Below are 57671 nucleotides of genomic sequence, written 5' to 3'. Positions count from 1 at the left end.
CACTGTCGATCCCACCCCGCCGCGCCAGCAACGGCGCCAGCGCCGCTGACCGGCCGCCATCGCGCGACACAAGCCCTTTCAACTCATCACGGCTGCCGAACATGCGACGCCCCGCCACGACCGCCGCAGCAGCCGACATCGCTGCAGCAGGGTCCTTCAGCACACCCGAACGCCCGCACCGATCCACGCAATGCCAACGCCCGCCCGCCTCGACGCGATCCACCACCACCGAATCCGACAACCGCACCCCATGACCCTTCAATGCCTCCGCCAAAGTCGCTGCCACATCGATGAACTGGCCCTCACACATCGGGCATGACGCGCCTTCAGCCGACACGAACACCGCTATCACAACATCCGCGCCGTTACGCGCCGCCAACTCCGCCAGCCGCGCCGCCGCATCCCCAGCAACAAGAACGTCCGCGAGGTCGACCCGCATCACGCAACTCACCTCATCCCCCTGCACAGCCACGACGACCATCGACTCCACCGGGCGAAACCCCAAGAGTCCCAACAGCTGTTCGATCAGCGCCCCAATACCCTCGACTACAGACATCTCGCCCATCCCCTCTCCGGGAAACCGGGGCCGGTCCCAACGACCTGCCCAACACACCGATCCTAACGACCACCACCGACAAGAAAATCGTTATCGCCAACCCGCCCCCCACCCCGCCCCGGTGCCGGGTGGGGCACCGGGGAATGCCTGAGTAGCAGTGCTTTCGCCACTCAGACGTTCCCCGGTCTCCCGCCGGCCACTACGGGTGCGGCCGGCCGCTCATGCCCGTCAGCTCATCGACGACCGCGGATAACGACATGTCCCCTTGCTCGTGTCTGGCCGTCGTCGAATGGCGAACCAAGAATGCCTGCCACACATCGGCAGGGATCGCGGTAGCTTCGCAGCCATCGCACCAGTCGCGCGACGACAAGATCAGCACCTGGTCGCCGCACAGGGCACACGAACGGGTCTCGTCGCCGTGCTCGAAGTCGGCCAGTCCATCGAGCTGGCGGTGAGCGTGGGCGTGCAGCCGGTCGGCATAGTGCAGGATCTCCTCTGGCTCGCCTTCCAGGATCGTGCCGTCGCCGTTGGCGTTGAACACTCCCAGCGCGAACGACGACGTGACGCCGACAGTCCAGGGCGACAACGGATCCGGCTCAGGCAGATCCCATTCCGCAGCAGCGGATTCACGAGTGACGACCTGAAATCCGCCCTCGCGGGCCATGCCCCACTCGTAGTGATTGCTCATGCCGTCCTCCCCTGATAGCGGGGCGGGTCGAAAAACTCTGCCTGCGGGTCGAACTCGCCGTCACGCACCTCAATGACAGCGCGTTCGAGGAACTCGAAACTGCTCTCGCGCAGTGCAGCCAAACCGTTTTCCAGGTCGCACTCGTCCGGATCGAAGTCCAGTGGCACCCGCACCAGCGCACGGTGATGAGAGTGCTCGACCCAGTTGATCACCACCGTCCTACCTGGACCTCCACCGGAACTGACACCTGGGGTGGTGGCGGACCCAGCTGGGCCGCCACCACTCCCCTCGCTCGCCGACATCACGCCGCCACATCCGCAGCGCCAGCAACAGCAGCAGGATCGAGCCACCCGGGACGCCCGTACTCCCACTTATCTCCCGTCGGCCGGATCGGCATCAACAACCCGATGAAATTCTCACCGATCCTGATGACCGTCGGGCCCGGCTTACCTCGCTCCCCCGACGTGGGGAACACGACCATCTGCGCGCCAGCGCCCTGCTCAGCCGAGCGCGCCTTCGCAAACCGCGCGAGATGAGCTGGGTTGTAACCCATTCCGATCAGACCACCCATCCGCGACGCATCAGCCGGAAGTAAACGGCGCCACGTAGGGAACTCCACGTCCATGCCGCGCACCGTCATCGCCTCGCCCGTGCTGAACCGAAACGTCACCGCGAACTTGCGAGGCTCGTCGACGGCGCCGTCCTCGATGGTCACCTCCCGCGACTTCTCATCGCGCTTGACGGTTTTGGCCATCTTCGCCAGAGCCTTGGCCTCTCCACCGGAGACCAGCACCGTGAGCGGCCGACCGGTGTAATCCACCCGGGAAACGCCCAGCACAAACCGATCCGTCGCCGCCGCAACCAGCTGGCCGCCACCAAACTCCAAGCGCACCGCATCCAACATCGGCAACTGCGCCGACGCCGGCGCCGTGAACAACAACGCATCCGACAACGCCGTGAACAACGCCGCAGCCCCCATCGTGTTCACCACCGGCGCCGAGGCCACCACATCACCATCCGGCCCGACACTCGCCGACGTCTCCAAAACAGCAGTCATGCCACTCCCCTTCCCGGGAACAATGGACCGGCCCCACTGGCCTGCCCAACACCCCCACACTACCCCCCAACACCGACATTCACACCCCAAACCCGCTGTCCCACAACACCAAAAGACCCCACTCCTCCCCGCCCCGGTGCCGGGTGGGGAGGAGCGGTTTCGGTCCGGCATGGTGCGTCGCGGCGCAAAATGTCGCCTCGCTCTGCCGGTTTCCAGGGCTGCTCAGTAGCGGCCGGCAGAAATTTCCGTGCACAGCTGTGCTCGGCGGGCCATAAGCTGGACCTTTGGCGCGGCTCGCGAGGAGTCCACACCTCGAGCTCGGTGTGTGGTGCAACGACGAAGGTGGTCGATTCAGTGACATCGGTGGAGCGGGTGGGTGAACAGTCCCGTGAGCAGCATCACCGCTACTACGGCCTGTTCGGCTCGGACCCGGTGAACGGCGACGGTTTCGCCGAATTGCACACTTCGATCCGCGAGCTTGGCCAGCACGCCGCAGACGTTCACACGTTTCTGGCGCGTACGGAATTCACCTCGGCTGCCGACGCCGGCCTGGCCGGCGCACAGCGCGGCGACCGGACCGCATTCAACGATGCTGCGGCGATCGCATCGGCAGCCGCGGCCGCGGCCGACGGCAGCGCCAACCTCAACATCCGTGGTGCGGCCGAGATCGCCGCCTACATGGAAGGCGAGGCCGCTAAGCTGTCAGTAATCCCTGACAAGGGATCCCCCGACGGCATCGCGCAGACGCTTGCAACGATCGACTCCCACCAATCCAAAAGTCTGTCTACCGTTGAGCAATTAGCCTCCACGGCACAGCATCTCGGCCAGTTCGCCCAAATGGCCGGCCCAGGGCCGACACCCGCCCCGGTACAGCTATCACAGCTGTCGCATGGCCACTCATGGGAGTCGCCGGCACAAGCCTCGCCCACACCGGCCCCGGTGCCCCTTTCTCAGCCATTCGCCTCACCACCGACACTCGAGCACAGCTCTCCCCCCGCCAGCGATGAACCCCTTGCTCCAATCCAGCATCTTCATGACATGGACTCACAAAGGTCCGCATCATCCGTGGCGCCGCCATCACCGGAGCAACCCGAATCACCGACCCTGCCACCGGAAAACGTCGACTGGGCCGCAGCCGACAACCGCACCCCACAAGAAACCAGGCGAACCAAGCCGCACCAGCGCTAGACGCGCGCTCAACCGCATTTTCCGATGCCAGCGCCCGACAGTGTTTGACGCGCGCATCCCGCCTCGGCTACACCATCTCCCCCGCGGCGTGGCAAAGTTACGTCGCATGGACTCGTTCCTCAGCCTGGACCAGGTCGCCTCCCACCTCGACGTCTCCGCCGAAACGCTGACCGGACGTATCCAAGCCGGAGATTTCCCGCCGCCGGACGTGACGATCGACCTCTGCCCCGGTTGGGCCCGCGCCACCGTTGACCGCTGGCATACTCCAGACGGCTGTCAGCTTTCCTGCGATTCGACCAAGGTCTCCGACATCATCACGCGCATCCGCAGGACCGCCGAAGACATTCGCGCCCACGGCAGCATTCCGGGCTCCCCCGGAATCTCGAATGTCGTTCCGCGTGAACTCTATTCACTGACAAGCCTCATTGAGTCAGAACTGCGACGCCTCGTCACCACAGACCACTGGGCGGCCAAACTGTTCGGCGACGAGCTCAGCGAGGCCGACGTCGAACGTATCGACTTCGATCTTCCACCAGCACCGAGCCTGGCGGCGCACCCTAACCTCAATCTCGCGCTCGGAGCACCCAATCTGCGCCGCGCCGCACAGGAACTCAAGACACTGGCCGACGAGCTTCACACCGCCCTCGTCAGCGGGCCCGCCCGCAATTTCCCGGATGCGCTGCCGATCCAGGCTGACATCGTGCTCACCTACGCCGACCACTGTGAAAAACGTTTCAGCACACCGCCGTCGACGTAATCGGCGCTGGATAGCACCGGCTTGCCGCCGCATCCGAAGAGCCCTTAGCACCTTTGAAGATTGGCCCCGTAGCGGAGCCGGCAGGTGGTGGCCACGACAGCGTCGGAGGCCGCCCACCCCGGGGGCACGCTGAGGTTCGAGGACACTCGATGGCTCCCACCCGGGATCGCATCTGACGCTTCACGAGTCGCGCTGCACCACGACAGCGCACACTTGAACCATGCCCGACGAGCCCCGATATGACCCTGACCGGATGGTGCCCGAAGACCTGGACTTCAGTGACCTCGACGTCGTCAAGGCATACCTGTACCACCCGACCACCCAAGCCCTCAGCGAGGACCGCGGTCGCCAATCTCGGGCGCTGCCCGCCGCCCAGCAACGCGCCACCCTCGACGAGGCTCTGACAGCCCGACGGGCCGACCGCCAGCAACTAGCCGCCCGCATCGAATCACTGGGCCCTGACAGCCCCAGCCGCGAGGCACTGCTACCGCTTCTGAGTGGCCTAGACACGATCGTCGAGATGATGACGCTGCGTCTGCACGAACTGGACGAGGCCTTATAGCGACAGTGAGTGGTTTAACATCGTCCCAGTGGAGCCGCTCGAAGTCGGCTGCAGAATCAATAGTTGACGACGCCCAGTGGCCAGCAGTTTGTTCTCGGCAGCGTCCGCGGCCCGCTCTAAGCCTTCGGGCGTCAGTGACCGCAACGCGGGATGGCCGGCCACGATCCGTCCGGAGCTGCGTTCGGCAACGACCGGGACTGAGCCACCCACCGCGGGCGGGCCGGGTAGTCGGCCAACCGGCAGGTCAGTCCCAGCTCCAGCCGGTTAACGCCTCGAGGCGCGCTACTTGCTTGGCGCCGAGTTTGCGGCGGCGTGAGGGCTGACGCATTTGGTGCACCCACCGACCCAGCGGGATGCCCTCGGGTGTGCAGTGGTCGATGGGCGGCGCGGCGTGACCGTGCTCGTCGGCGAATGCGGCCAGCGCGGCGAAAGTGTCATCCCAGGTGGATTTTTGGCGGGGTTCCCAGGACCAACCGGGCAGGGCCTCGAGTTGGCGTCGCTGTTCGGGCGACAGGCGATTTTTACGCTCGGGGCGCCGGATGCTGATGACGGTCTGGTTGAGTTTCACGAGATCGGGGCGGGCCGGATCACGTGGAGGGTAGGAGTGGCCGTGCTCGTCGGCGAACGCCGCCAGCTTGGCGATGAAGTCCTCCCACTGGGCTTCACGGCTGTTCCAGGTCCAACCCGGCATCGCCTGGAGCTGGGCGCGGCGCTCGTCGCTAAGCCGTCGACGTTGGCGGCGTTGGTCTGATACCCACCGTCCGAGCTGAAAGCCACTGTCGGTGACATGCGATTGCGGTGGGCGGGCGTGCCCGCTGGCGGCGACGTAGGCGCTGAGCGCGGCGATGTTGTCGTCCCACTGGGTGTCGAGCACGTTCCATGTCCAGCCCGGCAGCGCGGCCAGCATCTCGGCCCGTTGTGCGTCGAGCTGTTGCCTCCTGAACAGGCCGCGCTGGTTGAACACCCACCGGCCTAAAACGGTGCCGCTGCTGGGATAAGTTGCACCGGGTTGCTGCAGGTGTTGCTCCAGTTCGGCGAAGGTGTCGCCCCAGCGGGTGTCGGGTCTCGACCAGGACCAGCCTGGCAGGCTTTCCAGCCGCTGCACGCGCCGCGCCGGCATCCGCTTGTTGAGGTGCGCGGTGCGTTGGTTGCGAGTCCAGATTCCCACGTTCACCCCGTCGGGGCTGCGATAGTCCCCGGCGGGGAAGCTGTGACCGTATTCGGCGATGAACTGTTGCAGCGCAACCAGATTGAACTCCCACTGCGTGTCACGCGGGTCCCACTCCCACCCGGCGAGCGCTTCGAGCCGGTCGGCGCGCTCTGCCAGCAGCCTCCCGCGGTTGTGCAGGCTTCGTTGGTGTTGGGCCCACTGCCCCACCGCGAGACCATTGGTGGACAGGTAGCGGCGCGGAATGTTGGTGTGCCCGAACTTTCCGGCGAATTCGCGTGCACCGTAATAGTTTTCTTCCCATTGCCGGGTCAGCGCGTCGACGGTGTGGATGCTGAAGGCCCGGAAGAACTGGTCGGCGAGTTGCTTGGTCAGGGTCGCGGGTAGGTGGATATCGAGGATGTCGGTCTTGACGTCCCCGGTGTCTCCGTCGCGGGGGTTGTCGAGCTGGTCGCGAAGGGCGGCGAGATCGCGGGTCAGGCTGGGGTCGTGAGTTTGAAGTGCTTTGAGGACTTGGCGGGTGCCGCGGAATTGACTGATGTCGATGACAGTTTCGGCGTCTTGGCTGTCGTCGACGGTGACAGCCAACACGATCAGCGCTGGCCTGTCGTGGTGAGGGTTTTTCCGGATCGCGCGCCCGACGGCTTGGGCGACGTCGACTTCTGACGAGCGGGGTTCAGCGAACAGCACCGCATCTAGGGCGGGGATGTTGATGCCCTCGGTCAGACAGCGGGCGTTGGTGACGATATTCCATTGGCCGGCTCTGGGTTCGGCCAAGGTGCGGGTGGCCGCGAGCCGGTCGTGCAGCTTGGTGTTGCCGTCGATGTGCACGACTCCCGCGGCCCGGCCGTCGCGGTTGAATCCTTGAGCGCTCAGTAGCGCGTGCACGCGCCGAAACGTGGTCGCGAACTCTGCGCTGGCAGCGATGGTGTTGTGGAAGGCCAGCACGCTGGATAGGTCGTAGTCGGCCGCGGCCTCCGTCAGCGCGATCGCCGCGGCCACGTGCTCGGCCCGGGCCGCGTTGGTCTCGCCGGCAGCGAGGCTGATCATCTGCAGGTCTTTGAGCGCTGCGGACACGGCGCTGTCGGACACCGCGATGACGGCGACCTTGAACGGCGACAGGATTCCCTGGTCGATCGCTTCACGCGCCGACAATGTGAAGACCTGGTGCCCGTAGAGCTCCGAGTCGTCCATCGAGGCCACGGTCCGCCGGTGTGGATTGCCTCCTCGCGTCCGCGTCCCGCTGTGAATTTTTGGGGTCGCGGTGTAGAACAGCCGTTGCCGGGCCGGTATTTTCGCTGAATCCAGGGCGACGGCAAAGGGTTTGCCCTGCAAGCCCGCGGTGCGGTGGGCTTCGTCGAATACCGCGATCGACCATGGCGCCATCCCGTGGTCGTGGTGGGCGGCAGTGATCACCGGCAGCGACTGGTAGGTGCAGAACACCACACCGGATCCGACGAGCCCTGCCCGCCATTCGGCGAGAAGCTGCGGTGAGGTGGTACTGGGAATCGACAGGTCCTCGCTGCCGATGTCTTCGGTCCCCGATAAGCGCGCCGAGCACACCCCGAGAGCGGTGAAACTGAACGTGGCTTGCCGCGCCCACGTCCGGTAGGTCTGCTCGAGCAGGCCGAGCGTGGGGAACACAACGAGGACGGCTCCGGGCGCGCCGTTGAGCAGCTTGGCCACGGTGTGGACGGCGATCAACGTTTTTCCGGTGCCGCAGGCCGCCACGACCAACGCCCGTTCATGCGCGGTGTCCACCACGTCGACCGCGGCGGCCTGGTAGGGGCGCAGACGCAGACGTTCACCATCTCCGGCGGCGTCGGTCACCGCAGCACCACCAACGGCGACGCCGGCCGATCAGCGGTCTGTACGGTCCGACCCGGCATCGACGATCCCTCCGTGTTCTCGCTCGCAACGGCAGCCTATGGCGTGTTCGGCCACCGTTGCGACACCGCGCGGCGGCAACGTCGAAATGGTGTCTCGACGGGACCCGTTCAGCAGGTAAATTCGATTCGACCGCTCCCGACCGGCGCACGGCGGGCTGACCTCCGGAGAACCACCATGCTTAACGCCGGCGCCGAGCTGGCAGGACGCCTCAAGGTTCACCCTTGAGTCTTCCTGCCCGCCGCCGCGTCCTGATCGACGACGATTCGTCCTTGCCCGCCGACCTCGCCGCCGCGGTAAAGCTCGGCGGTGAGATGGGTGAGCAGTTTCGAGATTTCAATTGGAAACGGCACCCGCTAGGCGCACCGCAGACCTGGCCGATGGAGGTTCGTTCCGTGGTCGCGTTGACGCTGACGTCGCGGTTTCCGACCGTGCTGTGGCTAGGCGCCGACGACCTGTTTCAGGTCTACAACGACGCCTACAGCCAGATCCTCGGCGACAGGCACATCGACGCGTTGGGGAAGCGGGCCGCCCATATTTGGTGGGACATCTGGCCGGTCATCAGCCCGATGCTGGCCCGCGTGCTCGCCACCGGCGAAGCGACATGGTCGCACGACTTGATGTTCGCGATCGTGACCGGCGGGCGCCGCGTGGAGCGCTACTTCACCTTCACCTACAGCCCTCTAATCAGCGATCGCGGCAAGACCTACGGCGTCTTTAGCTCATCGTATGAGACCACCGAGCGGGTCCTCAGTGAACGCCGCATGCGGCTACTGACCGCTGTGGCATCAAATGTGTTGGACTCCAACAGTATTGATGATGCCGCTCAGGCAGTGGTCTCGGTGTGCGACACCCAGCCCTCCGACGTGCCCTTCGTGGCGGCCTACGTCGACTCCGGCGCCGGCCCGACCCTGCGGGCCGCCAGCTCCTCGGTCGCCACCGTGTTGCCGACGGTCCTGGAGACGCTGACCGACTGGGAGCCGGCCCGCTCCCGCTCCGACATACACCTCATCGACAACATCGCCGACCGGATCACCGGCCTAAGCGACGAACTGGGCGCGGCATGCCCGGAGCAAGCACTGCTGATGCCATTGGGCGACGACCACGCCGGCGGTGCACTGCTGGTGGCGATCAATCCGCGCTGCGATCTCGACGAGCAATACGTCGGCTTTTGCCAACTCATCGCCGACCAGCTGACATCGGGAATGTCGGCGGCGATGTCCTTTGACCAGCAGCGCCGCCGTGCCGACGCGCTCAGCGAACTCGACCGCGCCAAGTCCGCATTCTTGACCAACGTCAGCCACGAGTTCCGCACCCCACTGACCTTGCTGCTGGGCCCTCTCGACCACGCCCTGACCATCGAAGGACTCGACGGCGAGCTCGCCGACCAACTCGCCGCAGCCCGCCGCAATGCCGGACGCCTGCAACGCCTGGTCGACTCCCTGCTCGACTTCTCCCGCATCGAAGCCGGCCGAGCGACCGCAGCACTGCTGTGCACCGATGTCGGCGCACTGACCGCCCACATCGCGGCATCGTTTTCCGAGCTGTGCCAACGCGCCGGACTCAGCCTCGAGCTGGATTACCGCCCAGCGCTAGCCGACGTCGACCCCGGCATGTGGGAAACCATCGTTCTCAACCTGTTGTCCAACGCCGTCAAATATACCCTGACCGGCTCAGTCAAAGTCACCGTTCGCAGCGATGTCGCCCAGTGCCACATCGCAATTCGAGACACCGGCGTCGGCATTTCTGATGCCGACCTCAAACGACTTGGTGAGCGGTTCTTTCGCGCCGACAGCGCGCACGCCCGCAGCGTCGAAGGCACCGGCATCGGCCTGTCGCTGGTGCGCGGCCTGGTCGAATTACAGGGCGGCACTATCGAATACGCCAGCCAGGTCGCCCGCGGCACCACCGTCACCGTCAGACTGCCCCGCTCGCTGAGCAGCACACCGGTCGAGCACTCCCCCGCCCGGCTACTCGACAACCCCTATGTCATCGAAGCCGGACAGTGGATCACCGGCCAGCACTCCGACCCCGCCGGCGCCGACCTTCCCCCTGCCCGAGCCGAACTGGTGGTGGTCGCCGAGGACAACGCCGATATGCGCGCCCATCTGCACCGCGTACTGTCGCAGCAGTTTCGCACCGTCTTGGTCCCTGATGGCAGGCAATGCCTCGAGGCAGCCCGCAAGCTGAGGCCCGACATCATCGTCACCGACGTGATGATGCCTCGCATGGACGGCTTCGCTCTTGTTGCCGCGATCCGCGAGGACCCGTTGCTGTCGGCGACCCCTGTGCTGATGCTGTCGGCCCGCACAAGCACCGAGGCCATCAGCGAAGGCCTCTCGGGCGGCGCCGACGACTACCTGCCCAAACCGTTTCACGCCCAGGAACTTATCGACCGCATCACCGCGCGCCTGGCCGCCGCGGCCCGCAGCGCCCGCCCACCTGCAGACGCTGAGATGCTGCGCGCCCTGGATATCGCTCAACTCGAGGTCGCGGTGCAAAACGCGTCGACGACCGCAGATTTAGCGCACGCGCTCTACGGTTGTTCGTTCAACACCGGCGACATACCGCTGATATGTGTGGGCGAACTCGACGACGACACCCACACCCTGCGCCTCGAATTCGGGGGGCCGGTGCCGGCCGAGGCCCGCGACCGTTACCACGTCGCGTCGATGAACACCCCGATCGTGCCGGTAGATGTGGTGCGAACTGGTCAGCCGATGATTATCCCCGACACCCTCAAACTGTCACCGCGCTACGAGCACGTCGTCAGCGAGAACGCCGCGACCGTACGGGCCACGATCAGCCAGCCGTTGCGCGGCGCCGACGGCGACGTGATCGGCTCGCTGGGCATGCTGTGGACCCACCCTCGGGAGTTCACCCCCGCTGAAATCAATTGGGCCGCAACCATTGCCGCAATCACCGCTACCGCACTCGACCGGCTCCACCAAGTGCAACGCGAGCACCGCATCGCCGTCGACTTCCAAGACCACCTCCTCGACCTCGACCGCAGCTCCACCGCAGCCGTTGTCGCCGCGGTCTATCAACCCTCCGCAGAAGCGCTGCATGTTGGCGGGGACTGGTATCTCGTCGCCCCTTCACCCGACGAGGGCCGGATCGCGATTTCTGTCGGCGACGTCGTCGGGCACGGTCTACCCGCCGCGGTGGCAATGAGCCGGCTGCGCACGGCAGCATCGGCGATCGCGCTCACCCACAGCGACCCCGCCGCGGTGCTGGCGACGCTGGACCGCTACGCCCTAACTGTCGACAACGCCCGGTTCGCCACGGTCAGCTACGCGGTGATCGAAACCCAACCCGACGGCCACGCCCGCGTCAGCTACTCCTGCGCGGGTCATCCCTGGCCCCTGCTCCTCACCCATGATCAGCCGCCCCAGTTCCTCACCGGAGGCCGCCGCCCACCTGTGGGCTCCTGGGACACCCCGCTACCGCAAAACACTGCGGTGCAACTCATCAGCCCCGGCGCCACCATCCTGCTCTACACCGACGGCCTCATTGAACGCGCCGGGGAAAGCCTCGATGACGGCTTCGCCCGCCTGCAAACCGCCGCGGCCAGCCGCGCCCACCTGCCCGCCGGCCAGCTCTGCGACGAACTGCTCGAGGTGATGGCACCACCCGGCGGCTACACCGACGACGTCGTAGCACTGGCGATACGCCCCTGTCACACCACCGGGCACACCCTCGCCACCGTCATCCCCGCCTCGCTGACCCACATGTTCAATGCGCGACACCTGTTGCGCGACTGGCTATCGGACACCCGCGCCGATCCCCGCCGCGAAACCGACATCTTGCTCGCGACCGGCGAAGCACTTTCCAATGCCATCGAACACGGCTGCGCGGCAGACACCAGCAAGACCGTGTCGATAGAAGCGTTCCACCGCGATCGAGCAATCATGGTCACCATCAGCGACCCCGGACAGTGGGCAGGGGACTCCTCAGCCAGCCAACGCGGGCAATACCGCGGCCGCGGCCTGACCATGATAAACGGCATGGCCGACCGCGTGAGCACCCACCGCGGCGCCGCCGGCACTCGCGTCACACTGACCTTCGACCAGGCCGCACACGCCGCCAACAATACGGAACGCTAATCACCATGCCCGACAAACACTTTCAACTCCACACCACCACCCTCGACAGTGCACCACACGCGATCGAAGTGACCGTGAACGGCGAGGTCGACGCCGCCTCCGCCGACCAGTTCACCCGCGCCATTCAGGCCCTGCCCGGACCGCGGCCCCTCGTCGTGAACCTCAGCTCCGCGTTCTACTTCGACAGCGCCGGTTTCGCCGCCCTGGACCGACTCCTCGCCGACAAGACCATCGTTTTGGTCGTTGAACCGACCAGTGCCCTGTTCGCCGCGACCCAGCTGATGTGCATGCCCGCCCACCACAGCTGCGCCGACGCACGCAAAGCCCTGCCCCAGCTTCGTTGAGCAGGCGTTTCTCTTGACGGTGTCCACCCCCGGTTTTACGGTCACCGCATGGCGAAGCTCAACGTCAACCCAGCTCACCTCCTCGACGCCGCCGGCGACTACCGGGAGCTGTCCACCCGCGTCGCGCAACTGTCCCCACTCGCACTCACCGAAGTCCAGCGCATCAGTGAAAGCCACGGACTCATCGGGTACCCCACCGCCCTCGGCCTCGCCGCCGGCCTGGCCAAAGCCGAACAGCCCGTACTCGCCAAAGCCGCTGATTTCCAGGACTATTCGCAGCGCCTCACCGAGCACGCCGCCACCTACACTGATCAAGACGAGCAGGCCGCGCGGAACACCCGGGCCGTGGTCTTCGACAACGACCGCCCTGATGGGAACGTCGGCCCTCACCAGCCCACACCCGGTCACCCCAAACCCGCCCCCTGCTACATCGGCCCCGAAGGCACCGATCCCGCGAAGGTGTGTCCACCAGAAACCGACACCGTCACCTACACCGACAAAGACGGCAACTACGTGAAAAGGGACCTGCAGACCGGCGCCGAAACGACCCTGCTGAGACCCGGGCCCATCGACGGCGACCCGTCCACCTGCTACCTGCCCAGTGCCGGCGCGGACCACTCGATCTGCGGCCCCGCTACCACCAGCTGGATGTACCCGCAGGGCGGCAACATGGTCACCGATGAACTCGGCCCTGACGGTAAGGCACACACACGCTTTTCCACCCCGCCCGGCCCTCTCGTTCCCTAGCCGAGAACGCCAGCCTTCTATCCGCGCGGAAGCTTGACCGCGGCACCACACAAGATCAGACCTGCCGCAGTCGCTGCCTGCACCACTAACTCGGAGCCACACATGAGTGGCCCGGAGCCGTCTACGGGCCGCAGATCGGTGACCAATCTGATCCCGACCACATCGCCGTCGGCCACGTTGCTCACACCGCCCTACTCGCCCTTAGTGACTGACCACTTACCAGCACAGTAAATCGGCACCCACCGCTCGCACAACTTCGTCACCGAAACCACCCGCCAGAGTCATACGATCGGACGACATGGCCGTCCATGGCCCGGGCTGCCAAATCCGGCACCGCCGAAGGCGATCGGCAGGCATAGCATCGACGGATGGTCACCATGCAGCCCAGCCAGTACCGTGACGCGGCCACGCGCCTCGACGAGATCTCAGCCTCAGTCCTGTCCGGCGCCAACGATCCCGACATCGTGCTGCCCGCCGTCGTCGCCGAGCTCACCGCGCTGGCCGGCGACCGATCCGGCGCCACACTGCAGGCGGTAGGAGAACTCGCCGACCGACTACAGTCCGCAGGCTCAGTTGAACCCGCCACGTTCGACCAGATCACCAAGGCGCTACGCGATCTGGCCGACCGGGAAGAGCGCACTATCGACGAGGTCAACAACCTCTGGAACTAAGATCCGACCCGCGAGATTCAGGCCGCGAGGTCGGCGGCGGGCAACACCCGAGCCAGTACGTCATCGGCTGTCTGCTTGATCGCCCGAACCTCGCGGTGATGCACGTCCAGGGAACCGCACACGGCCCGCTGCGAGTCCCCTTCGTCATAGAGACGCCGCAGAATATCGGCCACCGTCGCCGCGGGCAGCTCAGCGATCTTTCGGACATCCGGGTGCCGCTCCTGCACCACGGCACCGATCGACTCCCACCACAGCTGACGTTCCGCCGGCGAGCTGGGGCCACTGCCGGCAGCGATCGCCGCCGGCACCGACGAGGACCCGCCTGCCGGCGTGCGCGTCGATTCGGCGGCGTCGCTGTTGTCCGCCGAAGTCGACGTCAGCAACGCCAACGTGAAGCAGACCAGCGACAGGTCGACCGGAATGGGCCACAAACTGGCCTGACCGGGGTCGAATCCGAGCGCCAGAATCAGCGCACGCAACGAAAAATACGACGTCACGAAGGTCAGGGAACCGACGCCGACGGTGATCGTTAGGGCCGCCGCGAACACATATGCATCGACGCGCCGGTACTCGCTGCGACGGTTCTTGATCAGCAGCGCAACCGAATGCGTGGCCCCGAGCAGCAGCAGCGGGGTTACCGCGGCCGCCATCGAAGCCAGCGCCTTCAGATGCGACGCCGGCGCCGCCATCCACGCGTGAATCACGTTGCCGCCCAGCGATATCACCGTCGCGAACAACAACCAGCTCCAGTACCACACCCGAGCCCGCGCGCGTGATCTCGCCTTCACGTCGATGACCCCGCGAACGACCGCGGCCTCCCTCGGGTCGACCACAGCGGGCGGCGATACCTGCACCTGCGCTGCGGGACCGTTGTGGGGCACCCCGTTGTGGTGGACAGGGCCCGCGGGTGCGGCGCCGTGATCGAGCATCGTCATGATGGTCAGTCATTCCCTTCGCGAGCAGGTACCGCGCACGTCGGCGCACTGTGACCCGAATCTGTTGTCGTACAGGACAAATCGTTACGGGGCTAAACCGCGATAACCGGCAGCCTATCAGCGGTCGTGGACACGAAAGCACGCGAAATCATGCGGCATCGGACCGGTGTTTCCGCGCGTTGCCGCGGCTGGTGACGCTGACTGTGCTGCCGCATTCGGGGCAGGTGCCGCGAGGACTGCACAGCCGCAGGTTGGCGCCGGGCGCATAGTGGCCGCTACCCGGGCACTGGGCGGGGTCGGCGGCCTTCGGAGCTTTGGTGGTCCATTCCACCGGCGCCGAAGGAAAGCAGTACGTGCAGAGCACTGACCCGTAGGCGCTCACCGCGTCTGCCTCGGTTTCTCCGGAAAGCTCAGGCAGCCAGCCGATCTCGGTTGTGACATGCAGGCTGCGGCAACCGGTCGAGCTGTGAATGTGGCCGCCGGGCACCACGAAGAACCGGCTCCATCGACCATTGTCACGCCACACCTGCTCGAGAGTCTCGACCACCAGCCGGGCGGCACCCACCGCGTCCAACGCCTCACGGTGGGCCTTCAGGGCAGCTTGCGCTCTTTGTGGCGTCATCCGCACCGCCGCCGGAGCGGTGATCGTGACAGTGCCGGCCGCCACAGCACGCGCCTGGTCGGCGGCCTCCGCCAAAGACATACCCCAGGTCGCGTGCCGAGCTCCGTGATACCCAGTGCGGTCCCCGGCGGCCCGGTGCACGCCCATCTCGGCGCTGTCTACCCGGTCGAGCGCGAACCGGAGTGCAGTAGTGGCGGTCGCGAGTTCACGGTCGTGCGCTTTGGCCTGGGCCGTGATGAATAGCGAAGGTGTCGACATAAACTCATCCTCGCGCGCTTAACTAGCGTTTGTCAAGTAACTAACTTTACGGCCGCTACATCATTCAAGCGTTTCGTCCCTCCAGCTAACCTCTTTGAACAGTTGCGACAACCACGGCAGGGGCCGACACACCTGGCGTAGCGGCGCCCAACCCCCCGGCGCTGGCCGCCAGCAAAAGCTTGCGCGTGTCAACCAAAATGGGTCACCATTGCCTCATGAGCTGGACAGCGCTGCTCACTTACACCGCGACTGCCCTCACCCCCGAGGACACCGCGGCCCTGTCGACCGCGCTGAGTGACTGCGACATCACCTACAACCCCAACACCGGTCGACTCGACATCGCACGTGAACTCACCGAACCCACGCTGGCCGCAGCGACCGAGCGCGCGCTAGCCGACGCCGCCAACGCGACCGGCCTGCTCAAACCGACCCGGCTCCTCGTGCAGAACACCGCCGCTCTCCACGCTGAGACAGCCAATCCCGCCGCGATGAACCTCGACCTCGTCGGCATCACCGAAGTCGCCGGCGAGCTCGGAGTGTCCCGCCAGCGCGCCGGCCAACTCGCCGAAAACCCGGACTTCCCGGCACCGGTTGTCCGTCCGGCCTCAGGTCGGCTCTACACCCGCGACTCCGTCAAAGCCTTCGCCGCCCGCCACCCGCGCATCGGTAGCCGCACCCGAAGCAGTTCCGCTGAACGGCATACGCGCGGACGAGTCCAATGAAGTCGCGGCGCCACGATCGCCGCTCCGGATCCTTGCTGCCACGCATGTCGCCGCGGCGGTCGAGCTCAGGTTTCAGGACAGAAAATTTGTAGAGCGGCCTCGGTGACCGCCTCGAGCTGCAGGAAATTGAGCCCGTATTTCCCTGTCACCGCCTGCCGGGCGGCGCTGTCGCCGACCGTCCAATGCTCCCTCTGGTGTTCTCCTTTGACTTGGCAATACAGCCTTCCGGCCGCGATCACTTCGTCCGCCTGAAGGTTCGGAACGCCTCCGCCGCTGCCTTCATTTCCGAGGTCGGAGACGCGTTGAAGGTAGCTGTTCTCCTTTGGGCTGATCGTGAGCGTGGGGTCGCTAGTTGCGCCGTGGCCACCACACCCGCTTGCGAGCAGCGCCGCCAACAGCAGCAGCCCGGTGGTAGTGGCCGATCGCATCGTGCTTTCTCCCCTATCGACGTAGGTGTGCTGCAGTTTGGGCATCCCAATGCCGAGTCTGCCTCATTCGCCACTTTTGGCGCGACAGGTACTCCTAGACCAGGTTTCCCAGTGTGAGTTTCGAGCTGCAACGTTGTTTTCAGGATGCGCCGTCCGCTCACGCAGCAGCAAACTAGTTTCTGTAGCTACTTGCCTACGGGGGCGTCACCGCCTCGATGCCCTCGAACGAGGGAATAATCGGCACATCACCGAGCCTCCGGTAAAACCAGGGCGATTCACTTTCAAAAAATGCAGTGGCTCTGAAGTGCGACCATTCGATTTGTCTCACGCTGGCTGCCACCGCCAGGACCCGGCAATGACTTTATCTGCCGGCGGCTGTCACACCCTCGCTACCCGATTTGACCCGCCTGGGAAACAGCCCGCAGTTGCTCTACCAATCGTTGAACGTCCTCGCCGGCATCCAGACCTAGTGGCTTTAGCCGCCCTTTGCTGTCTTGATTGACGCGCGCGTTCGAGGCTCCGAGTACGGCATTGATAGGTTGGGTGTTCTGCCAATCATGCTGAAGCATGCTCCGTGTGAAGCTGCCCGAATAGATAGCGTCAAGCTCGGACCGTCGCTTCTTAAATCGGCCACGGATGTCGTAGCGCAAAACAATGACGTGAGCCTCGATTGCAGCAGGGGCAGAAGAGAAGGCTTCCTTTGCCGTTGCGATTACGGTGGAGGCAAGAGCTTGTCGGTACAAATCGGTCATCTCCGTCTGATTTCGCGGCCGCGTTTCAGCCTGGCTTTTGAGCACGACGCCCTGAGCGATTTCAAGACCGGGAAAGTGCACAACCAAAGTGACATAGGGACCGCGCCTGGTCCGGTTCGCGTCAATACATGCAGAATGAGAGGCATTGTCGGCGAACGCGGCGTCGAGAGTATTGATTACCTCGGCCTGGTCGTGCGCTTTCAACCGCGTCCAGCGCGCCACGGCCTGCTCGTACTCAAGGCGTAAACGCTCCTGCTCATCTTCGTCGATCATCCACATGTTCTGCCAGCGCCGATGAGTGACAGGCGGTTCTGGGGGTTTCTCATGGTGAAATTCTTGAAGGTGTTGCTTCGTGAGCAGCTCTGCTGCGCGCTCACTCTCGGCCGCCAGATCCTTAGCCTCCCGCCGAGTCGTCGCCCGTTCCATCCATCCAAGGAGTCCTACAACGATATCGAGCCCGAGATCCAGGGTGCCGAATATCGCGTCGGCACCAGTCGGCTCATTGACCTTCGACTTGGCGGGAGTTTGTCTCGAGGCTCTTCTGCCTGAAGTGGAGGCGGTGAAAGGGCCGAAGCCAGAACTAATCGTCGTCGGCCCGCCCCCAACATGGGCCCGTGCTGCGCGGGGTCCGACACTGGTGCGAATCCCTGACGAAGAACCTCGGACACGCACACCCGGCGCAATTCGCGCGCTGAAACTCGACCCCACCCCTCCAGTCTGACAAGGTTTTGTCCGCTCCGTACGAGGATGCGTCCAACCGGCTAGTCGGCCGCGAGTCAATCCTTGCCGGCATGAGAATCGCGACATCTTTCAGCAACACGAGCGCTGGCTCGAAGAGCTGCGTGAGTACGTCAAACACAAAGAAACGATCCCTTGCGACGCAGGCTGTATTACGCTTCCGGCCATCACCGATGAGATCACCGAGGCCGCCGCTGATCCGCGGCCGCACACCAACCAACACAGATACGACTGGAGGTCGCGAGCCCGCGATCTCGACGACGCCCTCGAACGGCTGGGACCTCAATTCCGTGCCTACATCGAGCCCGCGGGCTCAGACCTATCGAGCGCAATCGCCAACGGCCTTAGCGCGAACGTCTCGTCGTCGAAGGTGGTGTTCTGCCAACACGCCAGCACAGGGCTTCATATTGGCTTCAGGCGTATGGGCTGCTAATTTGCGCGCATGAAAAAGGTGCCTGCCAGTGTGCCAGTGAAGTCATGGGCAAGGCTCCGGCTGAGGCCAGGGAATAGACAGAGGTTCTCTGATCGAGTCGAGAAGCGAGAAGCTCTTGCGCTTCGCAGGTCTTACCGCATTGCCCTAGGCAGCCTCATCCTATCGTTGGTGGTTGCGCTGCTGTCCACCGGAACCTCCTATGTCAGCACGCGTTCCAGCGAGCGGCAAGCGAGAGAGGCGCTGACCTACAACGACCGCCGGGCGGACGAAGAGTTCCGACGCACCAATCAGCGCGTTGCATATGCGGAGTTTCAAATTGAGATGGTCAGAGCCAATAACGGCATCGCCCGCTTCGGAACCATATTGGCTTTCGAGACCGACTCCTTGCTCCCCGTCGAATCCATAAAACGCTCGATGCAGTCCCTCCTAGATGCGATGACTCCGATGAATGACAAATTTGCGGTCGTCCAAATGGTCGCGTCCGAGAGAACCCTGCAAAGCGCGACCGAGTGGCTCGTGAAGACGTCCAACACGATAGGTCTGCTGAGCAGCTCGCTTACCTACGCGGCGGAGACGTACTCGGCAGACCAAGCCAAGCTAAGAGCAATCGCCGAAGACACGAAAGAAATGTCGCGGCTACGGATGACGTTCCTGAAAGACGCCCGGAGTGACGTCAACGCTTTTGGCTGAGACATTAGCGTCGGCGGGATCGGACCTCGGTCACAAGAAGCCGAGGCCGAGGAGGGTTCGCTGCTGCTGCCTGTTGTCATCAGCAAACTATCCGTGTAAGTTCTCAAATTCCGTGTCCACTCGCGACATTCTGACGTGCGGCACTGCGTGGTGTCTCACTCCGTGTCCACACTGATTCGTCTCACCGTCGTGTCCACTTTTGCGACTCCGTTTTTGGCCATCGACGATCGGGTCGCGACCAGGCCCTGTGCGGGGCGACTGTGGCCATCATTTCGTCACGGTGACACCCGGGGTGCCAATAATTTCACCGACGATCGTGTCGGCTGACCGATATCGAATGTCGTAGGATGCGAACTACTTCATGTGGCGAAAGATGTTATCGACAAACATATTTAACACATCATCGTCTCACGCTGCCTATTAATTGTTGTTACACGATGTAACTCGAGTCGACGGATGAGGGCGGACGCGCACGATTGATCCATCAGACGAACCAACTCTACCCACCTATCTGCGTGCCGGTGTAGGGCCCGTGAAGACGGGCCAATCCTCGGCGACCGCCGGTTAGTGTTTGGCTCGTTCGTGGACCGTCGGACTGCCGCGGCCCGAGTTTTGTTGCGTTACAACAGCTTTTTATGGGTAGAGTGGTAACTCTTTGCACCGCAGTGCGCTGCGGTGCTCAATGGCCGGCGAAAACGTGCGCGACAATAGTGGTTAATTCGCCCGGAGATGTTGCCCGAACATAACGGAGCATCAGCCGCGGCCGATTTAGAAAATCTGTTGTCGTAGCAGCTTTTCGGCGTGGTCAAATTTTTCTGCATTTTTCGGCCAGACAGGAGCATGTGCAGGGGGCTTCGCAAGCGACTGCACGTCACCGAACCGGGCTTCAGATCAGGAATGCGTTGCGCTGTCGTCGCGAGGAAGATGTGCGCGGTCCCATGCTTGGTAGCCGTCGCGGATTCCTCTACTGACGGCGTCAGGCTGGTCGCAAGGCCCTGGTGTCCGTGCACCTTTGCTCTCAGAGCTAAGGGTGCTGAACGCACTGTGGTCGGCACTGATTGGCGTTGCCGCGACAACGGAACTTGCGATGTCGATCGCGGCAGCGATCACCATCGCGGCTGTGACGACGGTTTGGCGGTGCACCTTCATGGCACATACTATACCCCAGTAGGGTATAGGCTGATGTTCTTGTCAAGAGCGGATGGGTTGACGATGGCGACTTCGCCGACTGGCGGTGTGACGTCGGCGCCTGTTCTGGGGTTGATTGGGGCACTGGCCTGCATTGCCGGGTTCGTGAATTCGGTGGCGTTGTTGGTGTGGGCTTTTCCGGTTGGGAATTTGACAGCGCTGACCACTCAGGCCGGCATGCATAGCACGTATCCCGCCCTCTATCAGGGGCGGATGATCGCAGCGATTGTGCTGGCCTTTTTTGCTGGGGCGAGCGTCGCGGGTGCGATGCTGGCGTTCGCGCGGCCGTTTGCGGGCCGGGGTCACGCGGTGATTCTGCTGATCGAGGCCGCGCTGCTGTCGGCGGCGGCGGTCATTGAGCACCCCATCGTCAGGGCGGCGCTGGCAGCGAGCGCGTGTGGGCTGCAAAATGGGATGTCATCGAACGTCCCAGGAATGCCGATTCGTACGACACACTTCACCGGGACCCTGACCGATCTTGGTCTTTTAATGGGCCGCCGTTCTCGCGCGAGTCCGGACAGTGGGGATAAAGGGAAGGTCGTCATATTGACGACGACCGTGGTCTTGTTCGTCGGAGGTGCTGCAGCGGGGGTGCTCATCGGGAACCGGGTCGGTGACCACGGACTCATGTTGGCCGCCGGCGCGTGTGTGACTCTCGCCGTAGCGATCGGTCTGCGCGACCGCTTTCGCCGCGCTCATGCTGCCCCCTGAACGGGCCCGTCAGGGGGCAGCCCGCACAAGTCTCCGCGCTCGGGTCGCGGAAACGCTGGGGAGCCGTCGGGTGTATCTGTCTGGTGTCGCCGCGGCTTTGGGGCCGCGATATGGCGTTGCGCAGACGGTTGCCCGTGGCGCGGGGCCGCAGTGGCGCATCCTCATGTGTCGGTATGGCGTGGCGCGCCCACGGCGCGACACACCATACCCCGTGGGGGTATGGTGGGGCTCTGTCCGCTTAGCTCAGCGAGTGCTTGGGCGCAGGGAGGTGCTGTGGTGACGAGTGAGTATCGGGTGGCCGGCATGACGTGTGGGCACTGCGAGATGTCGATCCGCGAAGAGGTGGGCCATCTGTCCGGTGTCGCAGCTGTGGACGTCAGCGCCGACAGTGGCTTACTTCGCGTCAGCGGCGACGGCTCGGTCAACGACGAGGACATTCTGGCGGCGGTGCATGCGGCCGGGTACACGGCTGTGCGGGTCGGATGAACACTGCAGCCCGCCTTACTGTTTTCGGCGCCGCACTGCTGGTGGCCTTTGGTGGGGGCTATGTGACGGCAGCGGCCCTTACCCCGGATACTGCGGTGGCGACCGGGCACACGCCGCCTGCGATGCACAGCCATCACGACGCGCTTGGAGGTGGGTCGGCCGGGGTGGCGCTGGAACAGGACGGCTACGTGTTGTCGCCGATTGCCGCGCCGGAAAATGTTGGCAGCCCAGGCGAGTTGAGCTTCGCTATTTCTGGCCGCGACGGCGCGCCGCTGGTCGACTACGGCTCCAGTCATCACAAAGCGCTGCATCTGGTGGTGGTGCGCGCCGATGGCTCGCAGTTCCGGCATGTCCACCCAACGTTGAACCGCGCTAACGGCGCATGGACCACGCCATGGCAGTGGAACGCTGCGGGTACTTATCGGGTGTTCGCCGATTTTCGGCCCGGCGACGGCGCTGACGCCGCGGCCGTGACGTTGACTCGCGCGGTCGAGGTGGTCGGGGACTTCGTACCCGCGCCGCACACCGCGACCCGCACCGTCGACCAGGTGGATGGGTTCACGGTGTCGCTGGACGGCGGATTGGTCGCCGACACCACGAGCACCGTGGCCGCCACCGTGGTCCGCGACGGCAGCCCGGTGGTCACGCTCGAGCCGTATCTGGGCGCCTTCGGTCACCTGGTGGCGCTGCGCGACGGCGATTTGGCGTACGAGCACATGCACCCTCACGGCGACGAGCCCACAGCAGGCCAAAAAGGGGGGCCAAGGGTCGAGTTCATGGCCGAGGTGCCCACAGCGGGCCGATACCTGCTGTACCTGGACTTCCAAGTCGACGGGCAGGTCCACACGGCGCACTTCGTCGTCGATGCCGCTCGCCCCGGTGCCCCGAGCGACCTGGCCGTGGACCCACCCCGATGACAGAAGCAAACAGGATGCAGAGGTCCGTCGCGGTGGATCACCGGTCTCGCTGGGAGTTCGAGATTGCCGGGATGACGTGTGCCTCGTGCGCCAATCGGGTCGAACGGGCGTTGAACAAACTCGACGGGGTCCATGCGAGCGTGAACTACGCCACCGAGAAGGCTGCGGTGGAGGTTCCGGCTGACTATGACGCCGCGCGGCTGATCGACGAAATCGAAAAGGCCGGCTACCGCGCCGCACCGCTGGTGGCCTCGGCCACCGAATCCGCAGCGGCTGGCGACGATCGGGCCAACGATGCCGATCTGACGTCGTTGCGGAACCGGACGGTGGGTGCAGCCGTGCTGTCGGTGCCGGTCATCGTGATGGCGATGGTGTCGGCGCTGCAGTTCACTTACTGGCAGTGGGCGTCGCTGACATTGGCCGCGCCGGTCATCGTGTGGGCGGCGTGGCCGTTTCACGCGGCGGCATGGGCCAATCTGCGTCACGGCGCGGCAACGATGGACACGTTGATTTCGGTGGGCACGCTCAGCGCGTTCGGGTGGTCGCTGTACGCGCTGTTCCTGGGAACCGCGGGCCTGCCTGGGATGCAGCACTCCTTCGAAGTGACGTTGCGGCCCTCCGATGGTGCGTCCCACATCTACCTTGAAGTCGCTGCGGGGGTCACGTTGTTCGTCCTGGCCGGCCGCTACTTTGAGAAACGCTCCAAGCGCCGGGCGGGATCGGCTCTGCGTGCCTTGCTCGATATGGGCGCCAAAGAGGTGTCGGTCCTGCGTGACGGCGTCGAGACCAAGATCGCGATCGAGGCGCTGGCTACGGGTGAGACGTTCGTCGTGCGCCCGGGTGAGAAAGTCGCCACCGACGGCGTTGTCGTTACCGGCACGTCGGCGGTGGACGCATCCCCTGTGACCGGTGAGTCGGTGCCGGTCGAGGTCGGCCCAAGCGATGCGGTCACCGGCGCCACCGTCAACGTCGGCGGCCAGCTGGTGGTGCGCGCCACACGCGTGGGCGCGCACACCCAGCTGGCGCAGATGGCCAGATTGGTCGAGGCTGCGCAAACCGGTAAGGCCGAGGTCCAGCGGCTGGCCGACCGAATTTCGGGTGTTTTCGTACCGATCGTGATCACCATCGCCGCCGTCACGCTCGGGGCGTGGCTGGGTGCGGGGGCAGCGGTGTCGGTGGCTTTCAGCGCTGCGGTCGCCGTCTTGGTCATCGCTTGCCCGTGTGCGCTCGGTTTGGCCACACCGACAGCGCTGCTGGTCGGCACCGGTCGAGGCGCTCAGATCGGCGTCCTGATCAAGGGGCCTGAAGTGCTGGAGTCGACCCGCTCGGTCGACTCCGTGGTCCTGGACAAAACTGGGACGGTCACGACGGGAACGATGACGCTGTCGCAGGTAGTCACCGAGCCCGGCGCTGATCGCGACGAAGTGCTGCGCCTGGCTGGTGCTGTGGAGAACGCTTCTGAGCACCCTATTGCGCAGGCGGTGGCCGCAGCGGCCAAGCGACAGTTCGGCGCTCTGCCTATGCCGGAGGAGTTCGCCAGCATCGAAGGCCAGGGCGTGCATGGGGTCGTCGAGGGGCACGCTGTGGTGGTCGGGCGGGAATCGTTGCTGGCCGGGCGGTCGGAGCCGCTCAGCGCCGCGCTCGCTCGGGCCAAAGTTCATGCCGAGAACCAAGGTAAGACCGTGGTCGTCGTCGGCTGGGACGGGCAGGCCCGCGCTGTGCTGGTAGTCGCCGACGAGGTCAAACCGACCAGCGCCGCGGCGATTTCGCAGCTGCGTGATCTCGGGCTCACACCCATCCTGCTCACCGGTGACAACATGGTGGTCGCCCGCCAGATCGCCGCCCAGGTCGGCATCGATGAGGTGATCGCCGGGGTGTTGCCGCAAGACAAAGCCGATGTCGTAGCCGGGTTGCAGGCCGCCGGTAAGACCGTAGCGATGATCGGCGATGGCGTGAACGACGCCCCGGCGCTCGCGCTCGCCGATCTCGGGTTGGCGATCGGCACCGGCACCGACATCGCGATCGAGGCCGCCGACATCACCCTGGTGCGTGGGGACCTGTGCAGCGCCGTTGACGCGATCCGGCTGTCCCGCACCACTCTTCACACGATCCGGGTCAACCTGTTCTGGGCGTTCGCCTACAACGCGGCAGCGATCCCGGTCGCCGCGCTGGGCCTGCTCAATCCGATGCTGGCCGGTGCAGCGATGGCGTTTTCCAGCGCATGTGTGGTCGCTAATAGCTTACGGCTGCGGCGTTTCCAGAGCACGGCGCCCAAAGCCGCAGCAACGTGAAACCGGTACCGTCGCGTGGGCTGACGTCGTAGACCCCTCGCCGCCCCGCGTTTACACGAAATCGGTCTTCGTGGTTCAACACGGCAGAACGACCCGGCGCTGGCGGGTGCTACAGGCCGAGCTGCATCGCGTGGTGCTGCTTTCGAATGAAAGCAATGCTATTGCGCTTCGCTCAACAGTTGCCGAGGTCATCCTGCGTGTTCGGCGGGGTGCGGGCTTTTTAAGCTCCGCGCAGGCAGATTGGACGTGGCACTTTAGTGAGCGGCTACTTCGCCTTTTGAGCGCGGTGGACGGCCGGCGCCGCTACGTAGAGCGCGCGTCTTTCCGCAGATCCCGGCGAAATCGGCGCAGGAGTATGACGGCGGTGGCAGCGAAGCCGGTGCTTAGACCCGCCCAGATGCCCGCGCCGTGTAGGTGCGCCGCAAACGCCAGCACCAGCATGGCGGGCAGCCCGATCATCCAATACCCGATCGAGGTTGCGCTGAGCCCCGCCTTGGTGTTGCCGATACCGCGCAGGAGTCCGACGGCGATGTTTTGGGTGAAGTCGACGATTTGCTGTGCGATCGCCAACAGGATGAAGGTTTTGGCGAATGTGATGGTGGTGACGTCGGCCGGTGCCAGGAACGGGCGCAGGACCCAGTTCGGGGCGATCACGTACAGCAGCCCCAGACACCCGGTCACCAGCCATCCCAGGGCGAGGGTGACGGCGGCGATCTGCTGGGCTTGGTTTCGGTCGGCTCGGGCGACGGCTCGACTGATCAGGATTGACGCAGCGTGGGATAGGCCGATGCTGATCTGGAACGCGATTCGGGTCAGTTGTGTCACGACGTTGTGCGCGGCCAACGCGATGGGACCGAAGGCCCCCATGATTACGGCGGCCAGCGACGTGATGCCGGCTTCGGAACCGTAGGTCAATGAGATGGGGATCCCCAAACGAATAATGTGGCGCGCTGTGCCGGAGTCGGTCGTCCAGCCGTCCCCGGACAGCAGTGGAGCGAGCTGAGGGTCGCGGCGCAGCACAAGGTAGAAGGCGACCACGGTCGCGACTTGGACCAGCGTCGTGGCTAATCCGACACCTGCCAAGCCGAGCTTGGGAATGCCCAGCGGGCCGTAGATGAAGGCGAGGTCCAGCGCCGCGTTGACGGCGATGGAGCCGACACTGACTGCCAGCAGAGGCCCGGGTCGCCGCATGCCGACGGAGAATTGACGTAACACGTTGAGCCACATCATCGGAATCAGGCCGGGCGCCAACGTCATCATCATCGGCCTGGCGAGGGTGAGCACGCTGGTGTCGAGCCCGAAAAGGGGTAGCAGGTAGCTCAGCCCGATCAACGCAGCACCCAGCAGCAGCGCTGTCGCGGTGGCGATGGAGAACGCTGATCGGGTGATCTGCCGTATTTCTCGTTGGCTCTGCGTGTCGGGGTTGGCACTTGCTGAGCGTGTTTCGCCCCGGCCGGCGGCGTCGGCGATCAGGTTGCCTACCGCGGTTACCGCCCCGACGCTCATTGTGCGCATTAGATTGTAGAGGGCTGCTGCCAGCCCGCCTGCGGCGATGGCGTGCACGCCGATCACACCCATGACCGCCAAATCGGTGGTGGTTAAAGCGACTTGGGTGAATTGCACACCAGCGATCGGGGCCGCTAATCCCGCGAGCTCACGGCTCGTTGATGCGAGTCGTCCTACCCGCGCTCTACGGCTCGATTGCACCGCAGACACATTCACGGGCGGGCGGCGTGGTCATCGAGTTGCCAACGTAGTCGTCCCAGGTTGTCGCAGGCCACAACGATTTTGGGGGGCAACGCGCGTTGGTGGAATTCGGATTCGTTTTTGTCCATCTGGTAGCCGGCGGTGTTCGGGTAGATCAACAGGTCTCCGTGGCGTGGGTCGCGCGCCATGAGGACTTTGCGCCAGGTGAGCATGTCGTATTCCAGACAGCTGGCGCCGGCAACGCAGCAGCGCACCGGTGTGCTGGTCGAGACCTGCTTGTCGGCGTAGGCCGGCCACAGCACGGGGTCGGGCAGGAATTCACTGGATTTCCATTGCTCTGAGATGCTCATGCTCACCCCGTCGACGGTGATGATGCCGTAGTCGCCTCGCCGCTTGAAGCCTTGGACGGGGAAAACGGTGAACCCGGCCCCGTCGAGCAGGGCGCGCCCGGGCTCGACCAGCAGCGTGGTGTCGGTGGCGGCGAACCGCTCGCCCAGCGTGCGGTGGCCGCTGCCGGTGCGGGTTTGCAGGATGGCGCTAAGCATCTGCGCTCCGGTCGGGGTCTGATGGTAGGGGTAGAAGTGGGTGAACGTTTTGCCGCTGTGAAAGTCCGACTCGTGGCGATCACGCATGAACCGGGCCCAGGTGTCGGCGTCAACGTAGCTGACCGCGAACCCGCCGCCGATCGAAATGGCGGTCGCTGCTAGGCCTTGTGCGCGCGCCGCAACGAGACGATCGAGCAGGTGGTCGGCCAGTTGTGCCCGCGGTGTGACTTCGTAGCCGCTCAGATGAAACGAGAAGCCTTCCATGGTGACCTGGAAGCGTTGCGTCATGCAGCGCTGCAGCGCCGCATCTAGCTCGGCTGCACCCAACCCGAATCGGCTGTCGGGGTTTGCCTCAGGGAGCACGCGCAGCAGGATCCGGGCTGGTTCGCTATGAGGGGTTTGTGCGAGCAGGCGCTCAAGCTCGTCGAGTGCGTCGATGGCGATCAGACACCCGTGGCGTGCCGCCAGCCACAGGAGCTGCTCACTTTTCGCGGGTCCGGTGATCACGATATCGGTGCCTCGCACACCGCGGCTCAGCGCGTGAACCAGCTCGGCGGCGCTGGACGCGTCGACGCCGGCGCCGGTGTGGGCGCATACCGACAGCCAGCAACCCGCCTTATTGGCTTTCTTCGCGAAGTACACCCGCCCGCGTACCCCTGAACCATCGAGAACGTCCGTGAACGTCCGCAGGTTGTCGCCGAATTGGGGCGGGTGCACCACATGAAACGGGCCCCCGACCCCGTGGGCAATGTCGCCGAGCAAGGTCGGATGAGCGGCCACGTCGCGCGACCAGGCCACGGGGGCGGCCGGCAGGGATACAGGGTGCGACGTCAACTCCACAGACGGACCTCCTGTCCACGCCCGCGGGCGATGGCCTGGGTAGCCAACGCGTGAGCCACCGGAATGTCGGTGATGGCCATCCCGCTATTGAACACAAACACCCGGTCGGTGGGTTCGTGCCGCGCGGGTACCGTGCCGGCAAGGACGTCGGGCAACTCGGCATCAAGCATCAGTGAACCGTCGTCACCGGCGAACCGTCGACCGGTGACGGCCAGCTGGCCGGCGTTGGTCGCCATCTTGTAGTCGGCATCACGCAGCGACGAGGGGTGCACTCCGGTCCCGTTGACGGAGATGAACACCGCGCCTGGCTTGAGCCAGCTGGTGCGCAGTTTTGTTTCGGTAGCCGGACCAGCTGATGTCGCCACCATCACATCGGCCTCGCCGGCGGCGTGTTCGGGATCGGTGACCACGTCGACATCGCGGTCGGGATGGTTGTCGCGCAGATAAGCACGCACCGAAGCGATTCCGTCGGGATGAGTGGCGAACAACATCAACCGTTCGAGGTCAGGAAGAGCGGCCAGCAGGAATGGAAACGTTTCTCGCCCTTGAGCCCCGGAGCCGGCCACCAGCGCGGTGCGCGCCTGCGGGGTGGCGCAGGCGCGCGCGATCAACGCGGTGCTGGCAGCGGTGCGCAAGGTGGTGACTCGCGAGCAGTCCATGAAGGCGATAGGCACACCTTCTGTGTCGTCGTAGAGGGTGATGGTGATGTATTCCTTTTTGCCGCAATCGTTTTGCATGTAATAGTCTTTGAACGCGCTGACCTGGAGCCCACCGTCATAGCCGGGCATCGCATAGGCTGCCGAGTCGCGATAGGGCGAGCGCATCATGATTTTGGGCGGGGCCACCGACGAGCCCTCGGCCACACGCAGATAGGCGCCTCGTACCGCTGTGATGACATCGGCGGGGGCGAGGGGGATGTCGGCGAGATCGCTGTGAGTCAAAACCGGCAACGCCACCTTCTCGCGGGACAGGATGCACTGGACTGGTTGACTGGGCGCAGCTGAGTTCATGGAGTGGGTGTCCGTTTCTGTGGTTTGTGCACAGGCCGACCAATCGCGGATCGGTGTGTATGGGCGCGGAGTCCTTGAGCGGTGCCCAAGGGGCTTAGGCTGAAATGCTGACACCACCACCGGCAGCCGAATCCAAAACCGTTGTCGGCCAGCGTGATTCGGTGATCGGCTGCGCGATGAGCGTCGTGGGGTCAACGACGGTGGTGCAGCGTGTCCACCGCTTGATGACGCTTTGGGTGGGGCTGTCGACGTGTTCGGGCTCACCGGGCGGCTCGGTGTCAAGCAGCCCATGCTGCTGGCAGTAGTCATCGTTGTAGATGGTGTCGAAATAACGGTGCGGGCCGTCGGGGAACACCGCCGCAATGCGGGTGCCCGTGGGGTAGTTGCGAGCCGCCCAGCCGGCCACCAGCGCGACGGCGCCGACGCTCCAGCCACCACTGGTGTAGTAAGTGGCCGCCAGGGTGCGGGCCGCCCACACCGCTTCTGCCGGAGCCACCCAATGCACCTCGGCGAAGGCGCTGTAATCGACGTTGCGGGGGTAGATACTTGACCCCAGTCCACGCATAAGTCGCGTACTGGCCGGTTGCCCGAAGATGGTCGAACCGATGGTGTCGACGCCGATGAGCTGCAGAGCGGGGTTCGCGCGGCGCAACACCCGAGCGATGCCGGCCGAATGACCGCCGGTACCCACCGAGCACACCAGCACGTCGATGTCGCCGAGCTGGTCGAGCAGCTCTTCGGCCAGCGGCCGGTAGGCGTCGACATTGTCGGGGTTGTTGTATTGATCAGGGCACCACGCGGTCGGCTCGGTCGCCAGCAGTTCGGCGACCCGGTCCTTGCGGGCTTGCTGCCAGCCGCCGACCGGGTGCGGTTCTGCGACCACGTCGACGCGGGCGCCGTACGAGCGCAGCATCTGCTGGATAATGGGTTCCAACCCGGGGTCGGTGACCAAGGTGACGGGATGGCCGTACACCATGCCCGCTAGCGCCAATCCCAGTCCCAGTGTTCCGCTGGTTGATTCGATGATGGGCGCGCCGGGCATCAGGTCGCCGCGCAGCCGGGCACGCTCAACCATGTGCATGCCTGGACGGTCTTTCATGCCGCCGGGGTTGGCGCCCTCTAATTTGGCCCAAAATCCGCGGTCACCGCAGCCAAACGGATCCGATACCCACAGCACCGGGGTGTTGCCGACCATCGCTCCGACCCGACGGTATTTCTCGGGTGCCGGGCGGCACGTATCGCAGCTGGGCCCGCACTGATGAGGGGCTGATCGCGCACCCTGGCCGATTAGCCGGTCACGCGAATGCGCGCTCTGGCGCTGGTCCAGCATGGCGGGCGCGTGAAAAGGTAGCAGGTTGTTCATGGGTCCTCGCCTGACAGCGGGGCCGCGGCAGCGAGCGCGGCCGTTGACAATGGTCGGCAATCACCGTCCGTCGTGGCTGAGCACAACGGGCTGACGCTGACCGGTCAGCGGCGCGAGAGGCAGAGCTGAAGTAACCGATCGTGACGAGAAATGCTGCTATGCGCTCGAGGAGGAGGACTACGTCCGGCCAAAGCCACCGCCGGGACCACACCAACCGGAACGGTCAACGCCGTGAACACGGCACCCGATGCCAGCACCCCATCGGTCACCGGGCGTGGCAGCACCGCGGCGGCGAGCTGCTCTGGGTGGTAAGGGTGCGAGCCATCGCTGAGGTGGGCGTGAGCTCCGTCGACGGAAAACTCCCCACCCAGCGACGACAGCAACGGGTGCGCCGCAAGATGAGTGTGAGGGTCGGATTCCTCACTGTGATGAGCACCGATGCCTATGAGCGTGAACAGCACGGACGCGACCGCGAACACGATGGTCGATACCGCGGTGAGCGGCGTTCGAGGCCGTAGGTGAGACGATGAACGGTGCTGACCGTACTGCGTCCACCCAGACTCCGACACCTGTGGTGTCGGAGTCGCCCCGGGAAACACCTCCATACCTTCGAGCTTATACCCCCCTACCGTATTGGTAAAGCGGAAGGCGGGGCTGAGACGTTATCGAGACGAATGTCAGCGGAGGGCGGTCTGCCCCCGCAACGCGCTGACTGACCCTCGATGGGCTGATCTGAAATTTGCCGTCGCCGGCGGCCATTTCCCCGCCTTGACGGGGGTGCGGTCTGTCGCGGTGGCCTAGACCGGCGGCAGCGAGAGGCCTCTCGGCGGCGTTGCGCGATCATGCTTAGCGGAAATTGCCGGGGCGGCGGCGAAACCGGAACACGGACCGTCGACAACGCCGTGAAGGGAGCTAGCAGTAACGTCGTGATCGACGCCGGGATGAGCCGCGTAGTGCTGTATCGCGGTGGTATCTACGCAAACATTTCGGCGCAGTCCGCATCGGCAAAACCTTGATTGCTGTGTGGTTTGGCTAGGACATCGGTGGTGAGTAACGCCTTCGGGACAGCAAAGCCTGGTCACCGCCGTCCTGCTCTGGCCACGGTTCCACACCGACCTGTTCGCTAGCAGCGAAAGCGGCCTTTAAGCCGCTCACCGACACCGCGCCACGGCCGCTCGCCGTTATCCGATCGGAATGGAAACCCCTAGTGTCATACCATACCGGGGTATAGTATCAACGGTGAACGTGATATGGCGAGACGACGCGAAATCCGCCCTCGGGGCGAGCATCTCGCGTTGAGACCCGCGGAGCGCCGTCGAGCCCTGTCCGGATCACCACCAGGAGTCATCGGCACGGAAGGACGATCATGCACAGCACACACCTGGCCGCCAGCGGCCTCATCACCGCCGGCCTCGGCCTTATTTCCCTCATGGGTGCTTCGCCGGCCCAGGCGTCACCGGCGCCGCCGCCCGCGGCCCACAGTGTCACCTGCCCCGGCGGCCGCGACGTCCGCTACCTTCCGGACCCCAAGGACGCCAATGCGTACTTCGTCTGCCGCGATGGCGTGCAGACCCAGCACATCGCCTGCCCGCCGATCGCGAAACTGATCTTCACGACACCCCCGCGGTGCGCACCGCAGAGCAACCACCACATGGCGTGATCGACGGCGACTCGGCACGATCGAACGTGCCGAGTTACTGGTCGATGCAGTCACCGACGTCCTGCACCAGAGCACTGAATGGGCACGCCACCAGACGGTTTGCCGCGGCCGGCGCGAAATCGCTGCAATTGACTACGATCGAACGAGTCGAGCGATCGCGGCCGAGGCCTCGGCGATTTTCGCCTCCGCGTCCTGGGCGTCGTCGCCGATCGCCTCAGTGACGCAGTGGCCGAGGTGATCGTTGAGAAGAGTCAGCGCCACCGACCGCAGGGCGCTGTTGACGGCGTTGATTTGGGTGAGGACGTCAATGCAGTATTTATCCTCGTCGATCATTTTCGCGATGCCGCGCACCTGACCCTCGACTCGGTTCAGCCGCGCAGCATACTTGCGCTTGCCCCCTGAGTACCCCGGTGCGCTGGCCACCCGGCGAGTCTACCCGACCATACCCCGGCTGGGTATGCGCGAGCGCAATGGCAACCGCGCTCCCGCGCTGCCACACTTCCCCCGCGCACTCCGGCCAGCAGGGGTTCTGACCCGTCACCCAGTGGCGGGAGTCGCCACGTACGCATGCGGCATTCTATATTGACATATACCCCATAGGGGTATATGATGACAGCACCGTCAGTAGCGAGTGACCCTCGGCCAATGAGCTGAGCGTCGCGCTCTTACCGTGAACCGCACGCGTTTCGGCACGCGCCGCAAGTTGAGCGCAACTTGCCTGCTGATCCAGCATTTGCCAACCGAAAATTCTGCACGAGACGTTACGCGATAATTCATCCCCGGCGTCGCTCATACCGATCCGTGCGAGTCAAAACACGCGATGCCTCCGCCCGTATGCTAATGAGCAAACAAGGAAAGTTAATAATTCGACATTCTTTCGGACGTCACCCCCGCGTGGGAGATTGGAGTTCTGTGGAATCCACCGGAACAGGGGCCGCAAGTATTTTAGTGGTTAGCGCACTGATTCTGTCGGCGTGCGGCGCCAAGACGACCAATCCTTCGGGATCCTCGGTGAAAGTGGAATGCGGCGGTAAGAAGGAACTTGCCGGAGCGGGCGCTACCGCACAGCAGAACGCGGTCCAGCGTTTTGTTTACGTCTATTCCCGCGCGTGTCCCGGTCACGCGCTGGACTACGACGCAAATGGCTCCGCCGCCGGCGTGGAGCAGTTCATCAAGAACGACGCTGACCTGGCGGGCTCCGGTGTGCCAATGGACCCGTCGACAGGCGAGCCCAATAAGGCGGCGGCGCGATGTGGGTCTCCCGCGTGGGAACTGCCGGCCCTGTTTCAACCAATCGCGGTCACCTATCATGTCAGCGGCGTGACTTCGCTGAACCTGGACGCGCCCACGATGGCGAAGATCTTCAACGGCGGCATTACTAGCTGGGATGACCCCGCAATCAAAGCGCTCAATGCAGGCACCCACCTGCCCTCAATGACCATTCGAGTCATCTACCGCAATGATCAATCCGGTAACTCAGCCAACTTCCAGCAATACCTCGATGCCGCATCCGCCGGCACCTGGGGTAGAGGCCGCGGCGAGACATTCCACGGGGGCGTCGGTGCCGGCGCCGACGGGGATGACGGAGTAACGGCCAGCCTGCAAACCACCGACGGATCGATCACCTACACCGGGTGGTCGTTCGCTTTGGGTAAACAGTTGAACATGGCCCGGATCGTGACATCCGCGGGTCCCGAAGCGGTGTCCATCACTGCCGAGTCGGCCGGCAAAACAATTGCCGGGGCCCGGATCACGGGCCAAGGCAATGACGTGGTGTTGGATACGTCATCGTTTTACAAGCCGACGCAGCCGGGTGCGTACCCGATCGTGGAGCCGACCTATGAGATCGTGTGCTCGAAATATCCCGAGGCGGCGACGGGAACTGCGGTACGGGCATTCCTGCAGGCGATGATCGGTCCGGGCCAAGATGGCTTGGCCCAATATGGGTCCATCCCGCCGCCGGGCTGGCTCCAGTCGCGGCTGACGACAGCGGTGAACGCCATCTCGTGATGACATGAAGGAGTTCGATGCCGAGCAGTGAGGCGGGTTCGCGGGCAGGGTCGCTTTTCGGGCCCTATCGGCTGCTGCGGCTGCTCGGTCGCGGCGGGATGGGCGAGGTATATGAGGCCGAGGACACCCGCAAGCACCGGGTGGTGGCACTGAAGCTGATTTCGCCGCACTTGTCCGCCGACCCGGTGTTTCGCGAACGGATGCAACGCGAGGCCGATGCCGCCGGACGGCTGACCGAGCCGCATGCGGTGCCCATTCACGATTACGGCGAGATCGACGGCCAGCTGTATTTGGACATGCGCCTGATCGACGGGGTTTCGCTGCACACCATGGTGGCGGCCGAGGGTCCGCTGACGCCTCCACGCGCGGTGGCCATCGTGCGACAGATCGCCGCCGCGCTGGATGCTGCACATGCCAGCGGTGTGACGCATCGCGATGTCAAACCGGAAAACATTCTCATCACTGGCGACGATTTCGCTTACCTGGTGGATTTCGGCATCGCCCGCGCCGCAGCCGATCCGGCGTTGACCCACACCGGGACGGTGATGGGATCCGTCAACTACATGGCCCCGGAGCGTTTCACCGGCGGCGAAATCACCTATCGTGCCGATGTCTGCTCGCTGGCGTGTGTGCTGGCGGAGTGTCTGATTGGGTCACCTCCGTATCGGGCCGACAGCATCGAAAGGGCGGTCGGCGCGCATCTAACAGAGCCTGCCCCGCGGCCCAGCCAGCTGCGCCCCGGAATGGTTCCGGTGGCTCTGGATGCGGTGATCGCCAAAGGCATGGCAAAACGCCCCGCAGAGCGGTATCGCAGCGCCGGGGAACTGGCCTCCGCCGCCCACGAAGCACTCACCGCAACTGAGCAGGGCCAGGCGGCCGCGATCGTGCAGCGCGGTGAGAAAGCGACGCTGCCGACCGACGCCACAGGCGCCGGGCTGACCAACGCCGACGCTTTCACCCAGGCCAGGGCGTGGTCACAAATGTCAAGTTCACCTACTGCCCAGCCGGGGCGGACACCGCCTGTCGCGGACATGGGCAGCTGGCGCAGCCGGCCTCACAACCCACACACCGACGGCGCGACGGGCTTTAGCCAATCACCACGCGCCGACGCGCAGCCCGACCGCAAACGCACGCGGATCCTCGTCGGCGCTGCCGCCGTGCTTGTCGTTGTTGCCGTCGGTGTCGCCGGTTATTTCGTCGCGCGGAGGCCGCACTCGTCGGAGTCGGCGTCGGGTCAATCGGAGCTGCTGTTCGCGGGGCTCGACTTTCCCTTCTCCCCGGGCGGGGTAGCGCTGGATACCGTTGGCAGTGTCTACGTCACCAGTCAGGGAATGTATGGGCGGGTGGTGAAATTGGCTGCCGGGTCGCAAGCCCCGGCCGTGCTGCCGTTCACCGGCCTTTACCAGCCGCAGGGTCTGGCGGTAGACGCCAACGGCACGGTGTACGTCGCCGACTTCAACAACAGGGTGGTGAAACTAGCTGCCGGGTCGCAAACCCCGGCAGAGCTGCCGTTCACCGGCCTCAATTTCCCGCAAGGGGTCGCGGTGGACGCTGCCGGCAACGTATATGTCGCCGACCGGGGCAACAACCGAGTGGTGAAGCTGGACATCAAGTCCAACACACAAACTGATCTGCCGTTCACCGGCCTCAATCATCCAGATGGTGTGGCCGTGGACGGCGCCGGCACCGTCTATGTGACCGACTCCGACAACGACAAGGTGCTGAAAGTCGATCCCGGGTCGAGCACTCCGACCGTGCTGCCCATCACGGGCCTCACTGTGCCTTCGGGTATCGCGGTGGACTCCGCCGACGCTGTCTACGTCACAGACCACGAGGGCGACAAGGTGGTAAAGCTGGATCCCGGGTCGATTGCCCCCTCGGTGCTGCCATTCACCGGCGACCACCCAGTGGCCGTTGCGGTGGGCACCAAAAAAAGAAAGTACTTGTCGCTGACAACGGCACCGGCAAGGTGGTGGAGCTCACAGCGAACTAATTGGGCGCTCACCGCCGGCAGCCGTTTGTGAGAACAGGGATACCGACATTGCCCGTTCGCCGGCGCGGTTTTGACCGCAGACACCCAGCCGCTTGACCGAACTGCAGGGCCGCGCTTGAGCCTGTAGATCGTGTTGCCCCGCACGGTATTTCCTCCAGCAGCATCCGAGTTGCGCGACGTCGCCGGTCCATCCGATCGGCGAGGTTGTGATCCGAGCGTGCGGCGGCGGGAGTGCACGTACGCGCACGGGACTCCCCGTTGACTCGATACCCTGGAGGGGTATACGTTGGTCGCGCTGGCGGTGTCGAGCAACGGGGAGGGGCTGGTGATTTTGGTGGGCGCGGTCGGCCATGCGTTGGCGCTGGCGGGTTCGATGACGTGGGAGATCCTGTGGGCCCTGATACTGGGTTTCGCGCTGTCGGCGGTGGTGCAGGCCGCAGTGCGGCGCTCGACGATCGTCGCGTTGCTGGGCGATGACCGGCCCCGCACCCTGGCCGTCGCGACCGTGCTCGGCGCGGCATCGTCGTCGTGCTCCTATGCCGCGGTCGCCCTGGCGCGCTCGCTGTTTCGCAAGGGCGCGAACTTCACCGCCGCGATGGCCTTTGAAATCGGATCCACCAATCTCGTCGTCGAGCTGGGCATCATCATGGCGTTGCTGATGGGCTGGCAGTTCACCGCCGCCGAATTCGTTGGCGGCCCGCTGATGATTGTCGTGCTCGCGGTGCTGTTTCGGCTGTGTGTGCGCTCCCGATTGATCGAGGCCGCCGCCAGCCAGGCCAGCCTCGGGGTCGTCGGGTCGATGGAAGGCCACGCGGCCATGGACATGTCGATACAGGGCGATCGTTCACTATGGCGCCGTGTCGGGTCGCGTGACGGCTTCACGGCGATCTCGCATATTTTCGTCATGGAATGGGCCGCGATCCTGCGCGACCTCGTGTTGGGGTTGCTGATCGCCGGCGCCATCGCCGCGTGGGTGCCCGAATCGTTCTGGCAAACATTCTTCCTCACCCAGCATCCGGCGATCTCGCCGCTGTGGGGACCGATCGTGGGTCCTTTGGTCGCCATCGGGTCGTTCGTGTGCTCGATCGGCAACGTGCCGCTCGCGGCGGTGCTGTGGAACGGTGGCATCAGTTTCGGCGGGGTCATCGCTTTCGTTTTCGCCGACTTACTGATCCTGCCGATCTTGAATATCTACCGCAAGTACTACGGCGCCGCAATGATGTTCACCCTGCTGGGCACCTTCTACGCCGCGATGGTGGCAGCGGGCTATCTCGTTGAATTGCTCTTCGGCGCAACGGGTCTCATCCCGACCGCGCGCAACGCCACCGTGATGCGCGCCGAATTCTCGTGGAACTACACCACCTGGCTCAACATCGTCTTCCTGCTGATTGCCGCCGCGCTGGTGGCCCGCTTTGTCACCTCCGGCGGTATCCCGATGCTGCGCATGATGGGCGGCTCCCCCGATACTGCCGACCAGCACCACCATCACGGCGCTACGAGCGATCCGCACCCGCACAGCGAGTGCACACCGGCACCCGATGAGTCGTCCGGAAGCCGACCGGCGCGCGGCCACGATGAGACGAGCCCGAACACAGATCAACGATGAGTCGTCAGCGACCTACGCCCGTATCGACCGCGACCGAATCACCATCGCCACCAACTGCTTTGAGCCGGCGAGGGTTTGTGACCGCCACCATCGCCGCGGGGCTCACCCTGGCGGGCTGCGGGCGCTCCCCCGCCCCGACCGGCAGTCTTGCCGCCGCCATCAACACCGCTGAGGCCGCACGGCCCCATACCGGGCGCACGGTCGCCGCGTCGTTGACCCCGCAGCCAGCGACCATCGACCTGGGCGGGCCAATCGTGCGCACGCTCGCCTATGGCACCACCGTTCCCGGGCCATTGATCCGAGCCAACGTCGGCGACGAAGTCGCCGTCACCGTCGCCAACCGACTAACCCGCTCGACCTCGGTGCACTGGCACGGCATCGCCCTGCGCAACGACATGGACGGTGCCGCGCCGGCCACACCGGATATCGGCGCGGGCCTCGATTTCACCTACCGATTCTCCGTACCCCACCCCGGCACCTACTGGGCGCATCCACACACCGGTCTGGACGCCGACTACGGCCTGTACCTCCCGGTGATCGTCGATGACCCGGGCGAGACGGGCCGCTATGACGCCGAATGGATCGTCGTCGTCGACGACTGGTCCGACGGGGTCGGCAAATCACCGAAACAGATCTTCGAGGACCTCCGCAGGCCAGCACCGGCCCTCACTCGCGACATGCCCGACATGGGTGCCATGGCCGGCCCACCTGCGGTAGGCACCAGCGCACTGTTGGGCGGTGAAGCCGGCGACGTCAGCTACCCGTTCTACCTAGTTAACGGGCGTATCCCGGCTTCGCCCAGCACGTTTCACGCCAAACCCGGTCAGCGCATCCGGTTGCGGATCATTAACGCCGGATCCGACACGGCCTTCCGGTCGCGTTGGCCGGCCACCCGATGACGGTGACCCACACCGACGGCTACCCCGTGCAACCAACCATCGTCGACGCACTGCTCGTCGGGATGGGTGAACGCTACGACGCGGTGGTGACCGCCGGTGACGGCGTCTTTCCGTTGGTGGCGCTCGCCGAAGGAAAGGATGCGCTTGCTCGAGCGATCCTGTCCACCGGTGCCGGTAGCGCGCCCGACCCGGCCTATCAGCCACCCGAACTGCAGGCCAGGGTGGGCACGGTCGACGTGTTCACCGCAACCCCGGCCGCAGATATTGGATCGGCGCGACCCGACACGCGTTTGTCTGCTGACCTCAACGGTTCGATGATCAACTACGTCTGGACCATCAACGGTCAGCCCTACCCACAGGGCCGGCCGCTCACCGTCAAGCAAGGGCAGCGGGCGGCGCTGACATTCGCCAACGACGGCTCCCGAATGTGGCACCCCATGCACCTGCACGGCCACACCTTCCAAGTAATCAAACCTGACGGCAGCCGCGGGGCGCGCAAAGACACCGTCAGCGTGCTAACCAAGCAGAAGGTGACCGTCGAGCTCACCGCCGACAATCCCGGCGTGTGGATGCTGCACTGCCACAACACCTATCACCAGGCGGCCGGCATGATGACCCGCCTCGACTACACCACCTAACAATCACACGTCGCAGGCAGCAGGTAGTAGATGGATTTCGGGAATTACCCGCCGGAGGTTAACTCCGCCCGCATGTATGCCGGTGCTGGCGCCGTACCGATGTTGGCCGCGAGCCAGGCGTGGGATGCGCTGGCCGGTGCACTTCATGCGATCGCCGACTCGTATCACTCGGTCGTTTCCGGGTTGACGTCCGGTTCGTGGATGGGTCCGGCGTCAGTGTCGATGGCCGGCGCGGCCGCCTCGTATGTGAGTTGGCTGCGGGCTACCGCCGCCCAGGCCGAAGAGACCGGCGTCCAGGCGAAGTTGGCGGCCTTGGCCTACCAGGCGGCCTTCGTGGCTACGGTTCCGCCGCCGATGGTCGCCGAAAACCGCAGCGTGCTCGCGACGCTGATCGCGACCAACCTGTTCGGCCGCAACAGCCAAGCCATCGCCACGAACGAAGCGCAATACTCCGAGATGTGGGCGCAAGATGCCGCGGCCATGTACGGCTATGCAGCGTCCTCGGCCACCGCGACCCAGTTGCCGTCTTTCATTCCGCCACAACACAACACCAATCCGACGGGCGCGGCTAACCAGTCGGCTGCGGTCGACCTTGGCGCCGGCTCCGCCGCGGGCAATGTCCAGTCCACTCTCGAGCAGGCCTTCACCGCCGTGCCGTCCGCGCTCCAGAGCGCCGCCGCGGCGCCGGTAGCCGCGGGCGACCCGCTAACTACCATCAGTAACCTCATCGCCGTATTCGCCGATCTGCCGGCTGCTATCGCGACGTTCACCGCCGACATTCCGCTAGGCAGCCTGGGCGTGGTCGCACTCCCCTTCGACGTGGTCGGCGCCTTGACCGGTACCCACACCGACAAGATCGTCAGCGCCTGGAACGGCGAGCAGCAGTGGCCCGGTGAAGGCCCCGCACCGGTGAAGGCATTCCCTGCCCCGCTGCTGAACCTGCCGAAGGGCACCGTGCCCACCCGGCTGTCGGCCGGTCTCGCCGACGCGAACCACGTCGGCGGCCTGTCGGTTCCGCCGAGCTGGACCATCGCCACACCGGCGGTCAAGCCTTCCGCGGTAACGCTTCCCGCCCTGCCGGCGGTCGCCGCCGCGGAGTCGATGTCGGGCTCCTCGGGAACCGCGCTGAGTCAGATGGCGCTGGCAGGAATGGCCGGCCGCGCGATGGCCGGAACCGTCGGCACCGGCGTCGGCCGCGCCTGCGGCGCGATGGCCAAACCCAGCGACGCCCCTAAGACCGCTGAACGCAACACAACTGGCAGCGACAACGAGGTCGCCGAGGCAAAGCCGCGCACGGTGGTCACCGGTGTCGCGGCCGAGCTGCGCGAGTTCACCAAGCTCCGCGACGAAGGAATTCTCACCGACGAGGAATACACCGAGCAGAAGAACCGCCTGCTTGGTCGCTGATACGCCCTCCGCCGTCCGGCGGAAACATCAGTTATCGGGGCCGCGTCGTAGACATAAAGGGAATGCGCAGCAATGGATTTCGGGTTCTATCCGCCGGAGGTAAACTCCGGCCGGATGTATTCCGGTCCGGGATCAAGGCCGATGATGGCCGCTGCGCAGGCATGGACGGCGCTCGCTGACGAGCTGTACACCGCAGCGAGCGGCTACCAGTCGGTGGTCTCGGCACTGGCATCCGGTGACTGGTTCGGCCCGTCGTCGACGTCGATGAGCGCCGCGGCCGCGTCGTTCGCCGAATGGCTCAGCCCGACAGCCGCGCAGGCCGAGCAGTCCGCCACCCAGGCCCAGGCCGCGGCCGCCGGCTACGAGACGGCGTACGCCATGACGGCGCCGCCGCCGGTGATCGCGGCCAACGGCAGTCTGCTGGCAGCGTTGGTGGCGACCAACTTCCTCGGGCAGAACACCCCCGCGATCGCCGCCACCGAGATCCACTACGCCGAGATGTAAGCCCAGGACGCCGCCGCGATGTACGGCTACGCGGCTTCCTCGGCGTCGGCGACCACCCTGACGCCGTTCCAGCAGCCGCAGCAGAACACCGGTTCCGGCTCGTCGGCCAGGCAGGCCGCCGCCGCAGGCCCACTCTCCACTCTGGCCAGCCTCATCGCGATCTTCCTCGCCGCTCCGGCTGACCTCGCCTCCGTCGGCGCGGTGGTGCCGGGACATCGCCGCGGGGGTACCGCCGGGCTGGACAACCGCTGTGGCGGAGGAGGTGAAGCCGACGGTGTTCACCGCCCGGCTCACTGCGGCCGGTGCCGCGGCGGCCCCGTCCACGCAGGTGGGTGCGGCGAACACGTCCATTCAGGCGGGAATCGGGCCGATGTTCGACCAGACCGTGACCGGGCGAGCTACCGACGTGGCGCGTGGGATCACCAACACGGACCGCCGGACTGTGCCCTCGGACACTGATTCGGTCGATGACGGCGCTGAAGCCTCCCGCGCCACGGATCGTCATGACCGGTGTCGCGGCCGCGATCCGCGACATCGCCGCGCGCCGCGCCGACGGTCGGATCAGCCAACAGGAATACGCACAGCGCAAGAAGCAGTTGCTGCTGGCCTCGTTCCCGCAGTAGCTCATGTGGCGATCTGCACCGCGTCGCCATGGGTGGCCGACGACGCGGCATTCTGGATCTCCTTTATCACAAGATCCCGGCGTGTGGATGCTGCACTGCCACAACACCTATCACCAGGCGGCCGGCATGATGACCCGCCTGGACTATGCGATCTGAACCACCACGAAGCAGACCAGCATCGGCCTTGGCGGCCCGGCGGCGAAGACGGTCGCGGCGAACCAGGCGCCACCTACAGCGATGCCCCGAGACTTTGCATGGTGGCAATCTCCTGCTGCTGACTGGCGACGATGGAGCGCGCCAGCGTCACGGCTGGCGCATTGCGGCCGGCGCTGATTTCGGCTTGGGCCGCGTCGATGGCGCCTCGGTGGTGTTCAATCATCTGGGTCAGGAACAGCTTGCTCGCGGCAGGCCCGTCGGCGTTGTGCAGGGCGGCCATGTCGGCGTCTGACATCATCCCGCTCATGGCGCCGTGGCCGGGCATTGCCGGCATGGCGGTTGCTGGTGTGGCGGGCGTCGGCGCGAGCGGCCGCCCCCATTGGCGCAGCCAGGTCTGCATCATCTGGATTTCGGGTCCTTGTGCGGCTGTGATCTGGTTGGCCAGCTGCGTGACGCGCGGGTCGATCCCCGGTTTGGCGAGGATGATGTCGCTCATCTGGATGGCTTGCTGGTGGTGGGGAATCATCTGCTGGGCGAACGTGACGTCCGCGTCGTCGTGCGTCGGCCCGCTCGACGGCGAGTTCGATGCGTTAGCGGGGGCCGCGGCTGAGCTGGCCGGGCCGGGCTGATGGGTCGCGTTGCTGCATGCGGATAGGGTGAGCACAGTCGCGAATGCGGCCGCCGCGACAAGCGGTGATGGTCGTGTCATGTGTGTGGTGTCTCCTCGATGTTGGTGGTTGTGCCCTGGTTGGTCGTGCTGATGAGCGGTGCCGCGTGTTCGACGGTTGCGGGCGCCCGGTCGGGGAAAGGCCGGTCAAGCCCGGGCGGGCATGGCCCGACGAGGTGCCTGTGGCGGATCGCGCTGAGGTGAACTCGGGGCCGCGCCGCGCTCGGAACACGCCATCATCGATGCCTCCACAGCTTCGGTCTGCGGCATCGATCATGCGTATTGGGGCCTGCGGCGCGGGAGGTTTGCTGGGCTGGGCCGGCGGCCTCGATGCGATCGAGGAGCGCGAGCCACGCGGGAATGACGCTGAGGTCTGCGACGACGTCGCGGCAGTTCCGACACAAGCTCATGTGCGCCTCGTACTCGCGTCGGTCGTCCGCTGACAGTGAACCAAGCACATACGCGGCGTCCCAGGTCGCATACGGGTCGCGGTCGCAGCAACGAGTCGTGGCGTGATGAGGCCGCACGGACGTCCTCACCGCGTTCTCCGGCGAGGGTGCGGCGCGCTCACCACGTGATGGCCGGTGACGTCGGTCCGTGGTGTGCTTGGCTGGCGCGCGACCCGCGCCGATTGACCTGAGGGTCCTCATCTGGGCCTCCTATCCTTCGGTGCGGTGCTGCGGTAAACCGCAGCACCGCAACACTGTTGGGTGTGGTGTCATCCGGCGGCCGGTGACCGCGGAACGACGCTGGGACGGCTATCGAATCGGGGTGTCGCGCTGGCCGGGCTGGGGTCAGTGCGACCGGCGGCCGGTGCCAGCGGCACCGGTCCGAGCATGCTTGTCGGCGCGGCGGCCCCGACCGGCGCGGACACGCTTGGGCTTGGCGCCAGCGCCGACCCGGCAGCGCTCATCGGTGCCGCACCGGTAGCCCAGCTTTGGGGTACTGATAGCGGGCCGATCGTGCCCGCGCGACCCACCGCGGCCGACGCCGCGGCCTGAGTTCCCCCCGATCCCAGGCCGGCAAGGCTTGTCGGGCCCACCGCGCTGGTTGCCGGTGCAAGCCCATCGGCGGCGGCGGGCAACGCAGCGGCGGCTCCCGTGCCCGCGGCGCCGACGGCGGGGAAGAGATTTTTCAACTGGTTGGCGTTGGACAGTCCCGCACTGGTTATCCATCCCAGCGAACTGGTCGCCGACATCACCGGCTGCAGCGTCGTCAGCGACGCGAGTCCCGACGCCGTTGTTGTCGAGGTGGGGGCCGACAGGCTCTGCAGGGTCTGCGGTGTCGCGGCGGTCAGCTGGGACAGCGCCGTCTGAGCGCTCGTGGCTACGGAGGTGCCGGTGGCGTGGCTGACAGCGGCGACCTGCCCCTGCAGGCCGGCTGTGGTCGTGGTGTGTTGCGGCACAGCGAACGTCGGTAGATTCGCCGCGCTCGCTGAGTCGGCGGCATAGCTGTACATCGCGGCGGCGTCCTGGGCCCACATCGCGTCGTAGAGGGCTTCGGTGGACGCGATCGCCGGGGTGTTTTGCCCCAACACATTGGTGGCGATCAGCGCCATCAACAGGCTGCGGTTGGCCGCGATCACCGGTGGAGGCACGGTCATCGCGAACGCCGCCTCATAGGCGGCCACCGCCATCCGTGCTTGACCGGCGGTCTGCACAGCCTGGTCCGCGACGGTCGTCATCCACACCACATTCGGTGTCGCCGCGGCCGCCATCGCCGCCGATGCCGGGCCCAGCCAGGGCCCGCCGGTCAGCCCGGAGATCACCGACTGGTAGGACGCGGCGCTGGAATACAGGTCATCAGCTAGACCGTCCCAGGTGGCTGCGGCGAGAAGCATCGGTCCCGAGCCAGGGCCGGCGTACATGCTGGCTGAATTGATCTCCGGCGGTAAAGCGGCGAAATCCATTGTGTCACCTAGGCTTAACGAGCAGCGAAAAGGAATGAGTCGGTAACTTGCGCAGGGAGTGCGTCCTCGCGGGATCGGCACGCCCGTCTCGGGCGGTCGCTGCGGTCACGCTGACCAACGTGCGGGCGCTTGTGAAATGGTCGCCGCGGACGGGATCGTCGGCCGCGGCGACACGCACCGGGCTTGTCGGTTGTGGTCCGGCGACCGCGGGGTGCGGCGGGCGGCCTCTGCGCGGCAGATTCTCGCGCCCAGCAGCCGGCGAGTGCGGCGCAATGATGGTGCCAGTCCAGGACAAGGGAACTTTTCCTTTCCGGATGTGACAGCACGGGCTTCGAGTGCGCCCAGCGGTGGCGTGGAGCCGGCAGAGACATCGCCGGCGGCGAGGGCAGAGCTGCCCGGGGCTGGTGCGCCACGACGTGAGGCGCTACCGCGCGGGCTGTGGGCCGCATGAGTGTTCACCGCGCCGCGAGCACGAGCCCACGGTTGACAGGACGCCAACCCGCTGCGCCGGCAGTGAGACGAAAGCTTGCGGCCAGCTGGTCAGCGGCGCGCGATACCGAACCGCGTCAACAGGTCTCGGCCGGAAATGACAGGACCCGGCAGCACGGGCGGGCCGCGGCCGGCGGTTGCAACGCGAGGTGCCCAGGTACCCGCGGCGACGCCCAGCGCCACCACCAGGCCGAGTCCGGCCAGGCTGGCGGCCTGCGCCGGCAGCGCTGTGGTGGCCAGCAACTTCGAGCATCGCGGCGCCAGTCCACGGTCAGCGGATGCGTGGTCGGCGTGGATACTGCCGTGGGTGGGCTGCGGCGATGAGGCCGAAGTGTGCGCCGCGTCGAACCGTAGGCCGGCGAAATGCACCCATCCACAGCCCAGAGCCACCAGCACGAGACCCACCGCCAGCGCTGTCGCGCATGCGGTCCGCACCGTCGCCGATCTGCCGGCGTGGCTGGGTCCTCTGATGCCGGAATTGTACCTAAGGACGGGGGGTATACGGAAGACAGCATCAGCGGAACCGCGCCGCGCCGGGCCAACGTGACGGCGCCCATTCCCTTCATCAGCGCAGCTGAAGCGGCCAGGGGCACTCGCGCCGCTAGGAGCGGCCGGCTCGCTGGCGCGAAGCCGCGTGGTACCTATACCGGCTAAGGGTATCGCAGTCAGCGGCTGCAGCGTCACGTCCACCGCCGCGGTGCGCCGGACAGGTTGATCGCCGGTCTGGTTGCCGGTGCCCTGGGCGCGAGAACACCCGCATTCGCGTTGGCGGACCGGCCTCGACGAATGCCGGTGCACAGTGTTACGGCTGGCGGTGTGCCCGGTGTGTCTGGGTGCGCACAGCGGACTCGCGACCGGTCGGCGGGCCGCTGCGGGGGTCCGCTCGTGCACCGCCTGCTCCTGGCGCTCGGCGATGGCGCCGCCGATTCGGCAGCGTCGAGTTCCGCGACAGCGCTGCGACGCTGACGGGTTCTTTCCAGACCCCACAGCGCGAACGCGGCACCGGTCCCGATCAGCGTCAGCCCGCCCCATACCAGCGATCCGGCGCCGAATCGTTGCGCGGCACCGAACGCAGTCCCGGTGGCAAGGTTGCCGATCAGGATTCCGGCGCCGACGACAGTGTTGTAGAACCCGTAGTGGGTTCCCACCCGCCGGTTTCCAGCCAGAGCAATCACGGTGTCCATCTCGAAGGGGAATACCGCCGCCGAGCCGATCGCGAGCATGGCCGCCGAGACCAGCAGGGCGAGCACCGCGATCGGTGTCCCAAACCTCTGGCCGTTCGGGACGACGGCCAGAGGGACGAACGAGCCTGCCACCACGGCCACGCCGGCGACCAGGCTGCGCCCAGACCCCCACCGGTCGGCGAACCAGCCGGTGATGCGTAACTGTCCGGCGACCGCGATCAGGCCCGAGACAGCGAACATGACAGCTACCAGCCGACTTTGCGCCCCCGGAGCCAGCATTGAAGCCTGCAACGGCAACGCCAGATACACCTGAAACGTCAACACGTAGGTGCCGATCATCGCGGCCGCGAACAGTACAAACGATCGGTTACCCAGGACCATCCGCCAGTCCTGAGTAAACGACGTCTTTGCTGGGGCCCGGTCGAGCTCGCGCTGTGGCAGCGCCATCAGCTGCGCCACCGTCAGCGCGGCGAACACCGCCGCCGCGACGGCGGCGCTGACCCGAAAATCGATGGCCCCCAACGTCAACCCGACCAGCGGGCCGAGCAGGATCCCGGCTTGGTAAAAGATGTTGAACACCGCGAACGCCTCGACGCGGCGCTCGCCGGCCTCGGCGGCCAGATAGGCCCGCACCGCCGGATTGAACAACGCTCCGGCGAACCCGGTGGCCGCGGCGGCGATCACCACCGCCGGCAGGGAGTGGGCCACGATCAGCATCGCGAACGCGCCGGTGCGCAGCACACACCCGGCTACGATCAACGGCTTGTAGCCGATCCGGTCGGCCAGGGTACCGCCCACGATGAACATGCCCTGCTGGGAGAAGTTACGCACCCCCAGTACCAGCCCGACCGCCCAGGCGGCAAGCCCGAGCGGGCCCACGAGATACCCAGCCAGATACGGCATCAGCAGGTAGAAACCCATGTTGATGCCAAACTGGTTGAGCATCAGTACCTTTGCGGGACCGTCGAAACTGCGCCACCGCGTCAAGAAATCCCTCATGCGGCCGCCACCAATGCAGGGTTGGTGACGGTGGTGGTCCGAGTCCACGACTTCACGGTCTGCTGGCCGGGGTCGGCGATAAACGCCGGCTCAGCTACGGGTTGCCAATCCAGCAGCTGATGGTGACGGCAGTACTCGTCGTTGTAGATGGTGTCAAAGTAACGTTGCGGCCCGTCGGGAAACACCGCAGCGATCCGGGCGTCGTCGGGATAAGTGCGCGCCGCCCACCCCGCGACCAACGCCACGGCTCCCACGCTCCAGCCGCCGCTGGCGAACTGGCTGGACGCCAGGGCGCGAGCCGCCCAGACCGCCTCCCGCGGGGCGACCCAATGCACCTCATTGAAAGCCCGGTAGTCGATGTTGCGCGGGTAAATGCTGGAGCCCAGCCCGCGCATCAACCGCGATGCCACCGGCTGACCGAAAATGGTCGAGCCGATCGTGTCGACACCGATCAGCGTCATCTCCGGGTTGAACTGGCGCAACACCCGCGCCACCCCGGCAGAATGCCCGCCGGTGCCTACCGAGCACACCAGCACATCGACCCGGCCGATCTGGTCCATGAGCTCCAGCGCCAACGACCGGTAGCCGGCGATGTTGTCGGGGTTGCTGTACTGATCCGGGCACCACGCCCCAGGGTGAGCGGCCAGCAACCCAGCGACGCGGTCTTTGCGGGCCTGCTGCCAGCCCCCCACTGGGTGCGGCTCGCTGACCAGCTCCACCTGCGCGCCGTAGGCGGCCAACATGTGACGCACGATCGGCTCCATCCCGGGGTCGGTGACCACCGTGACCGGGTGACCGTAGGCCTGCCCCGCCAGCGCCAGCCCCAAGCCCAGACTGCCGCTGGTGGACTCCACGATGCGGGCCCCGGGCGCCAGCTCGCCCCGAGCGCGGGCGGACTCGATCATGTGCATGGCGGGGCGGTCTTTCATGCTGCCGCCAGGATTGAAGCCTTCCAACTTGGCCCAAAACCCCCGCCCGGCCGGCGCCAACGGCGCCCCAACCCGCGACACGGGGGTGTGGCCGACCATCGCGCCCGGCCTAAGATGCGTGCCCGGGGCGGGCTGGCCGCAGTCACGCGGCTGCACGACCCGCAGCGCGGAAATCGGCTTCACACAAGTGTTCTCGAACGATAAAACGTCAGTCATCAGGAATCGTCGCTTTCTTGGCGGGACCGCGCGGCACCGCGCGGCACGTGACAGAGGTCAGCGGTCACCGGCCGTGGGCATCCGCCCAACGACCTGACGCTGACCAGTCAGCGACGAGACAAACAGAACCGGATCAAACGATCTTGACCGGCGAGAACGGCAGCAGGCCCAGCCGGTGGACCCCGCCCTGCCGGCACCGATGACAGGACCAACCATCCCGCCGCGGCGGCCCCCACGACGACACCCACCAGCATCAACGCGCCCACCACGGTTGATGCCCGAGGTATCACCGCGGTCATCAACCACTCCGGATGCGGCAGCGCCGAGCCGCGGTCCAGATGCGGGTGACCCGCGGTGACGGGCAACCCGCCATGCGGCGAATCCAGCATCGCGTGCGCCTGCTGTGCGACCACCGACTCCCGATGAGCGCCGACATCATGAGCGCCCACGGCCAGCACCCAGCCCGCCAGCCACAGCACCGCAAGCGCCGCCACCACACGCCGGGACCGTGGTGTCACGCGAGCCAGGTCAGACATCTCCGCCACCGATCCCGCACCGGTCCTCGCGAGGTACCGGGGCGTGGGTGGCGCGCTGACCAACGAGCACCTGGCCGCAGACCACGCGCTGACGCTGCCCGGTCACCTGACCGGGGACAAACGCGTCGAGCTGGACAGCGGACATGCCGTGATCATATACCCCCCACCCGTATATGCCAACTGGTGGAACCGCCGCAGCAGCTTCGACTCGTTGGATTCGGCGACCTGACGCTAGTACTGTCTACGTACGGACCTAGTACAACGCTTCGGGTCGCCCGCGCCTCTTCGGTCGGCGGTGGCGCCCCGCTTCCAACGGCTGGAGGCCCACAGTGCGAATTCGAGGATTCGGTGAGCTTGAGGCCGCGGTGATGGACCGCATCTGGAGCCGCGATCCGTCCTCGGCGACGACGGTGCGCGAGGTTTTCGACGACTTGGCCACCGAGCGCACCATCGCCTACACCACGGTCATGTCGACCATGGACAACCTGCATACGAAGGGCTGGCTGGCCCGCGAACGCGACGGTAAGGCCTACCGGTACTGGCCGACCCTGTCGCGCGAGCAGCACAGCGCGCGCCTGATGCGGGAGGCTCTCGACGGCGGTGGACGTCCTGAACTGGTGCTGCACCACTTTGTGGAGCAGATGGGTCCCGCGGAATCCACGGGTTTGCGTGACGCGCTACGGGCCCTGGCGAAACGAACGCAACGGCCGTGAGCGAGGCCGCCTGTTTGTTCCTGTACAGCGTGGCCGTGCTCGTCGCGGGGCCGCCGTTGTTACGTGCGTTGACCCGGCAGGGGCATGCTCCCCGATTCGGTGTCGCGGCGTGGCTGACCGCGATCATGACGGTCATCGCAATCTGGATCGTCGTCGCAGCGGCCCTTCTCACCGAGGTGGCCGCTAGGTGGAAATACCCACGTGCCCTAACGATGTCGTGCTTGGCCCGGCTGCGCGGCGTCGTGGTTGCGCTGGGTGACAGAGCTGGGCTGAGCCCGCACGTCACGCTCGGAGTGATGCTGGCGGCCGGGGCGCTGGGGTCCCTGCTCGCCATCGCGCACTTGGCACGCACGGTTGCCCGGATGCGTGCTCGCGCCCACGAGCATGCTGCGGCCGTGCGTCTTGTCGGGCAGCGCACCGACGACCCGGACGTGGTCATCGTGGCGGCCCATCAGCGAGCCGCGTACTGCGTGTCGGGCCGGCCCTCGACGATCGTGGTGACCAGTGCCGCAGTGGCCGCACTCGACGAGCGTGAGCTCGCTGCCGTCCTCGGCCATGAACGGGCCCACCTGGCTGGGCGCCACCCGCTGGTCATCACGACATTGCGGGGCATCGCGGCAGTTTTTCCCATGCTGGGCCTGATGCGCGAGGGCGTCAGCCAGGTGTCGCGGCTGTTGGAGATGTGCGCCGACGACGACTCGGCCCGCCGATACGGCACGGCGCCGTTGCTGTCCGGCCTGGCCGCCCTGTGCCCCGCGACCCCCGCCGGGGCTCTTGCGGCCGCTGACCTCGCGGTGTGCGAACGGGCTCAACGACTCGCGATGCCGCCGACCGAAGCGGTAATCGCGCGGGCCCGTGCGGCTCTCGTGGGTGTGGTCGCGGTCCTAGCAGCGGGACCATTCGTGACGCTGACCCTGGCTGCGTCAGGCGCGCTGCTGTGCGGGGCCTAACACCGCCTGTGTTCAGGTTGGCGGCGACGCATCGTCCTTCACGCCTAGCCACGCCCGCGCCGCGCGCAACCTGAGCTGCCAGTCCTCCAGAATGCACCATTGCGGTTGCATCAACGACGATCTACTGTTCTACTTAGTAGCACAGTAGATTGGATCGGTTCGTATGGGAGGAATTCATGACTGACTCGACGCCCGCCAGCACCCCTCGCCCTGCACAGACGAGCTGGCTGTACCGAACGCTCGCCTTGACTGGTATTGCCGTCGGTTTGTTCGTCATCGCTGCCGGGGTGTACCTGCTCGTCGCGCATCCAGTTTCGGCTCATTCCCCGCAGCAGGACTGTTGCAAGTCCATGGAAGCCGACATGAAAAAGATGATGGACGACCCGAAGATGCCGATGAACAAAGGGCCGATGACCTCGATGGCGCCGATGCCGTCCATGCCGGCGATGCCAGGCCCGTCTTCGATGCCGGCAATGCCCGCCCCCAGGCCCTGACCGCTGCGGCACCCGCCAGCGACGGCCCAACGAAGCAAACGAGTTCTCGACAGAGGTGATGGTGATGATGAGGCATTGTGGTGCCGGTGGCTGGACTCACTGGGTGTGGATGGCCGAAACCTTGCTGCTGTGGGCGGTCGTGATCGCCGCGGCAGTGCTCGTCGTGCGGTATCTCGTGACGCTGATCGGTTCACACACCCCTGCCATGACCGCTCCCCGCCCGGACGGGCTCCTTGCCGAACGATACGCACGCGGCGAGATCGACGACGCTGAATACCAGCGCCGAATCGCACTGCTCAAAGAGCACCAATGAGCACGCCGGGCAAAGCCGCTGCTCGACACTGCAAATAATGTCAAACCGGCGAGATCTTGCGCCGACCCCTGCCCGACACAATCAATCACGATTGCCCGCCGCTATCCCCAACGCGGCTACCCCGACCCTGACGGTTCGAACTGCGAAGCAAAGTCAAGCAATGGCCCTGGAATTGCCAGCCGCACAGCACGCAGCGCTACACCACGTGAACACAGCGCTTGCGCAGCTCGTGGAGGTCACCCGGATGCTGCAATCGGACACCTGCTGCGTCGATGTGATGAGACAGGTCCAGGCCGTGCAGTGCCTGCTGGAACGGGTCCACCGCGCAACCATGCACAAACACCTCCAGACCTCCTTTGTGGAGGCGGTGTTATATGGCCGGGAACAGGCGGCCATCGAGGAACTGGTCGACGCTGTCAAATTCACGCCCGCGTGGACCGCGCACATCGCTCAATCCGCGATTGCACCGGTCGAAATTGACGCCACCACAGCACTTTTGACGGCTACCACGCTGTCTCTGCCAGGAATCGTGTCCCCCCGGTGCCAAGCCGCTATCGAAGCCATCGTCACCGCCATCGCCGGAGTCGGCGCGGTCGAGGTCGACCTGCCGACGAAGACGATCACCATCCATCACGACAACCGCGCATCCAGCCGTCACCTCATCGGAGCCATTGAGGAACAGGGCTACCACATCGCCGACCCGCTCCTGACCGAACGACGAATGAGCGGCCGCGGGCACGGCGCAGAAGGGGTGCCCAGGCCACGCAGCGATGCGCCCGCAGCGGTGCCCGACGAGCAGCACGCCAGCCGAGCATGGCTTGGATTCCTCGATGGTGATGGCATCTGAACCCTGCCCACTATGTCCGAAAAGCCCGCTGAGCGCCGGGATTTGGGGCACGGCACCCCAGGACTAGCCAACCCGTCCAGTGCTCGTCGGACACCGGGTGCACGGCTCACAGGACACCGGTCCCGACATCGCGAACCGGCAGAACCTGTCAGGCGGTAACGGAGGGTTCGTCGGGGGCGCTGAGGCCGAGGTGTTCGATGTGGTAGACGGCTTCGTCGAGCAGCATCGCGACGTGGTTGTCATACAGGCTGTAGATCACGGTGCGGCCCTTGCGGGTACCGGTCACCAGGCCCAGCGCGCGCAGTAGCCGCAATTGATGAGAGACCGCGGACTGCTCCATGTCCACCGCGTCGGTCAGTTCGGAGACCGAGCAGGCGCCGTGTCGTAGCCGGGTCAAGATCCGCAGCCGGCTCGGGGTGGCCAGCGCTTGCAGTGTGGCCGCCACCGACGCTGCGGAATCGGCGTCCAGCTGCGCGGGTGGGGTGATGCGGCCTTGCACTCCGTGACCCATACGGAGCATCCTAGCAAGTGCAAACATGAACACGCCTTCATTCGTTCCTGTATGGTGTGCGTGTCCCTTACCCCCACCACGGAAGTGACCGCATGCCGTCTCAGCTAGTCGACCACGCCGCACGACCGATCACCGCTGCTCGAGCCGCATCGATCCGCACGCGGCCGTTAGCGCTACCCGAGGTGCGCTGGGCGGCGGTGGCCACGGGGTTGTTCGTGCTGGGGTTGGCCGCCCAGTACGGCGGCGCACCGGCCTGGGTGTGGTGGGTGCTGTATCTGACCTGCTACGTCACCGGCGGATGGGAACCGGGTCTAGCTGGTGTGCAGGCCTTGCGGGACAAGAGCTTGGATGTCGATCTGTTGATGATCGTGGCCGCGATCGGCGCCGCGGCGATCGGCCAGGTCGTTGACGGCGGGTTGTTGATCGTCATCTTCGCCACCTCTGGTGCGCTGGAAGCATTTTTGACCCAACGCACCGCCGACTCGGTGCGCAGCCTGCTCAACCTGGCACCCGAGCGCGCCACCCTGATCACCGGTGTCGGTGAACACAGCGTGGATGCGGCCACCCTGACGATCGGTGATGTGATCGTGGTGCGCCCCGGCGAACGCATCGGGGCTGACGGGCAGGTGATCTCCGGTGCCAGCGACGTTGATCAGGCTTCGATCACCGGTGAACCCCTCCCGGTGGTCAGGCAGCCTGGCGACGAGGTGTTCGCCGGCACGCTGAACGGCACCGGGGTGCTAAGGGTGCGGGTGAACCGGGCCGCCGCGGACACCGTGATCGCCCGCATCGTGGCCATGGTGGAAGAGGCCTCGGCTAACAAGGCCAAGGCGCAGCTGTTCATCGAGAAGGTCGAGCAGTACTACTCGGCGACGGTGGTGGCCGCCACCGTGGCCGTGTTTGTCATTTCGTTGGCCTTGCACGCCGCGGTGCAGCCGGCGCTGCTGCGGGCGATGACGTTCATGATCGTGGCCTCCCCGTGCGCGGTGGTGCTGGCGACCATGCCGCCGCTGCTGGCGGCGATGGCCAACGCCGGCCGAAACGGGGTGCTGGTCAAGTCGGCGGTGGTGATGGAACAGCTCGGCTCGGTCACCACCGTGGCGTTCGACAAAACCGGCACCCTGACCCGCGGCACCCCAACGCTCACCGACGTTCGGCCCCTGACCGCTAGCGGCCTGGGTGCTGATGACCTGCTGACCCTCGCCGCGGCCGCCGAACACCCCAGCGAACACCCGTTGGCCGCCGCGATCGTGGCCGCCGCCACCGAGCGCGGCCTCGCCTTGCCGATGGTCGAGCAGTTCGAATCCGCCCCGGGGCGCGGCGTGCGCGCCGTGGTCGACGGCCGCCAGGTCGCCGTCGGCAGCCCCACCCAACTGTTGTCCGCCGGCTCAACACCCGGCAGCGCGGGCACCGCCCGGGCCGGCGCGGTGGTGGCCGGGCTGGAAGCCGACGGCAAGACCGCGGTCGTGGTCACTATCGACGACACGGTGGTCGGCGTGCTCGGGCTTGAGGATCAGCTCCGCGCCGACGCCGCCGACACCGTCCACGCGCTGAGGGCCCTGACCGGCGCGGCCCCGGTGTTGTTGACCGGTGACAACCCGCGCGCGGCGATCGCGCTGGCGGCGCGGGTCGCGATCGACGATGTGCGCGCCGGATTGCTGCCTCAAGGCAAGGTAGATGCCGTCCGCGAACTCGACGACACCGGCCACCGCGTGCTCCTGGTTGGTGACGGCGTCAACGACGCCCCCGCGCTGGCCGCCGCCCACACCGGAATGGCCATGGGCCGCAGCGGATCTGATTTCGCGATGGAGACCGCCGACGCGGTCGTCGTCCGCGACGAATTGGCCACCATCCCCAGGGTCATCGCGCTGTCGCGACACGCCCGCCGGGTGGTGGTCGCCAACCTGCTCATCGCCTCCACCTTCATCACCGTGCTGGTGCTGTGGGACCTCCTCGGTCACTTACCCCTACCCCTGGGGGTGGCGGGCCACGAAGGCTCCACCGTCCTGGTCGGCCTTAACGGAATGCGGCTACTGGGCCGCCGCGCCTGGGCGCCCACACCCCGGGCTGCAGGTCGCGGTGAGCCCCGGGCCTGATCGGTGGCTCGCCCTCGAGCCAGCACACCCACCCCCTCCAGTCACACAGCGGCGATTGTCGGCACCGTGATCATCCTGCGCCTGTGTGGTGGTGGCCGCGACCGCTTGGTGTCACCGGGACCGATGATGAGGGGTCCCGGTGCGCACAAGGTCGGGTTTAGGTAACCCCGCTCCGTCCACCGCGGCGAAGACACTATCGCCGCTCGCCCGCGGGAGATGTCGATCTTGGGCTCGCGGTGCACGTCAGGAATGACGCGCGGCCGTTCGCGATGATCGGGGTCCTGGACGTCAAGCGGTCAACGGGCAACACCCAAGTGCGGCGGTGCCCCGGTGTTTTGGGTTAGCGGGTGGGTTGTGGCCAGCGGAGGTGATTCTGGTCGATGATGAAGGTGTGGGTGTGCTCCATGAGCCCGCCATCCACTGGGGCGGCGTCGTCGAGATGCACCCGGTCGGTGGTGGCGACGGGGTGGGTATGGGTGAGTGCTTGGGGGTCGCGGCGTGGCCAGATCAGCAGCGCGGTCACCGCGCCGGCAGTAGCGATCAGCCCGAGGATGGTCCAGGCTGCGGTGAAGCCGGCCAGCGTGGCGCCCCATCCTGCGATCGGATAGGTCAGCAGCCAGCACCCGTGGGAGAGCGAGAACTGCGCGGCGAACACCGCGGGCCGATCAGCCGGGCTCGACGAGCGGCGCACCACGCGGCCCACAGGGGTCAGTACCAGGCTCATCCCGGCTCCGATGAGCACCCAAATCACCAGGGCGGTGGCCCACCGCTGGTCACCGCTGGCCGTCGACAGCGCGATCGCGCTGACGGCGCCGACCAGCAGCATCGCCGCGCCGGCCACCATGACGGTCCGCTCAGGCACCCTCCGCAGGATGGGCGGCAGCACCAGCGCGACGAGCATCGTGCCGGTGCCGGAGGCGGCCAGCAGCCAGGCAACGTCGGCCTGAGTGCGGCCCAGGGCGTCGCGGACGTAGTTGACGGTGTTGACCATGACGATCGACCCGCCCCCGGCCACCACCAGATCCAGGGCCAGCACACCTCGCAGCCGCGGGGTGGCGGCGAAGATCCGGATCCCGGCGGCAGTCCGCTGCCACGCGCTATCTCGCGGGTTGGGTGTGGCGTCGGGGATGCGGGTGCTGACCACCAGGGCCGCCGACAGCAGGAATCCGATCACAGTGCCGACGAACAGCCAGTGGAAACTCATCACCGTCAGCAGCAACGCGGCCAGCACCGGACTCAGCAGGCTCTCCATCCTGGAGGCAAGCTGGGAGGCCGACAGCGCCTTGGTGTAGTCGGACTCGTCGCAGACCACATCGGGGATGACCGCCTGAAACGTCGGTGTGAACGCCGCTGACGCCGCCTGCAGAACCGCGATGAGGACGTAGATCTGCCACACCTGGTCGATAAACGGCAACCCCATCACCACCGCTGCCCGGATGAGATCGAGACTCACCAGCATCAGCCGTCGCGGAACACGATCGGCGTGGGCGGCGGCGATCGGCGCCACCGCCACGTAGGCCACCATTTTGATGGTCAACGCCGTTCCGAGCACGGCGGCCGCATGTGCGCCGGCCAACTGGTAGGCCAACAGCCCCAACGCCACCGTCGTCAGGCCGGTCCCGAACAGGGCGACCACCTGGGCTGCGAACAGATGCCGATAATCGCGGTAGCCGAACAACGACATAGCTGACCCCTTCCTCATTCGTGGGTCGATATGTGTGGCCGTGAACGGGCCGCACTGCGTCGCTGTTGCGTTCCGCAGCAGGAGATTTGCCCATTTTCCGCAGATGCCTGGCCGCGCAGCGGCGATGACGTCGTGCCGTTTCTTGTGCCGGGCAGATCGTGCATTCGGGTGTGTGTCACCGCTCTGGGCCTTCGGCTGTCAACTGAGGGAACGCAGCGCGACATCGGCGCGGTGATGCGGCGGGACGCCCTGTCCGGCGTGCTCGGCGTTGAACACCGCATCGGTCACCAACCGGCACACATGCTCATTTTCCAAGCGGTAGAAAATCGTGGTGCCCGATCTGCGGGTATGCACCAGCCGCGCCATCCGAAGCTTGGCCAGATGCTGGGACACCGACGGCGCCGGCTTGCCCACCCGCTCGGCCAACTCGGTCACCGACAATTCCGCGCCAGTCAGCGCCCACAGCAGCTGAATCCGGGTCGAATCGGCCAGCATCCGAAAGACTTCCACGATCAGACTCGCCTGGTCGTCCTCCAACGGCACCGCTCCACCACTACCTGCATGCATACGCAGACAATAACTCATGCAGACAAGGACATAGTCGCCAGGCGGCCGCCCGGTCAGAGTGCGCTTGGATTCGCACTGCGGCGCTGACGTCTGCCGCCGACTCCACGTGTGGCGGCACTGGCCAATCCGGTTCCCATTATCTACTATGTATGTACGTAGGTAGTAGATAGTTAGGCGGTCGGGATAGATCCCTGGCCGTGGACTCGGAGGGATGGATTTATGGACGAGTTTCTGCTCGTGATGACGGTGCTGGTGTGCCTGAGCATGAATGCTGTGATGACATGGCTTACCTTCTTTGATCACCGCTACGAAACGATCGCGACGGAGGCGGATGCAATCAAGAAGCTACTGGCTCAATTTGACGAATTAGAAACCCAGGCCGAGCCAAGGTTGTTCGCGGCGTGACACTTTCGCTCTGTAGCGACAGCGATGGTGGCCGCTGAGGTGCGGTCGGCCGATGAGAGACCGGTACCGGTTCCTGTGAGGGGCACAACTCACGCATTACGCCCGGCCGGGCACTGCGCATTAGAGAGGTTTTGGCGACACTGCCCACGACCGCTGACGCAAAAGCAACCCGGGCGGGTCGTGTCCGGAATCCGGTGTAAATAGGGAGCACGGGCGTAGGTTCCGCTTCACGACCTGCAAGTCTGCGAAGAAGGAGTTACGCCCGTGCCTGTTCGAGTATCTGCCACTGACCGTATCCG

General features: G+C 65.7%; 48 protein-coding genes and 7 pseudogenes (1 of these 55 running past the window's edge). 29 read left to right on the top strand and 26 right to left on the bottom strand.

Translation table 11 applies throughout. The annotated features are described in order from the left end of the window. From CYU59_RS24420 to CYU59_RS24405, 4 genes are all read right to left on the bottom strand, one after another. Positions 1–556 carry the 5' portion of a DUF4192 domain-containing protein gene (locus CYU59_RS24420; protein WP_293003776.1) on the bottom strand. Its footprint begins 410 nt before the window's first position, so the window shows 556 of its 966 coding nt (coding positions 1–556); the start codon lies at positions 554–556; the stop codon falls past the left edge of the window. A gap of 199 nt (positions 557–755) precedes the next feature. Next, positions 756–1244: a hypothetical protein gene (locus CYU59_RS24415; protein WP_293003775.1), complete on the bottom strand. Its 489-nt coding sequence runs from the start codon at positions 1242–1244 to the stop codon at positions 756–758. Further along, complete coding sequence (locus tag CYU59_RS24410; RefSeq protein ID WP_293003774.1) at positions 1241–1459, bottom strand: hypothetical protein; 219 nt, start codon at positions 1457–1459, stop codon at positions 1241–1243. Before CYU59_RS24410 ends, CYU59_RS24415 begins: the two co-directional genes overlap by 4 nt. An 86-nt stretch (positions 1460–1545) precedes the next feature. Continuing rightward, positions 1546–2301, bottom strand: coding sequence for a hypothetical protein (locus CYU59_RS24405; protein ID WP_293003773.1), 756 nt, complete (start codon positions 2299–2301; stop codon positions 1546–1548). A gap of 354 nt (positions 2302–2655) precedes the next feature. On the opposite strand from CYU59_RS24405, the gene CYU59_RS24400 reads away from it, so the two are divergent. The 3 genes from CYU59_RS24400 to CYU59_RS24390 all read left to right on the top strand — a co-directional run bounded on the left by CYU59_RS24400 (position 2656) and on the right by CYU59_RS24390 (position 4808). Beyond that, positions 2656–3489: a hypothetical protein gene (locus CYU59_RS24400; protein ID WP_293003772.1), complete on the top strand. Its 834-nt coding sequence runs from the start codon at positions 2656–2658 to the stop codon at positions 3487–3489. 106 nt (positions 3490–3595) lie between these two features. Next, the gene (locus CYU59_RS24395) at positions 3596–4246 is read left to right on the top strand and encodes a hypothetical protein (RefSeq protein ID WP_293003771.1); all 651 of its coding nucleotides are present in this window, start codon (positions 3596–3598) and stop codon (positions 4244–4246) included. 220 nt (positions 4247–4466) lie between these two features. Beyond that, entirely contained in the window at positions 4467–4808 is a 342-nt protein-coding gene (locus CYU59_RS24390) for a hypothetical protein (RefSeq protein WP_293003769.1), read from the top strand. A gap of 244 nt (positions 4809–5052) precedes the next feature. On the opposite strand, the gene CYU59_RS24385 is transcribed toward CYU59_RS24390, so the two are convergent. Further along, positions 5053–7806: a DEAD/DEAH box helicase gene (locus CYU59_RS24385; protein ID WP_293003767.1), complete on the bottom strand. Its 2754-nt coding sequence runs from the start codon at positions 7804–7806 to the stop codon at positions 5053–5055. A gap of 281 nt (positions 7807–8087) precedes the next feature. Here CYU59_RS24385 and CYU59_RS24380 point away from each other — a divergent pair, with 281 nt between their 5' ends. The 4 genes from CYU59_RS24380 to CYU59_RS24365 all read left to right on the top strand — a co-directional run bounded on the left by CYU59_RS24380 (position 8088) and on the right by CYU59_RS24365 (position 13731). Continuing rightward, the gene (locus CYU59_RS24380; protein ID WP_293003765.1) at positions 8088–11969 is read left to right on the top strand and encodes a SpoIIE family protein phosphatase; all 3882 of its coding nucleotides are present in this window, start codon (positions 8088–8090) and stop codon (positions 11967–11969) included. A 5-nt stretch (positions 11970–11974) separates the two neighbouring features. Then, positions 11975–12313, top strand: coding sequence for an STAS domain-containing protein (locus tag CYU59_RS24375; protein WP_293003763.1), 339 nt, complete (start codon positions 11975–11977; stop codon positions 12311–12313). Positions 12314–12361: 48 nt separating this feature from the next. Beyond that, the gene (locus tag CYU59_RS24370) at positions 12362–13060 is read left to right on the top strand and encodes a type VII secretion target (RefSeq protein ID WP_293003761.1); all 699 of its coding nucleotides are present in this window, start codon (positions 12362–12364) and stop codon (positions 13058–13060) included. Between the two features lie 368 nt (positions 13061–13428). Then, a complete protein-coding gene (locus tag CYU59_RS24365) occupies positions 13429–13731 on the top strand; it encodes a hypothetical protein (protein WP_293003759.1) in 303 nt (100 codons plus the stop codon). A 17-nt stretch (positions 13732–13748) separates the two neighbouring features. Here the strand turns inward: CYU59_RS24365 and CYU59_RS24360 are convergent, their stop codons facing one another. Beyond that, the gene (locus tag CYU59_RS24360; RefSeq protein WP_293003757.1) at positions 13749–14666 is read right to left on the bottom strand and encodes a DUF2637 domain-containing protein; all 918 of its coding nucleotides are present in this window, start codon (positions 14664–14666) and stop codon (positions 13749–13751) included. 148 nt (positions 14667–14814) lie between these two features. After that, entirely contained in the window at positions 14815–15546 is a 732-nt protein-coding gene (locus CYU59_RS24355) for a hypothetical protein (RefSeq protein WP_293003755.1), read from the bottom strand. Positions 15547–15761: 215 nt separating this feature from the next. On the opposite strand from CYU59_RS24355, the gene CYU59_RS24350 reads away from it, so the two are divergent. Beyond that, positions 15762–16268, top strand: coding sequence for a hypothetical protein (locus CYU59_RS24350; protein WP_293003753.1), 507 nt, complete (start codon positions 15762–15764; stop codon positions 16266–16268). A 65-nt stretch (positions 16269–16333) separates the two neighbouring features. Here the strand turns inward: CYU59_RS24350 and CYU59_RS24345 are convergent, their stop codons facing one another. Together CYU59_RS24345 and CYU59_RS24340 are read right to left on the bottom strand one after the other, a co-directional pair. Beyond that, on the bottom strand, positions 16334–16741 hold the full coding sequence (locus tag CYU59_RS24345; RefSeq protein WP_293003751.1) for a hypothetical protein: 408 nt from the start codon (positions 16739–16741) through the stop codon (positions 16334–16336). A 344-nt stretch (positions 16742–17085) separates the two neighbouring features. Beyond that, positions 17086–17874, bottom strand: coding sequence for a hypothetical protein (locus tag CYU59_RS24340; RefSeq protein ID WP_293003749.1), 789 nt, complete (start codon positions 17872–17874; stop codon positions 17086–17088). A gap of 913 nt (positions 17875–18787) precedes the next feature. Here CYU59_RS24340 and CYU59_RS24335 point away from each other — a divergent pair. From CYU59_RS24335 to CYU59_RS24315, 5 genes are all read left to right on the top strand, one after another. Beyond that, positions 18788–19309 (top strand): hypothetical protein, encoded by a 522-nt coding sequence (locus tag CYU59_RS24335; RefSeq protein WP_293003747.1) that lies wholly within the window; start codon positions 18788–18790, stop codon positions 19307–19309. Between the two features lie 1212 nt (positions 19310–20521). Next, positions 20522–21208 carry a YoaK family protein gene (locus CYU59_RS24330; protein ID WP_293003745.1) on the top strand — a complete coding sequence of 229 codons (687 nt, stop codon included), beginning with the start codon at positions 20522–20524 and terminating at the stop codon, positions 21206–21208. Between the two features lie 273 nt (positions 21209–21481). Then, entirely contained in the window at positions 21482–21694 is a 213-nt protein-coding gene (locus tag CYU59_RS24325) for a heavy-metal-associated domain-containing protein (protein WP_293003743.1), read from the top strand. Further along, entirely contained in the window at positions 21691–22611 is a 921-nt protein-coding gene (locus tag CYU59_RS24320) for a heavy-metal-associated domain-containing protein (RefSeq protein WP_293003741.1), read from the top strand. The genes CYU59_RS24325 and CYU59_RS24320 overlap by 4 nt, the downstream gene beginning before the upstream one ends. Positions 22612–22625: 14 nt before the next feature. Next, on the top strand, positions 22626–24902 hold the full coding sequence (locus CYU59_RS24315) for a heavy metal translocating P-type ATPase (protein ID WP_293003739.1): 2277 nt from the start codon (positions 22626–22628) through the stop codon (positions 24900–24902). 303 nt (positions 24903–25205) lie between these two features. Here CYU59_RS24315 and CYU59_RS24310 read toward each other — a convergent pair whose 3' ends face one another. From CYU59_RS24310 to CYU59_RS24295, 4 genes and pseudogenes are all read right to left on the bottom strand, one after another. Then, positions 25206–26525: an MATE family efflux transporter gene (locus tag CYU59_RS24310; protein WP_293003737.1), complete on the bottom strand. Its 1320-nt coding sequence runs from the start codon at positions 26523–26525 to the stop codon at positions 25206–25208. A 95-nt stretch (positions 26526–26620) separates the two neighbouring features. Next, entirely contained in the window at positions 26621–27994 is a 1374-nt protein-coding gene (locus CYU59_RS24305) for a Y4yA family PLP-dependent enzyme (protein WP_293003735.1), read from the bottom strand. Beyond that, positions 27985–29004, bottom strand: a complete 1020-nt coding sequence (locus tag CYU59_RS24300; protein ID WP_293003733.1) for an ornithine cyclodeaminase — start codon at positions 29002–29004, stop codon at positions 27985–27987. Before CYU59_RS24300 ends, CYU59_RS24305 begins: the two co-directional genes overlap by 10 nt. A gap of 187 nt (positions 29005–29191) precedes the next feature. Next, positions 29192–30199 (bottom strand): annotated as a pseudogene (locus tag CYU59_RS24295) (PLP-dependent cysteine synthase family protein); the annotation flags it as partial. A gap of 1534 nt (positions 30200–31733) precedes the next feature. On the opposite strand from CYU59_RS24295, the gene CYU59_RS24290 reads away from it, so the two are divergent. Next, on the top strand, positions 31734–32027 hold the full coding sequence (locus CYU59_RS24290; RefSeq protein ID WP_293003731.1) for a hypothetical protein: 294 nt from the start codon (positions 31734–31736) through the stop codon (positions 32025–32027). 132 nt (positions 32028–32159) lie between these two features. Here the strand turns inward: CYU59_RS24290 and CYU59_RS24285 are convergent, their stop codons facing one another. Then, the gene (locus tag CYU59_RS24285; RefSeq protein WP_293003728.1) at positions 32160–32450 is read right to left on the bottom strand and encodes a metal-sensitive transcriptional regulator; all 291 of its coding nucleotides are present in this window, start codon (positions 32448–32450) and stop codon (positions 32160–32162) included. 489 nt (positions 32451–32939) lie between these two features. Here CYU59_RS24285 and pstS point away from each other — a divergent pair, with 489 nt between their 5' ends. From pstS to CYU59_RS24255, 6 genes and pseudogenes are all read left to right on the top strand, one after another. After that, a complete protein-coding gene (pstS, locus tag CYU59_RS24280) occupies positions 32940–34037 on the top strand; it encodes a phosphate ABC transporter substrate-binding protein PstS (RefSeq protein ID WP_293003726.1) in 1098 nt (365 codons plus the stop codon). 17 nt (positions 34038–34054) lie between these two features. Beyond that, positions 34055–36030, top strand: a pseudogene (locus tag CYU59_RS24275) (serine/threonine-protein kinase PknD). 295 nt (positions 36031–36325) lie between these two features. Continuing rightward, positions 36326–37495, top strand: a pseudogene (locus tag CYU59_RS24270) (permease); the annotation flags it as partial. Positions 37496–37632: 137 nt separating this feature from the next. After that, a pseudogene (locus tag CYU59_RS24265) lies at positions 37633–39173 on the top strand (multicopper oxidase family protein). A 30-nt stretch (positions 39174–39203) separates the two neighbouring features. Next, positions 39204–40580: a PPE domain-containing protein gene (locus CYU59_RS24260; protein WP_293003722.1), complete on the top strand. Its 1377-nt coding sequence runs from the start codon at positions 39204–39206 to the stop codon at positions 40578–40580. 72 nt (positions 40581–40652) lie between these two features. Beyond that, positions 40653–41153: pseudogene (locus CYU59_RS24255) on the top strand (PPE family protein); the annotation flags it as partial. Here CYU59_RS24255 and CYU59_RS24250 read toward each other — a convergent pair. Beyond that, positions 41111–41239 (bottom strand): hypothetical protein, encoded by a 129-nt coding sequence (locus tag CYU59_RS24250; RefSeq protein WP_293003783.1) that lies wholly within the window; start codon positions 41237–41239, stop codon positions 41111–41113. The pseudogene CYU59_RS24255 and the gene CYU59_RS24250 overlap by 43 nt on opposite strands. 312 nt (positions 41240–41551) lie before the next feature. On the opposite strand from CYU59_RS24250, the gene CYU59_RS24245 reads away from it, so the two are divergent. Together CYU59_RS24245 and CYU59_RS24240 are read left to right on the top strand one after the other, a co-directional pair. Then, a complete protein-coding gene (locus tag CYU59_RS24245) occupies positions 41552–41707 on the top strand; it encodes a hypothetical protein (protein WP_293003721.1) in 156 nt (51 codons plus the stop codon). Between the two features lie 3 nt (positions 41708–41710). Further along, on the top strand, positions 41711–41863 hold the full coding sequence (locus tag CYU59_RS24240; RefSeq protein ID WP_293003719.1) for a multicopper oxidase domain-containing protein: 153 nt from the start codon (positions 41711–41713) through the stop codon (positions 41861–41863). A gap of 73 nt (positions 41864–41936) precedes the next feature. On the opposite strand, the gene CYU59_RS24235 is transcribed toward CYU59_RS24240, so the two are convergent. From CYU59_RS24235 to CYU59_RS24200, 8 genes and pseudogenes are all read right to left on the bottom strand, one after another. Further along, positions 41937–42572: a DUF305 domain-containing protein gene (locus CYU59_RS24235; RefSeq protein WP_293003716.1), complete on the bottom strand. Its 636-nt coding sequence runs from the start codon at positions 42570–42572 to the stop codon at positions 41937–41939. A 293-nt stretch (positions 42573–42865) separates the two neighbouring features. Then, positions 42866–43057: pseudogene (locus CYU59_RS24230) on the bottom strand (zf-HC2 domain-containing protein); the annotation flags it as partial. A 191-nt stretch (positions 43058–43248) separates the two neighbouring features. Next, the gene (locus CYU59_RS24225) at positions 43249–44439 is read right to left on the bottom strand and encodes a PPE family protein (protein WP_293003715.1); all 1191 of its coding nucleotides are present in this window, start codon (positions 44437–44439) and stop codon (positions 43249–43251) included. Between the two features lie 540 nt (positions 44440–44979). Beyond that, positions 44980–45363 (bottom strand): hypothetical protein, encoded by a 384-nt coding sequence (locus CYU59_RS24220; RefSeq protein ID WP_293003713.1) that lies wholly within the window; start codon positions 45361–45363, stop codon positions 44980–44982. A 560-nt stretch (positions 45364–45923) separates the two neighbouring features. Beyond that, positions 45924–47111, bottom strand: a pseudogene (locus CYU59_RS24215) (MFS transporter); the annotation flags it as partial. Further along, complete coding sequence (locus tag CYU59_RS24210) at positions 47108–48256, bottom strand: PLP-dependent cysteine synthase family protein (RefSeq protein ID WP_293003711.1); 1149 nt, start codon at positions 48254–48256, stop codon at positions 47108–47110. The pseudogene CYU59_RS24215 and the gene CYU59_RS24210, both read right to left, overlap by 4 nt. Before the next feature lie 107 nt (positions 48257–48363). Next, positions 48364–48792, bottom strand: a complete 429-nt coding sequence (locus CYU59_RS24205; protein WP_293003709.1) for a hypothetical protein — start codon at positions 48790–48792, stop codon at positions 48364–48366. After that, on the bottom strand, positions 48785–48937 hold the full coding sequence (locus tag CYU59_RS24200; protein ID WP_293003707.1) for a hypothetical protein: 153 nt from the start codon (positions 48935–48937) through the stop codon (positions 48785–48787). The genes CYU59_RS24205 and CYU59_RS24200 overlap by 8 nt, the downstream gene beginning before the upstream one ends. 184 nt (positions 48938–49121) lie before the next feature. On the opposite strand from CYU59_RS24200, the gene CYU59_RS24195 reads away from it, so the two are divergent. From CYU59_RS24195 to CYU59_RS24175, 5 genes are all read left to right on the top strand, one after another. After that, complete coding sequence (locus CYU59_RS24195; RefSeq protein ID WP_293003704.1) at positions 49122–49505, top strand: BlaI/MecI/CopY family transcriptional regulator; 384 nt, start codon at positions 49122–49124, stop codon at positions 49503–49505. Further along, complete coding sequence (locus CYU59_RS24190; protein ID WP_293003702.1) at positions 49502–50455, top strand: M56 family metallopeptidase; 954 nt, start codon at positions 49502–49504, stop codon at positions 50453–50455. The genes CYU59_RS24195 and CYU59_RS24190 overlap by 4 nt, the downstream gene beginning before the upstream one ends. 176 nt (positions 50456–50631) lie before the next feature. After that, on the top strand, positions 50632–50949 hold the full coding sequence (locus tag CYU59_RS24185) for a hypothetical protein (RefSeq protein ID WP_293003700.1): 318 nt from the start codon (positions 50632–50634) through the stop codon (positions 50947–50949). Between the two features lie 109 nt (positions 50950–51058). Continuing rightward, positions 51059–51262, top strand: coding sequence for an SHOCT domain-containing protein (locus CYU59_RS24180; RefSeq protein ID WP_293003697.1), 204 nt, complete (start codon positions 51059–51061; stop codon positions 51260–51262). A gap of 160 nt (positions 51263–51422) precedes the next feature. Next, the gene (locus CYU59_RS24175; protein ID WP_293003695.1) at positions 51423–52109 is read left to right on the top strand and encodes a metal-sensing transcriptional repressor; all 687 of its coding nucleotides are present in this window, start codon (positions 51423–51425) and stop codon (positions 52107–52109) included. Positions 52110–52257: 148 nt separating this feature from the next. Here the strand turns inward: CYU59_RS24175 and CYU59_RS24170 are convergent, their stop codons facing one another. Continuing rightward, a complete protein-coding gene (locus CYU59_RS24170) occupies positions 52258–52620 on the bottom strand; it encodes a metalloregulator ArsR/SmtB family transcription factor (RefSeq protein ID WP_293003693.1) in 363 nt (120 codons plus the stop codon). Between the two features lie 92 nt (positions 52621–52712). On the opposite strand from CYU59_RS24170, the gene CYU59_RS24165 reads away from it, so the two are divergent. Then, positions 52713–54716, top strand: coding sequence for a heavy metal translocating P-type ATPase (locus CYU59_RS24165; protein WP_293003691.1), 2004 nt, complete (start codon positions 52713–52715; stop codon positions 54714–54716). Between the two features lie 340 nt (positions 54717–55056). Here CYU59_RS24165 and CYU59_RS24160 read toward each other — a convergent pair whose 3' ends face one another. Together CYU59_RS24160 and CYU59_RS24155 are read right to left on the bottom strand one after the other, a co-directional pair. Beyond that, positions 55057–56400 (bottom strand): MFS transporter, encoded by a 1344-nt coding sequence (locus CYU59_RS24160; protein ID WP_293003689.1) that lies wholly within the window; start codon positions 56398–56400, stop codon positions 55057–55059. Between the two features lie 198 nt (positions 56401–56598). Further along, on the bottom strand, positions 56599–56967 hold the full coding sequence (locus tag CYU59_RS24155) for a metalloregulator ArsR/SmtB family transcription factor (RefSeq protein ID WP_293003687.1): 369 nt from the start codon (positions 56965–56967) through the stop codon (positions 56599–56601). A gap of 219 nt (positions 56968–57186) precedes the next feature. On the opposite strand from CYU59_RS24155, the gene CYU59_RS24150 reads away from it, so the two are divergent. Further along, positions 57187–57372, top strand: a complete 186-nt coding sequence (locus tag CYU59_RS24150; RefSeq protein WP_293003685.1) for a hypothetical protein — start codon at positions 57187–57189, stop codon at positions 57370–57372. Positions 57373–57671: the final 299 nt, after the last annotated feature.

Origin of the sequence: Mycobacterium sp. (assembly GCF_002863225.1) — a bacterium.
In the GTDB taxonomy this organism is placed as follows: domain Bacteria; phylum Actinomycetota; class Actinomycetes; order Mycobacteriales; family Mycobacteriaceae; genus Mycobacterium.
The sequence above is the reverse complement of the archived record's forward strand: the minus strand, read 5'-3'. Positions and strand labels throughout refer to the sequence as shown.

Excerpts from the sequence above, each read along its gene's own strand:
- CYU59_RS24415 (WP_293003775.1), bottom strand. The coding sequence starts at position 1,244 with ATGAGCAATCACTACGAGTGGGGCATGGCCCGCGAGGGCGGATTTCAG.
- CYU59_RS24405 (WP_293003773.1), bottom strand. The coding sequence starts at position 2,301 with ATGACTGCTGTTTTGGAGACGTCGGCGAGTGTCGGGCCGGATGGTGAT.
- CYU59_RS24395 (WP_293003771.1), top strand. The coding sequence starts at position 3,596 with ATGGACTCGTTCCTCAGCCTGGACCAGGTCGCCTCCCACCTCGACGTC.
- CYU59_RS24390 (WP_293003769.1), top strand. The coding sequence starts at position 4,467 with ATGCCCGACGAGCCCCGATATGACCCTGACCGGATGGTGCCCGAAGAC.
- CYU59_RS24375 (WP_293003763.1), top strand. The coding sequence starts at position 11,975 with ATGCCCGACAAACACTTTCAACTCCACACCACCACCCTCGACAGTGCA.
- CYU59_RS24370 (WP_293003761.1), top strand. The coding sequence starts at position 12,362 with ATGGCGAAGCTCAACGTCAACCCAGCTCACCTCCTCGACGCCGCCGGC.
- CYU59_RS24365 (WP_293003759.1), top strand. The coding sequence starts at position 13,429 with ATGGTCACCATGCAGCCCAGCCAGTACCGTGACGCGGCCACGCGCCTC.
- CYU59_RS24360 (WP_293003757.1), bottom strand. The coding sequence starts at position 14,666 with ATGACGATGCTCGATCACGGCGCCGCACCCGCGGGCCCTGTCCACCAC.
- CYU59_RS24355 (WP_293003755.1), bottom strand. The coding sequence starts at position 15,546 with ATGTCGACACCTTCGCTATTCATCACGGCCCAGGCCAAAGCGCACGAC.
- CYU59_RS24350 (WP_293003753.1), top strand. The coding sequence starts at position 15,762 with ATGAGCTGGACAGCGCTGCTCACTTACACCGCGACTGCCCTCACCCCC.
- CYU59_RS24345 (WP_293003751.1), bottom strand. The coding sequence starts at position 16,741 with ATGCCCAAACTGCAGCACACCTACGTCGATAGGGGAGAAAGCACGATG.
- CYU59_RS24340 (WP_293003749.1), bottom strand. The coding sequence starts at position 17,874 with ATGGAACGGGCGACGACTCGGCGGGAGGCTAAGGATCTGGCGGCCGAG.
- CYU59_RS24330 (WP_293003745.1), top strand. The coding sequence starts at position 20,522 with ATGGCGACTTCGCCGACTGGCGGTGTGACGTCGGCGCCTGTTCTGGGG.
- CYU59_RS24320 (WP_293003741.1), top strand. The coding sequence starts at position 21,691 with ATGAACACTGCAGCCCGCCTTACTGTTTTCGGCGCCGCACTGCTGGTG.
- CYU59_RS24315 (WP_293003739.1), top strand. The coding sequence starts at position 22,626 with ATGCAGAGGTCCGTCGCGGTGGATCACCGGTCTCGCTGGGAGTTCGAG.
- CYU59_RS24300 (WP_293003733.1), bottom strand. The coding sequence starts at position 29,004 with ATGAACTCAGCTGCGCCCAGTCAACCAGTCCAGTGCATCCTGTCCCGC.
- CYU59_RS24290 (WP_293003731.1), top strand. The coding sequence starts at position 31,734 with ATGCACAGCACACACCTGGCCGCCAGCGGCCTCATCACCGCCGGCCTC.
- CYU59_RS24260 (WP_293003722.1), top strand. The coding sequence starts at position 39,204 with ATGGATTTCGGGAATTACCCGCCGGAGGTTAACTCCGCCCGCATGTAT.
- CYU59_RS24250 (WP_293003783.1), bottom strand. The coding sequence starts at position 41,239 with ATGAGGCTGGCCAGAGTGGAGAGTGGGCCTGCGGCGGCGGCCTGCCTG.
- CYU59_RS24245 (WP_293003721.1), top strand. The coding sequence starts at position 41,552 with ATGACGGCGCTGAAGCCTCCCGCGCCACGGATCGTCATGACCGGTGTC.
- CYU59_RS24240 (WP_293003719.1), top strand. The coding sequence starts at position 41,711 with ATGTGGCGATCTGCACCGCGTCGCCATGGGTGGCCGACGACGCGGCAT.
- CYU59_RS24235 (WP_293003716.1), bottom strand. The coding sequence starts at position 42,572 with ATGACACGACCATCACCGCTTGTCGCGGCGGCCGCATTCGCGACTGTG.
- CYU59_RS24225 (WP_293003715.1), bottom strand. The coding sequence starts at position 44,439 with ATGGATTTCGCCGCTTTACCGCCGGAGATCAATTCAGCCAGCATGTAC.
- CYU59_RS24210 (WP_293003711.1), bottom strand. The coding sequence starts at position 48,256 with ATGACTGACGTTTTATCGTTCGAGAACACTTGTGTGAAGCCGATTTCC.
- CYU59_RS24205 (WP_293003709.1), bottom strand. The coding sequence starts at position 48,792 with ATGTCTGACCTGGCTCGCGTGACACCACGGTCCCGGCGTGTGGTGGCG.
- CYU59_RS24200 (WP_293003707.1), bottom strand. The coding sequence starts at position 48,937 with ATGTCCGCTGTCCAGCTCGACGCGTTTGTCCCCGGTCAGGTGACCGGG.
- CYU59_RS24185 (WP_293003700.1), top strand. The coding sequence starts at position 50,632 with ATGACTGACTCGACGCCCGCCAGCACCCCTCGCCCTGCACAGACGAGC.
- CYU59_RS24180 (WP_293003697.1), top strand. The coding sequence starts at position 51,059 with ATGGCCGAAACCTTGCTGCTGTGGGCGGTCGTGATCGCCGCGGCAGTG.
- CYU59_RS24175 (WP_293003695.1), top strand. The coding sequence starts at position 51,423 with ATGGCCCTGGAATTGCCAGCCGCACAGCACGCAGCGCTACACCACGTG.
- CYU59_RS24170 (WP_293003693.1), bottom strand. The coding sequence starts at position 52,620 with ATGGGTCACGGAGTGCAAGGCCGCATCACCCCACCCGCGCAGCTGGAC.
- CYU59_RS24165 (WP_293003691.1), top strand. The coding sequence starts at position 52,713 with ATGCCGTCTCAGCTAGTCGACCACGCCGCACGACCGATCACCGCTGCT.
- CYU59_RS24160 (WP_293003689.1), bottom strand. The coding sequence starts at position 56,400 with ATGTCGTTGTTCGGCTACCGCGATTATCGGCATCTGTTCGCAGCCCAG.
- CYU59_RS24155 (WP_293003687.1), bottom strand. The coding sequence starts at position 56,967 with ATGCATGCAGGTAGTGGTGGAGCGGTGCCGTTGGAGGACGACCAGGCG.
- CYU59_RS24150 (WP_293003685.1), top strand. The coding sequence starts at position 57,187 with ATGGACGAGTTTCTGCTCGTGATGACGGTGCTGGTGTGCCTGAGCATG.